General features: G+C 65.1%; 48 protein-coding genes and 1 riboswitch. Of the genes, 9 read left to right on the top strand and 39 right to left on the bottom strand.

Features of this window, described 5'->3' with window-relative positions:
* The 9 genes from AC6H42_RS20820 to AC6H42_RS20780 all read right to left on the bottom strand — a co-directional run.
* Nucleotides 1-453, bottom strand: a 453-nt coding sequence (locus AC6H42_RS20820; RefSeq protein ID WP_497548852.1) for a thiamine phosphate synthase, incomplete at its 3' end; no start/stop codon positions are given.
* 30 nt (nucleotides 454-483) lie between these two features.
* A complete protein-coding gene (thiD, locus tag AC6H42_RS20815) occupies nucleotides 484-1,323 on the bottom strand; it encodes a bifunctional hydroxymethylpyrimidine kinase/phosphomethylpyrimidine kinase (RefSeq protein WP_229418116.1) in 840 nt (279 codons plus the stop codon).
* Entirely contained in the window at nucleotides 1,320-2,123 is an 804-nt protein-coding gene (locus tag AC6H42_RS20810; protein WP_057154433.1) for a thiazole synthase, read from the bottom strand. The genes thiD and AC6H42_RS20810 overlap by 4 nt, the downstream gene beginning before the upstream one ends.
* Nucleotides 2,124-2,142: 19 nt before the next feature.
* Nucleotides 2,143-2,352, bottom strand: a complete 210-nt coding sequence (gene thiS / locus AC6H42_RS20805) for a sulfur carrier protein ThiS (protein WP_057154432.1) — start codon at nucleotides 2,350-2,352, stop codon at nucleotides 2,143-2,145.
* Between the two features lie 16 nt (nucleotides 2,353-2,368).
* Nucleotides 2,369-4,249 (bottom strand): phosphomethylpyrimidine synthase ThiC, encoded by a 1,881-nt coding sequence (thiC, locus tag AC6H42_RS20800; protein ID WP_057154431.1) that lies wholly within the window; start codon nucleotides 4,247-4,249, stop codon nucleotides 2,369-2,371.
* 94 nt (nucleotides 4,250-4,343) lie between these two features.
* A riboswitch (TPP riboswitch) is annotated at nucleotides 4,344-4,446 on the bottom strand.
* A gap of 70 nt (nucleotides 4,447-4,516) precedes the next feature.
* Entirely contained in the window at nucleotides 4,517-6,085 is a 1,569-nt protein-coding gene (locus AC6H42_RS20795; RefSeq protein ID WP_497548851.1) for a M20/M25/M40 family metallo-hydrolase, read from the bottom strand.
* A 115-nt stretch (nucleotides 6,086-6,200) separates the two neighbouring features.
* Nucleotides 6,201-6,599, bottom strand: coding sequence for a hypothetical protein (locus AC6H42_RS20790; protein ID WP_157200866.1), 399 nt, complete (start codon nucleotides 6,597-6,599; stop codon nucleotides 6,201-6,203).
* A 96-nt stretch (nucleotides 6,600-6,695) separates the two neighbouring features.
* The gene (locus AC6H42_RS20785) at nucleotides 6,696-7,004 is read right to left on the bottom strand and encodes a hypothetical protein (RefSeq protein WP_057154428.1); all 309 of its coding nucleotides are present in this window, start codon (nucleotides 7,002-7,004) and stop codon (nucleotides 6,696-6,698) included.
* A gap of 55 nt (nucleotides 7,005-7,059) precedes the next feature.
* Nucleotides 7,060-7,380 carry a hypothetical protein gene (locus AC6H42_RS20780; protein ID WP_497548850.1) on the bottom strand — a complete coding sequence of 107 codons (321 nt, stop codon included), beginning with the start codon at nucleotides 7,378-7,380 and terminating at the stop codon, nucleotides 7,060-7,062.
* Between the two features lie 394 nt (nucleotides 7,381-7,774).
* On the opposite strand from AC6H42_RS20780, the gene cysS reads away from it, so the two are divergent.
* On the top strand, nucleotides 7,775-9,160 hold the full coding sequence (gene cysS / locus AC6H42_RS20775; RefSeq protein ID WP_497548849.1) for a cysteine--tRNA ligase: 1,386 nt from the start codon (nucleotides 7,775-7,777) through the stop codon (nucleotides 9,158-9,160).
* A gap of 18 nt (nucleotides 9,161-9,178) precedes the next feature.
* Here the strand turns inward: cysS and AC6H42_RS20770 are convergent, their stop codons facing one another.
* The 4 genes from AC6H42_RS20770 to AC6H42_RS20755 all read right to left on the bottom strand — a co-directional run bounded on the left by AC6H42_RS20770 (nucleotide 9,179) and on the right by AC6H42_RS20755 (nucleotide 11,278).
* The gene (locus AC6H42_RS20770; protein WP_057154425.1) at nucleotides 9,179-9,490 is read right to left on the bottom strand and encodes a cupin domain-containing protein; all 312 of its coding nucleotides are present in this window, start codon (nucleotides 9,488-9,490) and stop codon (nucleotides 9,179-9,181) included.
* Between the two features lie 83 nt (nucleotides 9,491-9,573).
* On the bottom strand, nucleotides 9,574-9,924 hold the full coding sequence (locus tag AC6H42_RS20765; protein ID WP_057154424.1) for a hypothetical protein: 351 nt from the start codon (nucleotides 9,922-9,924) through the stop codon (nucleotides 9,574-9,576).
* Between the two features lie 122 nt (nucleotides 9,925-10,046).
* Nucleotides 10,047-10,466 carry a signal peptide prediction gene (locus AC6H42_RS20760; protein ID WP_497548848.1) on the bottom strand — a complete coding sequence of 140 codons (420 nt, stop codon included), beginning with the start codon at nucleotides 10,464-10,466 and terminating at the stop codon, nucleotides 10,047-10,049.
* 26 nt (nucleotides 10,467-10,492) lie between these two features.
* A complete protein-coding gene (locus AC6H42_RS20755) occupies nucleotides 10,493-11,278 on the bottom strand; it encodes an alpha/beta hydrolase (protein ID WP_497548847.1) in 786 nt (261 codons plus the stop codon).
* A 142-nt stretch (nucleotides 11,279-11,420) separates the two neighbouring features.
* Here AC6H42_RS20755 and AC6H42_RS20750 point away from each other — a divergent pair, with 142 nt between their 5' ends.
* Together AC6H42_RS20750 and AC6H42_RS20745 are read left to right on the top strand one after the other, a co-directional pair.
* Complete coding sequence (locus AC6H42_RS20750; RefSeq protein ID WP_497548846.1) at nucleotides 11,421-14,219, top strand: valine--tRNA ligase; 2,799 nt, start codon at nucleotides 11,421-11,423, stop codon at nucleotides 14,217-14,219.
* Between the two features lie 125 nt (nucleotides 14,220-14,344).
* Nucleotides 14,345-14,794: a DUF2147 domain-containing protein gene (locus tag AC6H42_RS20745; protein WP_497548845.1), complete on the top strand. Its 450-nt coding sequence runs from the start codon at nucleotides 14,345-14,347 to the stop codon at nucleotides 14,792-14,794.
* A gap of 12 nt (nucleotides 14,795-14,806) precedes the next feature.
* Here AC6H42_RS20745 and pqqE read toward each other — a convergent pair whose 3' ends face one another.
* The 5 genes from pqqE to pqqA are packed head-to-tail and all read right to left on the bottom strand — an operon-like array spanning nucleotide 14,807 to nucleotide 18,012.
* Nucleotides 14,807-16,018 (bottom strand): pyrroloquinoline quinone biosynthesis protein PqqE, encoded by a 1,212-nt coding sequence (gene pqqE, locus AC6H42_RS20740; RefSeq protein ID WP_057154419.1) that lies wholly within the window; start codon nucleotides 16,016-16,018, stop codon nucleotides 14,807-14,809.
* Nucleotides 15,990-16,244 carry a pyrroloquinoline quinone biosynthesis peptide chaperone PqqD gene (pqqD, locus tag AC6H42_RS20735; protein WP_497548844.1) on the bottom strand — a complete coding sequence of 85 codons (255 nt, stop codon included), beginning with the start codon at nucleotides 16,242-16,244 and terminating at the stop codon, nucleotides 15,990-15,992. The genes pqqE and pqqD overlap by 29 nt, the downstream gene beginning before the upstream one ends.
* Nucleotides 16,245-16,272: 28 nt before the next feature.
* Nucleotides 16,273-16,965 (bottom strand): pyrroloquinoline-quinone synthase PqqC, encoded by a 693-nt coding sequence (pqqC, locus tag AC6H42_RS20730; RefSeq protein WP_057154417.1) that lies wholly within the window; start codon nucleotides 16,963-16,965, stop codon nucleotides 16,273-16,275.
* Entirely contained in the window at nucleotides 16,962-17,882 is a 921-nt protein-coding gene (pqqB, locus tag AC6H42_RS20725; protein ID WP_497548843.1) for a pyrroloquinoline quinone biosynthesis protein PqqB, read from the bottom strand. Before pqqB ends, pqqC begins: the two co-directional genes overlap by 4 nt.
* Before the next feature lie 55 nt (nucleotides 17,883-17,937).
* Nucleotides 17,938-18,012 carry a pyrroloquinoline quinone precursor peptide PqqA gene (gene pqqA / locus AC6H42_RS20720; RefSeq protein WP_093552962.1) on the bottom strand — a complete coding sequence of 25 codons (75 nt, stop codon included), beginning with the start codon at nucleotides 18,010-18,012 and terminating at the stop codon, nucleotides 17,938-17,940.
* A 287-nt stretch (nucleotides 18,013-18,299) separates the two neighbouring features.
* On the opposite strand from pqqA, the gene AC6H42_RS20715 reads away from it, so the two are divergent.
* Complete coding sequence (locus tag AC6H42_RS20715) at nucleotides 18,300-19,289, top strand: OmpA family protein (RefSeq protein ID WP_057154415.1); 990 nt, start codon at nucleotides 18,300-18,302, stop codon at nucleotides 19,287-19,289.
* Here the strand turns inward: AC6H42_RS20715 and AC6H42_RS20710 are convergent, their stop codons facing one another.
* From AC6H42_RS20710 to tyrS, 13 genes are all read right to left on the bottom strand, one after another.
* The gene (locus tag AC6H42_RS20710) at nucleotides 19,290-19,778 is read right to left on the bottom strand and encodes a YaiI/YqxD family protein (RefSeq protein ID WP_497548842.1); all 489 of its coding nucleotides are present in this window, start codon (nucleotides 19,776-19,778) and stop codon (nucleotides 19,290-19,292) included. It lies immediately after the preceding gene.
* Between the two features lie 11 nt (nucleotides 19,779-19,789).
* Nucleotides 19,790-21,160 (bottom strand): DUF4214 domain-containing protein, encoded by a 1,371-nt coding sequence (locus AC6H42_RS20705; RefSeq protein ID WP_057154413.1) that lies wholly within the window; start codon nucleotides 21,158-21,160, stop codon nucleotides 19,790-19,792.
* A 210-nt stretch (nucleotides 21,161-21,370) separates the two neighbouring features.
* Nucleotides 21,371-22,162, bottom strand: coding sequence for a glutaminyl-peptide cyclotransferase (locus AC6H42_RS20700; RefSeq protein WP_497548841.1), 792 nt, complete (start codon nucleotides 22,160-22,162; stop codon nucleotides 21,371-21,373).
* Complete coding sequence (gene ruvB / locus AC6H42_RS20695) at nucleotides 22,162-23,217, bottom strand: Holliday junction branch migration DNA helicase RuvB (protein WP_057154411.1); 1,056 nt, start codon at nucleotides 23,215-23,217, stop codon at nucleotides 22,162-22,164. The genes AC6H42_RS20700 and ruvB overlap by 1 nt, the downstream gene beginning before the upstream one ends.
* A 6-nt stretch (nucleotides 23,218-23,223) precedes the next feature.
* Nucleotides 23,224-23,802 (bottom strand): Holliday junction branch migration protein RuvA, encoded by a 579-nt coding sequence (gene ruvA / locus AC6H42_RS20690; protein WP_056398405.1) that lies wholly within the window; start codon nucleotides 23,800-23,802, stop codon nucleotides 23,224-23,226.
* Between the two features lie 21 nt (nucleotides 23,803-23,823).
* Nucleotides 23,824-24,390: a crossover junction endodeoxyribonuclease RuvC gene (gene ruvC / locus AC6H42_RS20685; protein ID WP_057154564.1), complete on the bottom strand. Its 567-nt coding sequence runs from the start codon at nucleotides 24,388-24,390 to the stop codon at nucleotides 23,824-23,826.
* Between the two features lie 123 nt (nucleotides 24,391-24,513).
* The gene (purH, locus tag AC6H42_RS20680) at nucleotides 24,514-26,100 is read right to left on the bottom strand and encodes a bifunctional phosphoribosylaminoimidazolecarboxamide formyltransferase/IMP cyclohydrolase (protein WP_497548840.1); all 1,587 of its coding nucleotides are present in this window, start codon (nucleotides 26,098-26,100) and stop codon (nucleotides 24,514-24,516) included.
* 97 nt (nucleotides 26,101-26,197) lie between these two features.
* Nucleotides 26,198-26,431 (bottom strand): helix-turn-helix domain-containing protein, encoded by a 234-nt coding sequence (locus tag AC6H42_RS20675; protein ID WP_056398400.1) that lies wholly within the window; start codon nucleotides 26,429-26,431, stop codon nucleotides 26,198-26,200.
* 42 nt (nucleotides 26,432-26,473) lie between these two features.
* The gene (gene dusB, locus AC6H42_RS20670) at nucleotides 26,474-27,490 is read right to left on the bottom strand and encodes a tRNA dihydrouridine synthase DusB (protein ID WP_497548839.1); all 1,017 of its coding nucleotides are present in this window, start codon (nucleotides 27,488-27,490) and stop codon (nucleotides 26,474-26,476) included.
* Nucleotides 27,491-27,639: 149 nt separating this feature from the next.
* Complete coding sequence (locus AC6H42_RS20665) at nucleotides 27,640-28,299, bottom strand: histidine phosphatase family protein (protein ID WP_057154408.1); 660 nt, start codon at nucleotides 28,297-28,299, stop codon at nucleotides 27,640-27,642.
* An 11-nt stretch (nucleotides 28,300-28,310) separates the two neighbouring features.
* The gene (locus tag AC6H42_RS20660; RefSeq protein ID WP_057154407.1) at nucleotides 28,311-28,961 is read right to left on the bottom strand and encodes a YbhB/YbcL family Raf kinase inhibitor-like protein; all 651 of its coding nucleotides are present in this window, start codon (nucleotides 28,959-28,961) and stop codon (nucleotides 28,311-28,313) included.
* Between the two features lie 36 nt (nucleotides 28,962-28,997).
* Nucleotides 28,998-29,450: a D-aminoacyl-tRNA deacylase gene (gene dtd / locus AC6H42_RS20655; RefSeq protein WP_497548838.1), complete on the bottom strand. Its 453-nt coding sequence runs from the start codon at nucleotides 29,448-29,450 to the stop codon at nucleotides 28,998-29,000.
* The gene (tyrS, locus tag AC6H42_RS20650; protein ID WP_497548837.1) at nucleotides 29,447-30,682 is read right to left on the bottom strand and encodes a tyrosine--tRNA ligase; all 1,236 of its coding nucleotides are present in this window, start codon (nucleotides 30,680-30,682) and stop codon (nucleotides 29,447-29,449) included. Before tyrS ends, dtd begins: the two co-directional genes overlap by 4 nt.
* A gap of 156 nt (nucleotides 30,683-30,838) precedes the next feature.
* Here tyrS and AC6H42_RS20645 point away from each other — a divergent pair, with 156 nt between their 5' ends.
* Entirely contained in the window at nucleotides 30,839-32,224 is a 1,386-nt protein-coding gene (locus AC6H42_RS20645; RefSeq protein WP_497548836.1) for a M23 family metallopeptidase, read from the top strand.
* Nucleotides 32,225-32,380: 156 nt separating this feature from the next.
* Nucleotides 32,381-33,472 carry an anhydro-N-acetylmuramic acid kinase gene (locus tag AC6H42_RS20640; protein ID WP_497548835.1) on the top strand — a complete coding sequence of 364 codons (1,092 nt, stop codon included), beginning with the start codon at nucleotides 32,381-32,383 and terminating at the stop codon, nucleotides 33,470-33,472.
* Between the two features lie 108 nt (nucleotides 33,473-33,580).
* On the opposite strand, the gene erpA is transcribed toward AC6H42_RS20640, so the two are convergent.
* The 6 genes from erpA to AC6H42_RS20610 all read right to left on the bottom strand — a co-directional run bounded on the left by erpA (nucleotide 33,581) and on the right by AC6H42_RS20610 (nucleotide 38,679).
* On the bottom strand, nucleotides 33,581-33,946 hold the full coding sequence (gene erpA / locus AC6H42_RS20635) for an iron-sulfur cluster insertion protein ErpA (protein ID WP_057154563.1): 366 nt from the start codon (nucleotides 33,944-33,946) through the stop codon (nucleotides 33,581-33,583).
* A gap of 56 nt (nucleotides 33,947-34,002) precedes the next feature.
* Nucleotides 34,003-34,347 (bottom strand): hypothetical protein, encoded by a 345-nt coding sequence (locus AC6H42_RS20630; protein WP_057154402.1) that lies wholly within the window; start codon nucleotides 34,345-34,347, stop codon nucleotides 34,003-34,005.
* A 15-nt stretch (nucleotides 34,348-34,362) separates the two neighbouring features.
* Nucleotides 34,363-35,400: an N-acetyl-gamma-glutamyl-phosphate reductase gene (gene argC / locus AC6H42_RS20625; RefSeq protein ID WP_497548834.1), complete on the bottom strand. Its 1,038-nt coding sequence runs from the start codon at nucleotides 35,398-35,400 to the stop codon at nucleotides 34,363-34,365.
* Between the two features lie 122 nt (nucleotides 35,401-35,522).
* Complete coding sequence (rpsI, locus tag AC6H42_RS20620; protein ID WP_056398368.1) at nucleotides 35,523-35,915, bottom strand: 30S ribosomal protein S9; 393 nt, start codon at nucleotides 35,913-35,915, stop codon at nucleotides 35,523-35,525.
* Nucleotides 35,916-35,924: 9 nt separating this feature from the next.
* Nucleotides 35,925-36,353: a 50S ribosomal protein L13 gene (gene rplM, locus AC6H42_RS20615; RefSeq protein WP_056398365.1), complete on the bottom strand. Its 429-nt coding sequence runs from the start codon at nucleotides 36,351-36,353 to the stop codon at nucleotides 35,925-35,927.
* Between the two features lie 136 nt (nucleotides 36,354-36,489).
* A complete protein-coding gene (locus AC6H42_RS20610; protein ID WP_057154400.1) occupies nucleotides 36,490-38,679 on the bottom strand; it encodes an NHL repeat-containing protein in 2,190 nt (729 codons plus the stop codon).
* 245 nt (nucleotides 38,680-38,924) lie between these two features.
* Here AC6H42_RS20610 and AC6H42_RS20605 point away from each other — a divergent pair, with 245 nt between their 5' ends.
* Nucleotides 38,925-39,347 (top strand): OsmC family protein, encoded by a 423-nt coding sequence (locus AC6H42_RS20605; protein WP_057154399.1) that lies wholly within the window; start codon nucleotides 38,925-38,927, stop codon nucleotides 39,345-39,347.
* A gap of 37 nt (nucleotides 39,348-39,384) precedes the next feature.
* Here AC6H42_RS20605 and coq7 read toward each other — a convergent pair whose 3' ends face one another.
* Nucleotides 39,385-40,029, bottom strand: a complete 645-nt coding sequence (gene coq7, locus AC6H42_RS20600) for a 2-polyprenyl-3-methyl-6-methoxy-1,4-benzoquinone monooxygenase (protein WP_057154398.1) — start codon at nucleotides 40,027-40,029, stop codon at nucleotides 39,385-39,387.
* A gap of 54 nt (nucleotides 40,030-40,083) precedes the next feature.
* Nucleotides 40,084-40,539, bottom strand: a complete 456-nt coding sequence (locus tag AC6H42_RS20595; protein WP_057154397.1) for a hypothetical protein — start codon at nucleotides 40,537-40,539, stop codon at nucleotides 40,084-40,086.
* A gap of 98 nt (nucleotides 40,540-40,637) precedes the next feature.
* Here AC6H42_RS20595 and AC6H42_RS20590 point away from each other — a divergent pair, with 98 nt between their 5' ends.
* Nucleotides 40,638-41,417 carry an ABC transporter ATP-binding protein gene (locus tag AC6H42_RS20590; protein WP_497548833.1) on the top strand — a complete coding sequence of 260 codons (780 nt, stop codon included), beginning with the start codon at nucleotides 40,638-40,640 and terminating at the stop codon, nucleotides 41,415-41,417.
* Between the two features lie 3 nt (nucleotides 41,418-41,420).
* On the top strand, nucleotides 41,421-42,096 hold a 676-nt coding region (locus tag AC6H42_RS20585), incomplete at its 3' end, for an ABC transporter permease (RefSeq protein ID WP_497548832.1).

Here is a 42,096-nt window from a genome sequence, read left to right as displayed (position 1 = left end):
GCGCCGGCGCGCTTCGTCCAGGATGGCCGGCTGGGTGGTGACGGCGTACTGCTTCACGCGCGACGGGTAGAAGCCGCCGAAGGCGGCGTAGCTGGCGCCGGCGTCCTGCGCGTCCAGCGCCAGCTGCATGTCGCCGTAGCAGGAGGCGCCAATGATGGCGCCCGGCCCCAGCCGCGCGCGGGTCTCGGCGATGCGGGCGTCGGTGCCGCCCAGGTGCACGCCGTCCGCGCCGATCAGCAGGCACAGGTCGACATGGTCGTTGACCACGAAGGGCACGTTGTAGCGGCGGCACAGGGCCAGCAGCGCCGCGCTTTGCTCCATGCGCAATTCGGCGCCGGCGTGCTTGTGGCGGTACTGCAGCAGGGCCACGCCTTGCGCCAGCGCCAGCTCGCTCACGGCGAGCAGGCGGGATGTGTCGTCCCAGTCGGGGGTTACCAGGTAAAGTCCTTGCATGGCGTGTCTCTCTTTCTTGTGTAGTAGTGGCTAGCGTTGCGGAATGCGCTGTCCGGGAGCGATGGCGAAGGCGGCCGCCAGCGCGCGGTGGGTGTAGCCCTGGGCCCGCGCCAGCGCCTGCTGCATGGGATAGCCGTGCGCCAGCAGGGCGGCGATGGCGGCGGCCAGCGTGCAGCCGCTGCCGTGGAACTCGCCCGGCAGGCGGGCCCAGCTCCAGCCGTGGCCCGACGAGGGCGCCGGCTCGGTCGCCGCGCTGAACCAGCGGTTGATGACGGTGTCGCCGGCGCCGTGGCCGCCGGTGACCAGCACGTGGCGGCAGCCCTGATCGAGCAGCGCACGCGCGGCGCCGCGCGCGATCGCGTCGTCGCCGGGGCCGGCGCTGCCGTAGCCGGCGGCCAGCGCCGCCGCCTCCGGGCCGTTGGGGGTGATCAGCGTCACCAGCGGCAGCAGCACGGCCAGCGCCTGCACCGCATCGCCGCGCGAGAGCAGGTCGCCATGGCCGCTGGCCAGCACCGGGTCGAGCACCACGGGCAGCTCCGGCGATGTCCTGCGCAGTTGCGCGATCACTTGCGCGATCGCGGCCGCGTTCGCCGCGCTGCCGGGAATGCCGATCTTGACCGCGTCGACCTCCCCCTTGGCGAGCAGCGCGCGCGCCTGGCGCGACACCACGTCCGGCGCCACCGGCAGCACCTCGTGGACGCGGTCGTTGTCCTGCACCGTCAGCGCGGTGATGACCGGCAGCGCGTGCGCGCCCTGCGCGTGGATCGCCAGGATGTCGGCGGCGATGCCGGCGCCGCCGGACGGATCGGCGCCGGAAAACACCAGCACGCAGCGCGGCCTGGCCGGGCGCGCCGTCATGCCCTCGGTCATACCATGCGGCCCGCCATCGGGGACGACGGCGAGGCGGCGAACTTGCGCGCGATGCGGCCGGCCAGGAAGGCTTCGCGGCCGGCCTGCACGCCCAGCTTCATGGCGCGCGCCATGCGCACCGGGTCCTGCGCGCCGGCGATGGCGGTGTTCATCAGCACGCCGTCGCAGCCCAGCTCCATGGCGATGGCCGCGTCCGACGCCGTGCCCACGCCGGCGTCCACCAGCACCGGCACCTTGGCCTGCTCGATGATGAGCGACAGGTTCCACGGGTTGAGGATGCCCATGCCGGAGCCGATCAGCGACGCCAGCGGCATCACCGCCACGCAGCCGATGTCCTCCAGCATGCGCGCCTGGATCGGGTCGTCGCTGCAGTACACCATCACGTCGAAGCCGCCTTTCACCAGCTCCTTCGCGGCCACCAGCGTTTCGGGCATGTTGGGGAACAGCGTCTTCTCGTCGCCCAGCACTTCCAGCTTCACCAGCTTGTGGCCGTTGAGCAGCTCGCGCGCCATCTGCAGCGTGTAGACCGCGTCCTTGGCCGTGTAGCAGCCGGCCGTGTTGGGCAGGATGGTGTACTGCGACGGCGGCAGCACGTCCAGCAGGCTGGGGGTATCCGGGTTCTGGCCGATATTCACGCGGCGGATCGCCACCGTGATGATTTCCGCCGCCGCCGCGTCGGTTGCCTCGCGGGTCTGCTGCAGGTCCTTGTACTTGCCGCTGCCCACCAGCAGGCGCGAGCGGTAGCTCTTGCCCGCGATGGTCAGCAGGTCCTCGTTCTCGTTCTGGTTTTGGTCACGCATTGCTCTCTCCTTGTGTTGTTCAGCCGCCGCCGATGGCGCGCACGATGTCCACTTTGTCCTGCGGCTGCAGGGCGCGGCCGCGCCAGGCCTGGCGCGGCACCACGGTGCGGTTCACCGCCAGCGCCAGCGCCTGGTGCGCCAGCCCCAGCTCCTCCACCAGGGCCTGCAGGCTGTGCTGCGGCGGCACGCTGCGCGGCTCGCCGTTCAGCTCGATTGCGATAAAAGTCATGGGTCCCTCCGCCTGCTCAAGCCTTGCTGTAGAGCTGCGCGCCCTTCTTCACGAACTCCACGGCCTTCTCCTGCATGCCCTGGGCCGCGTAGTCGCGCACTTCCTGCGTGATCTTCATCGAGCAGAAATGCGGGCCGCACATGGAACAGAAGTGCGCCACCTTGGCGCTGTCTTTCGGCAGCGTCTCGTCGTGGAAGGCGCGCGCCTTGTCCGGGTCCAGGCCGATGTTGAACTGGTCTTCCCAGCGGAACTCGAAGCGCGCCTTGGACAGCGCGTTGTCGCGGATCTGCGCGCCGGGATGGCCCTTGGCCAGGTCGGCCGCGTGGGCGGCGATCTTGTAGGTGATGATGCCGTCCTTGACGTCGTCCTTGTTCGGCAGGCCCAGGTGCTCCTTGGGCGTGACGTAGCACAGCATGGCCGTGCCGTACCAGCCGATCAGCGCGGCACCGATGCCGGAGGTGATGTGGTCGTAGCCGGGCGCGATGTCGGTGGTCAGCGGGCCCAGCGTGTAGAACGGCGCCTCGCTGCATTGCTCCAGCTGCAGGTCCATGTTCTCCTTGATCAGCTGCATCGGCACGTGGCCCGGGCCTTCGATCATCACCTGCACGCCGTGCTGCCACGCCACCTGGGTCAGTTCGCCCAGCGTCTTCAGCTCGCCCAGCTGCGCTTCGTCGTTGGCGTCGTAGATCGAGCCGGGACGCAGGCCGTCGCCCAGGCTGAAGGACACGTCGTAGGCCTTCATGATTTCGCAGATGTCTTCGAAGTGCGTGTACAGGAAGGATTCCTTGTGGTGCGCCAGGCACCACTTGGCCATGATGGAGCCGCCGCGCGAGACGATGCCGGTCAGGCGCTTGGCCGTCAGCGGCACGTAGCGCAGCAGCACGCCGGCGTGGATGGTGAAGTAGTCCACGCCCTGCTCGGCCTGTTCGATCAGCGTGTCGCGGAAGATCTCCCAGGTCAGGTCCTCGGCTTTGCCGTTGACCTTTTCCAGCGCCTGGTAGATCGGCACAGTGCCGATCGGTACCGGGCTGTTGCGGATGATCCATTCGCGCGTTTCGTGGATATGCTTGCCGGTCGACAGGTCCATCACGTTGTCGCCGCCCCAGCGGATGGCCCAGGTCATCTTCTCCACTTCCTCGCCGATGGACGAGGTGACGGCGGAGTTGCCGATGTTGGCGTTGATCTTGACCAGGAAATTGCGGCCGATGATCATCGGTTCCACTTCCGGGTGGTTGATGTTGGCCGGGATGATGGCGCGGCCGCGGGCGATTTCCTCGCGCACGAATTCCGGCGTGATCTCGGCCGGGATGGAGGCGCCGTAGTTCTGGCCCGGGTGCTGGCGGCCCATCAGGTCGGCCATGCGCTCGCCCATCGGGCCGGACGCCTTCAGCTCTTCCAGGTACTCTTTGCGGCGCAGGTTCTCGCGGATGGCGACGAACTCCATCTCAGGCGTGATGATGCCCTGGCGCGCGTAGTGCATCTGGGTCACATTGCCACCGGCCTTGGCGCGGCGCGGCTTGCGCGTCAGGTTGAAGCGCAGCTCGGCCAGCGCCGGGTCTTCCAGGCGCTGCTTGCCGTACTCCGAGGTCGGACCGTCCAGTTCCTCGGTGTCGTCGCGGTCCAGTATCCACGGCAGGCGCGGCGTGGCCAGGCCGGAGCGGATATCGATCTGCACCTCGGGGTCGGTGTACGGACCGGAGGTGTCGTACACGTAGATGGGGGGATTCTTCTCGTGGCCGAACGAGGCGGACGTGTCGGACTGCGAGATCTCGCGCATGGGTACGCGGATATCCGGGCGGCTGCCCTCGACGTAGATCTTGCGGGAATTAGGAAGTGGCGCGATGGCTGCGCTGTCCACTTCGGCGGTGGCGGACAGGAATTTCGGATTGGCGTTCATTTGGCTCCTTTGTTAGCTACAGGAGCCAGCAAAGGAGGATTCGGCAAATCGCGGCAGCGGCGCGCACCCCGAAGCGCGGGCGCGCGGCGTTGCGGATGGAGGCCTAAAGCTTCCCTTCGCTGGCATTATCCAGATCAGGTTCGGAGGGTATTTCTCACCCGCGCCGCTTTCGCGACGCAGGACCCCTAGCGTGTGCCGCCTTGCGGCAGCGAATCGAATTATACATCTCCCATAGCTGTGTACAACTTATATTTGAAACAATACCGCCTATTGCGGGCGGTACGTTACCGTCAGCGTGTAGCTGGAAGCGGAATAGCCGTTCAGCAGCACGTACACATCGCCGTTGGCGGCCATGGTGACGGTGCAGCTCTCGGTGCTGGTCGAGCCGTCGGACTTGCAGTCATAGGTGCTGGTGGTGGGCACGCTGGTCTTGCGCACGTACAGGTCGGTGTCGCCGCTGCCGGTGGTGGAAGCCTTGAAGCTGCCTGCGCCGGCCTTGAACGGACCGAAGCTGCGGGTCTGGTTGCGGGCCAGGCTGCCGCTGAAGGTTTCCACCTTGTCCGGCAGCGGCAGCACGCCCGGGCCGTCGCTGCCCAGCTCCACCGCGAAGCTCAGGCCCAGCCGCGCGAATTTGAGCGCGTGGTCGGCCTGGTTGCCGCTGTTGGCGTAGGTGTCGTTGGCGGTGTGGATGTAGGGGTTGTCCTGCGAGAACGAGGTCTCGAACGGCATCGAAGTCCAGTAGCCGGCGGCGGTCCAGGAGGCATGGTCCGAGCAGCCGTAGCCGCACTTGTCGTAGCCTATCGTCAGCGTGGGCTGGTAGGTGGTGATCAGGTTGGCGACGAAGGTGTTCTGCTGGCTGTCGGTGTAGTCGGTGTAGATGTAGATGTCGGACGGCGAACCCTTGTAGTTGGTCATGTCCAGCTGCATCACGCCGACCACGTTGATGTTGTTGTTCTTGTGGTACTGCGCGATTTCCTGCGAGCCGCGCAGGCCGACTTCCTCGGCGGCGTAGCCTATCATCTTGATGGTGCGGCGCGGCTTGTAGCCGCTGGCAATCATGGCGCGCAGCGCCTCGGTCATGCTGGCGATGCCGGAGGCGTCGTCGTCCGCGCCTGGCGCGCGGGTCGACTCGCCGGTGCCGCTGCCGCTGATCGAATCCAGGTGGCCGCCCAGCACCACCACTTCCGCAGCGTTGTCGGTGCCGGCGATGGTGGCGATGACCGACTTCTGCGGATAGGCCGCGTGCGTGAACTGCGTCACCGTGATGTCGCTGCGGCCGGCCGCCATGGTGGTCCACTTCTGCTTCAGCCAGTTGGAGGCGGCCACGCCGCTGGTGGTGGTGTAGTAGCGGTTGGTGTGCGCCGACAGGTCGATGATGGTCTGGGCGATGTTGGACGCTTGCATCTGCGGCAGCAGAGGATTAATGACGGTCTGCTGGTCGATCGCGTATGAGGGGCGCGGCACGGCCAGGGCGGCCAGCGTGGTCTTGGGCGCCAGCGCGGAAATGCCGGCCGCTTCGCTTACGTGCGCCATGAAGCCGCCGCAGCGGTGCAGTTCCTTGTGCACGGCTGCCGACAGCGCCAGCATCTGCTGCTCGCTCACCTCCACCAGGTGCACCTTCTCCTGGGCGGCGATGGCGTTGGCGCCGCCGGCGGCCACGCTGGTGACCATGGTGGAGCGGCTCTCGCGCTTGACCGCTTGCGGCGCGTTCTTCTTGAGCTGCTCGTAGGCGGCGTCGCCCACGGTGATCCATATCGTGCCGTTCTGCGCGCAGGCGCCGGCGGACGCGCCGGCCAGCAGGCCGGCGACGATCAATAAGTTGATACGAGCTGCCATGTCAGTCTCCAGGAGTCGGTTTTCAGGCGGCCCAAGGTAAACAGTGGCGGGAACGGAGTCAAAAAAATTACAAAAATAGACACAGCTGCGAGCGATGTCTCAGGCTTAACAGCGCCTAGCGGGACACGCCGCAGCTGGCAATGCCTTCAATCGCACCGCTCCACAAGCCAAGATGGCCACGGTTTTTCGCCACGAATTTGCCTTGCACGAAAGCGTAGCGCAAGGTCTTGCAGCGCAGGTCCGCGCCATCCTTGCTGAAGGTGACCCACAGGCCGTTGCGCCGGATGCCATGGTCGTAGTCGTCGCGGTGAAAGTAGATGGCGTCGCCTTCGAACTCGCGCACCAGGTAGCCGGTAACGCGCACCTGCTTGCCGTCGAAGCGGGCCGGGTTGGCCACCAGTTCGATCAGCGACACCTCCTGCGGTGCGCGCGCCTGCGCCGCAGGCGCAGCTTGCGCCACCATCGCCGCTACGCCGGCCGCCATCATCATCCATCCCGCCACAAACGCTTTCACTGCCCTGCTCCGTCAACTATACGAGCGCCTATGATAACCGGGCATCCCGGAACAAAAAAGCCCCGCCGAAGCGGGGCTGACGCGAAGCGCCTGGAATTACTTGGCGGGGTGCGCCGGAGTCGCTGGCGCAGCAGGCGCGGCCGGGGTTGCAGCCGTTGCAGGCGCTGCCGATGAAGCCGGGGTGGCTGCCGAAGCCGGGGCGGCTGGCGTGGCCGGGGTGGCGGCATGCGCTGCCTTGTCGGCGTGGTGCTTGCCGTCCTTGGCGTGCGCCTTCTCTTTCGACTTCTCTGCCTTTTCTACTTTGGCTTCGGCCTTGGCCGACGGCGCGGTGGCCGTGGCCGGGGATTGTGCGAATGCAGCGGTAGCAAACAGGCCGGCGATCAGGGTAGCGATGGTCTTGGTCATGATGGTTTTTCCTTGTTCAGTGAGTGTGCGTTGTCTTCAGTGTCCAGTGCTGCGATTACTTGGCTGCCGAAGCGACTGCCGGGGTGGCCGCAGTAGCCGGGATGGCCGGGGTGGCGGCCGGAGCGCTTGCGGTCTTCTCCGCTGGCTTGGCTTCCTTCTCGGTCTTGGTGTGACGCACTTTCTTCACGGTCTTCTTGTGTTCCTTCGCTGGCTCCGCCTTCACGTCGGTCTTGGCGGCTTCCTTGACTTCAGCCTTGGCGGCAACCGCTTCGGTCTTGGCCGAAGGTGCTGCTGCGGCGGCGGCAGGAGCCGGGGTTTGAGCGAAAGCTGCGGTAGCGAACAGGCCGGCGATCAGGGTAGCGATGGTCTTGGTCATGATGTATTTCCTCTGTAATGATATAAACGGTTTAGGTTGTTTTTTACTGCTTACTTCACTGCAGGGGCAGCTGGCTTTGCTGCTTCCTCTATCTCGTGCACATGTGCCGTGTCACTGGGCAGAAAACGCGGCCCGCCCCCCGGCAGTTGACGGCCTTTACACGCGCTTACAACTTGCTGCAATTGCTTACAGTTGGCCCCCTCTCGCGCACTCGTGCTACTATCGGAAAATGATCACGCCATCCATCCCGCAATCGGCGCAAGCCGCACATTTCGACGCATGTCCCCGCAGGCCATAGAAGCCTGCTGATCACGTTACCCCACACATCCTCAGTTTTTCTATCGGCCACAGCGAGTTTCTGCTCCTGTGGCCTTTTGCATTTTTGGAGCCTTCAATGGAGCAAATCCCGGAGCTAATGCTGTACGACACTTACCAGCGCGAGCTGCGTCCTTTCAAGCCGCTTGAACCGGGCAAGGCCGGCCTTTACGCATGCGGACCGACGGTCTACGACTACGCGCATATCGGCAACCTGCGCACCTACCTGTTCGGCGACGTGCTGCGGCGCGTGCTGGCATTGAACGGCTACCAAGTTACGCACGTGCTTTGCATCACCGACGTCGGGCACCTGACCTCGGACGCCGATACCGGCGAGGACAAGATGGAGAAAGGTAGCCGCCGCACCAGCCAGTCGGCATGGGAGATTGCGGAGTTCTACACCAGGGCGTTCCAGCAGGATCTCGCGCAGTTGCACATCCAGGCGCCGACGGTATGGGCACGCGCCACGCAGCACATAGAAGAACAGATCGCCTTCATTGCCGAGATCGAGCGCAACGGCTTTGCCTACCGCACGGCGGACGGCATCTACTTCGACACGCAGCGCCTGGAACGCTACGGCCACCTGGCGCGCCTCAACATCGCGGGCCAGCAGTCCGGCCACCGCGTGGACATTCGCGACAAGCGCTCCGCCACCGATTTCGCGCTGTGGAAATTCAGCGGCGCTGAACAGCGCCAGATGGAGTGGGACAGTCCTTGGGGCCGGGGCTTCCCGGGCTGGCACATCGAATGCTCGGCCATGTCCACCCGCTATCTGGGCGCGCTGTTCGACATTCATATCGGCGGCGAGGACCATATCCCGGTCCACCATACCAACGAGATCGCACAGCACGAGGCATGCCACAGCCACCCGCCGGCGCGCTATTGGCTGCACGGCGCATTCCTGAAGCTGGAAGGCGGCGACAAGATGTCGAAGTCCGACGGCGGTTTCCTGCGCCTCGCCGCAGTTGCCGAGCGCGGCTACGATCCGCTGGCATACCGCTATCTGGCGCTGTCGGCCCACTACCGCTCGCCGCTGTCGTTCTCGTGGGACGCGCTGGATGCCGCGCACACGGCGCTCGGCCGCCTGCGCCAGGCCTGCCATCGCCTGCCGGACGGCGGCCGACCCGATCCCGCATACCGGCAGGCGATGCTGGCCAACCTGAATCAGGATCTGAATACGCCCAGGGCGCTGGCACTGATGTGGGAGCTGCTGAAATCCCCGCTTCCGGGCGCAGTGCAGAAAGCGACCATCCGGTGGCTGGACCAGGTGCTGGGCCTGAGGCTGGATGAGTGGACGCCGCCCCGGCACGCCATTCCTGAGCCGGTGCAGCAACTGGCTGCCGCGCGCGACCTGGCGCGCTCGGAAAGGCGCTGGGCCGACGCGGACGCCACGCGGCTGGCCATCGAGGCGGCGGGCTTCGCGGTGCGCGATACGGCGGCGGGCACCATCGTTGAACCGCGATAGCGCCAGGCGCGCTGCCGCTCAGCGGCTGTGCAGGTGCACCGCCAGCCACAGCGCGCCGTCGCTGACGCTCAGCACCGTGTGCGGGGTTCTCGAGGGGATGAAAAGGTAGTCGCCGGATTTGAGCTGCACGCTCTCGCCATCCACTTGCAGCAGCGCCTCGCCCTGCAGCAGGACCACCCATTCGTCCTGCTCCTGCACATATTCCTGCGATGCGATTTTCGACGAGCTGACGATGCGCTCCACCAGCAGCCCTTTGTGGCTAAGCAGCGCTTCGAAGCGTTCGCCTTCGGGCGGCGGGGCTGCGTCGGCAAACAGGTTGGCTGGGGTCATGGTCGGCTCCTTGAAGTTGGAGCGATTGTACCGGCAAAAAAAATCCCCGCAATTGCGGGGATTTCTGTCAAGGCGGAAGCCGATTACTTGGCGGCAGGTGCGCTCGCCACTTCCGCAGGCTTTACTTCTTTTGCAGCCTTGGCATGCGCCTTGGCCTTGGTTTTTTCGGACTTCTCGTGCGCCTTGGCTTTCTCTACTTTGGCGTCCGCTTTGGCGCTGGCCATGTCTTCGTGGGCGCTGGCGACGGCCTTGGTTTCCTTGGCTTCGGCTTTCGCAACTTCCTTGTGCTCCTTGGCTTCCGCTTTCACCGCTTTGGCTTCAGCTTTGGCGGCCGGCACCGTGGTGGCGGCTGGTGCTGCGGCAGGGGCTGGGGTCTGAGCAAATGCTGCGGTAGCGAACAGACCGGCGATCAGGGTAGCGATTACGTTTTTCATGTTCAGAGTCCTCTATCAAAGTTGTGGTGTAGGGCACGTTTGCCGTGTCACTGAGCGAAAAACGCGGCCGGAGCCGATGCGGTTGACGCCCCTTACACGTGCTTACAACTTGCTGTATTTGCTTACAGATGGACTTCCCTGGAGCGTGCCTGCCGTTCGAAGCGGTTATCGAAATAGGCGCGCCGGCCGCGCAGCATCTGCCACAGGCTTTCCAGTGGATAGGCTGCGAGGAACACCGGCCCCCACCTTTCATACTGGCGCACATGCTCATGCTCGTGCGGCCGCAGGCGTTCCAGCTCCTGCGCGGTGGTGCCGATGACGCAATGGCCGAACGTGATGGCGGTGAAGGGCAGCCTGCGCAGCCAGGAAGCCTGCCCGCGCTCCGACAGCGCCACCTCGACCACGCCGTCGGCAAGGCGCGAGCGGGCGCCGAACAGGAAGGCGGGAGCGGCCAGGCACAGGCCGAGCGCCGTGCATGGGGAAGCCCAGGCATAGCGCAGCAGGCGGGAAACAAAGGGTGGTGCGGAACGAGGTGCGGACATGGGCGCATCTTAGCACCGGCAACGCGCTACAGGGCGGCGCGGCGGAGCGCCTTCAGCAGCACCGCGCGCGCCTGCTCCTGCTGCGCTTCGCGCGTGATGGTCGCCGCGCCGTCCCCCAGTTGGCGGCCGTAATGGCCGAACTGGGCATGGTTGCCTCCCACGATCTGCACCATCTCCGTCTGCGGCGGCAGCAGGCGCCAGTTGGCCAGCACGCGCGCCGCCGGCGCCACGTCGTCATTGCCGGCGTAGACCTTGGCCACCGGCATGGTGAGCGCTGCCAGGCTATGCTCCTTCGGATGCGTGGTGCCGATCAGTACCAGCGCTGCGGCGCCGCGCCCGCCGCCGCCGGCAAGGCGCGCCGCCAGCGCAGCGCCCTGTGAATGCCCGGCCACCACCCAGCCGGCAACGCCGGGATGCGCCGCCATCGCGCTCGCGGCGCGTGCCAGCGCCTCGGCCTTGTGCGATTGCAGCGGCGCGAAACGGTAGGGCAACTTGACGATGACGACCGGGAAGCCAGCGTCCGCTACCGGCCGCAGCAACGGCGCGTAAGCCTGCGCCGCCACGCCCGCACCGCAAAAGAACAGCAGCGCGGTCCGCGCGCCGGGCGCTGCGGGCTGGAATTCCAGGTAGGCGGCGTCCTCCCGGACGGCGGCGCGCGCATCGGCCTGCAGCAAGCGGCTGTCCACGCCCTGGGTGCGGTAGGAATTGACCAGCCAGACGCTCGATAAAACGGCCCAGGCCAGAAAACCGCGGCTGATCCAGCGCCGCGCGGCGGAGCGCTTACGGGGCGTACTGGTTGCAACTGTGTCCATATGGCCGTCAAAATTATCAATATGGCAGCATTATAGGGCCTAAGCATGGCCAAAAAAATTGTGCACTGCGGTGCCGGCGGCATGCGCAGGGGGCATTGCCCCTTTATAATGGTCGTTTTCGCCTACAACACAGCCCAACATCATGGAATTAGCCAAGTCTTTCGAGCCCGCCGACATTGAACAGTTCTGGCGCAGCGAGTGGGAGAAGCGCGGTTACTACGCCGCCTCCCTCGACCTGTCCAAGCCTTCCTTCAGCATCCAGCTGCCGCCGCCGAACGTGACCGGCACGCTGCACATGGGCCACGCGTTCAACCAGACCATTATGGACGGCCTGACCCGCTACCATCGCATGCTGGGCCATAACACCGCCTGGATCCCGGGCACCGACCACGCCGGCATCGCCACCCAGATCGTGGTGGAGCGCCAGCTGGACGCGCAGAAGATTTCGCGCCATGACCTGGGCCGTGAAAAGTTCATCGAAAAAGTCTGGGAGTGGAAAGAGAAATCCGGTTCCACCATCACCGGCCAGATGCGCCGCATGGGCACCTCCCCTGACTGGGCCCGCGAATACTTCACCATGGACGAGCCGCGCTCGAAAGTGGTGTCCGAAGTGTTCGTGCGCCTGTTCGAACAGGGCCTGATCTACCGCGGCAAGCGCCTGGTCAACTGGGACCCGGTGCTGGGCACCGCAGTGTCCGACCTGGAAGTGGTGTCGGAAGAAGAAGACGGTTCGATGTGGTACATCAAGTACCCGCTGGCCGATGGCAGCGGCTCGCTGACCGTGGCCACCACCCGTCCTGAAACCATGCTGGGCGACGTGGCCGTGGCCGTGGACCCGACCGACGAGCGCTACCAAGCGCTGGTGGGCAAGATGCTCAAGCTGCCGCTGTGCGACCGCGAGATCCCCGTCATCGCCGACTCCTACGTGGACAAGGCCTTCGGCACCGGCTGCGTGAAGATCACCCCTGCGCACGACTTCAACGACTACGCCGTCGGCCAGCGCCACAAGCTGGAAATGATCACCATCCTGACGCTGGACGCGAAGATCGCCGACAACGCGCCGGCCGCCTACGTGGGCATGGACCGCTTCGCCGCCCGCAAGCAGATCGTGGCCGACCTGGACGCGCAAGGCCTGCTGGAGCAGGTCAAGCCGCACAAACTGATGGTGCCGCGCGGCGACCGCACCGGCGTGGTCATCGAACCGATGCTGACCGACCAGTGGTTCGTCGCCATGAGCAAGCCGGCCCCTGAAGGCACTTTCAACCCGGGCAAGTCGATCACCGACGTGGCGCTGGAAAAAGTGGCCAGCGGCGAGATCAAATTCGTGCCGGAAAACTGGAGCACCACCTACAACCAGTGGCTCAACAACATCCAGGATTGGTGCATTTCGCGCCAGCTGTGGTGGGGCCACCAGATCCCTGCATGGTACGACGAGCAGGGCAACATCTTCGTGGCGCGCACCGAAGCCGAAGCCGTGGCCAAGCAGCAGGCGGCCGGCAGCACCGGCGCCCTGCGCCGCGACAGCGACGTGCTCGACACCTGGTTCTCGTCCGCGCTGGTGCCCTTCTCCACCCTGGGCTGGCCGGAAGAAACGCCTGACCTGAAGGCCTTCCTGCCGTCGTCCGTGCTGGTGACCGGATTCGACATCATCTTCTTCTGGGTCGCGCGCATGGTCATGATGACCGCGCACTTCACCGGCAAGGTGCCGTTCAACACCGTGTACGTGCACGGCCTGGTGCGCGATTCGCAGGGCCAGAAGATGTCCAAGTCCAAGGGCAACACACTGGACCCGATCGACCTGATCGACGGCATCGGCATCGACGCGCTGGTGGAAAAACGCACCACCGGCCTGATGAACCCGAAAACGGCCGAGAAGATCGCCAAGGCCACCCGCAAGGAGTTTCCGGAAGGCATCGCCGCCTACGGCACCGACGCGGTGCGCTTCACGATGGCGTCCTACGCCTCGCTGGGCCGCAACATCAACTTCGACCTGGGCCGCTGCGAAGGCTACCGCAACTTCAGCAACAAGCTGTGGAACGCCACCCGCTTCGTGATGATGAACACCGAGGGCAAGGATTGCAGCGCCAGCGATGCGGACCTGTCGCAGGCCGACAAGTGGATCATCTCGCTGCTGCAGAAGGCCGAGGCGGACGTGGTGAAGGGCTTCGAAGACTACCGCTTCGACAACATCGCCAGCACCATCTACAAGTTCGTGTGGGACGAGTACTGCGACTGGTACCTGGAGCTGGCCAAGGTGCAGGTCCAGAACGGCACCGAAGGCCAGCAGCGCGCCACCCGCCACACGCTGCTGCGCGTACTGGAAGTGGTGCTGCGCATGGCGCACCCGATCATCCCGTTCGTGACCGAGGAACTGTGGCAGGCCGTGGCGCCGCTGGCCGGCAAGGACAGCGCGGGCAAATCAATCATGACCCAGCAATACCCGCTGCCGAACCTGGCCAACATCGACGAAGCGGCCGAAGCCTGGATGGGCGAGCTGAAAACGCTGACCGACGCCACCCGCAACCTGCGCGGCGAAATGAAGCTGGCGCCGTCGCTGCGCGTGCCGCTGATCGTGGAAGCGTCGTCGCCGCAGGACAAGGCTCGCCTGGCCGTGTACGCGCCGTACATCCAGGCGCTGGGCAAGCTGGCCGACGTGGCCATCGTCGACGCGCTGCCGGAAACCACGGCGGCCGTGTCCATCGTCGGCACCACCAAGCTGATGCTGAAAGTGGAAATCGACGTGGCGGCCGAGCGCGAGCGCCTGTCGAAGGAAATCGCCCGCATCGACGCGGAAATCGCCAAGGCCAGCACCAAGCTGTCCAGCGAAAGCTTCGTGGCGCGCGCGCCCGCTGCCGTGGTGGCGCAGGAGAAGGAACGCCTGGCCAACTTCACCGCCACCATCGAGAAGATGCGCGAACAGCTGGCCAAGCTGCCAGCCTAAGCCCGCCGCACTCCCCCGCAAGCCGGCCTCGCGCCGGCTTTTTTTCGTCCTCGTGAAAAATCGAACGACTACTCTATTTTTTACCGCTACACTCGCCAGACAAACATAACCCTGGAGACAACCTTATGCGCAACTGGATCAACACCGGCGCCCTCGCCGCCGCCATCATGGCCATGGCCCCCGCCTTCGCCAATGACGCCTCGCCGGTCGGCCTGTGGAAGAATATCGACGACGTAAGCGGCAAGCCGAAAGCGCTGATCCGCATCAGCGAGAGCAACGGCGTATTGCAAGGCAAAATCGAGAAGCTGTTCCGCGCCCCGGACCAGGAACAGAATCCCAAGTGCGACAAGTGCACCGACGCGCGCAAGGACCAGCCCATCATCGGCATGCAGCTGCTGACCGGCCTGAAGAAAGATGGCGACGCCTATACCGGCGGCGAGATCGTCGATCCGGAAGACGGCAAAGTCTACAAGAGCAAGATGGAACTGGCCGACGGCGGCAAGAAGCTGAAGGTGCGCGGCTACGTCGGCGTGCCGATGTTCGGCCGCTCGCAGACCTGGCTGCGCCAGGAGTAAGGCAGCCGTGCGCTAGACCGGCTGCTGCTCCGGCTCGGGCGCCGGCAGCGGTTCCGACAGCCGCAGCGAATTCGCGTCGCTACGGAACACCAGCGGCTGCAGCGTGCCCGCCGCCTGCGCGCGGTGGGCGTGCACCACGATCTGTTTCAGCTCGCCGTGCCGGGGCGACTTGGCGCACACCGGGTCCGTGCCGGCCGCGTCGCCGGCCAGCGCCAGCGCCTGGCAGCGGCAACCGCCGAAGTCCTTGTGCTTGTCCTCGCAGCTGCGGCACGGCTCCTGCATCCACGCGTCGCCCCGAAACTTGTTGAACGCCTCGCTGTGGTACCAGATGTCGCGCAGGCCGGTCTGCGCCACGTGCGGGAACGCCAGCCCCGGGATGCTGCGCGCCGCATGGCACGGCAGCGCGGCGCCGTCCGCCGCCACCGCCATGAACATCGAGCCCCAGCCGTTCACGCAGGCCTTGGGCCTGCCCTCGAAATAATCCGGCACCACGAACAGGATGCGCAAACGGTCGCCGACCCGCTCGCGATAGCGCTCCACCACCGCCTCTGCCCTGCGCAGCTGCTCCTGCGTCGGCATCAGCTGGGCGCGGTTCACCAGGCCCCAGCCGTAATACTGTGTGTTGGCCAGCTCCAGGTATTCCGCCCCCATCGCCAGCGCCATGTCGATGATGCGGTCCACATGGTCGAGATTGAAGCGGTGCAGCACCACGTTCAGCACCATCGGATACTCGAAACGCTTGATCAGCGCCGCCACGCGCGACTTCAGCTCGTAGGTGCGGGTGCTGCTGAGGAAGTCGTTCATCTCGCGCGTGGAATCCTGGAACGACAGCTGGATGTGGTCCAGGCCCGCCTCCGACAGGCGGCGCAGGCGCTCCTCGGTCAAGCCTATGCCGGACGTGATCAGGTTGGTGTAGTAGCCCAGCCGGCGCCCCTCGGCCACCAGCAGTTCCAGGTCATCGCGCAGCAGCGGTTCGCCGCCCGAGAAGCCCAGCTGCGCGGCGCCCAGCTCGCGCCCCTGGCGCAGCACGTCCAGCCACTGTTCGGTCGTCAGCTCCGCGCGGTTGCGCGCGTAGTCCACCGGGTTGTAGCAGAACGCGCAATGCAGCGGGCAGCGGTAGGTCAGCTCGGCCAGCAACCACAAGGGCGGCGCCACAGGCGCCACCGGTGCGTCGCCAGCCTGCCGGGTGGCCGCCTCAGACAAGCCAGCCCCGCTGCCGCGCATCGGCCACGAAGGCCTGCACGTCCGCCGCCAGCCCGCTGGCGTTGAAGGCTTGCTCCAGCTGCGCCACGATGTCCGGCAAGGCGCTGCGGCCGTCGCAGCGCTTGAGGATCGCGGCCGCGCTGCCGTTCAGCTTCACCATACCCTCCGGGTACAGCAGCACATAGGCGCCCTGCGCCTCTTCCCACTGCAGGCGGAACATCCGCGAAAGCCGGGGCTGACTGGTCATCGTTTCCATGCTTGCCTCACTTGGTTGACTAGCCGTAGGCGCGGTCGATCGCATCCATCATCGACCACAGCACATCGAGCTTGAATTGCAGTATCTCCAGCGCGCGCTCCTGCTGCGGGCGCGTGACGAAATGCGCCAGCGTCACCTGCAAGCCGTGCTCCACGTCGCGCTCGGCCAGCGAAATCCGGCTGCGGAAGTAGTGCAGGCCGGCCGGGTCTATCCACGGGTAGTTGCGCGGCCAGCTGGCCAGCCTGTCCTGGTGGATACGGGGCGCGAACATCTCGGTCAGCGATGAGCACACGCCCTCCTGCCACGACGCCTGGCGCGCGAAGTTGACGTAGGCGTCCACCGCGAAGCGCACGCCGGGCAGCACGTGCTGCAGCGACCACAGTTCGGCGCGCGCAATGCCGACCGCTTCGCCCAGCCGGGACCAGGCTTCGATGCCGCCCTCGTTGTCGCCCCAGCCGTCATGGTCGAGGATGCGCAGCAGCCAGCGGCGGCGCGTTTCGCGGTCCGGGCAGTTGGCCAGGATGGCGGCGTCCTTCTGCGGAATGCGGATCTGGTAGTAGAAGCGGTTGGCCACCCAGCCGCGTAGCTGCTCCGGGGTCAGGCTGCCTTCCTGCATCCGCACATTGAAGGGATGGTGGATGTGGTAGTGCGTTTCCTTTGCCAGCAATTGCGCCTGGAAAGTGAGCGGATCCCAGCGGGGCGCCATGTTCATAGCAGTATCTCCATGCCGTCGTAGGCCAGCTCGATGCCGCGCCCGCGCATGATGGCGTGCTGCGGCGAGTCTTCATCGAGGATGGGGTTGGTGTTGTTGATGTGGATGAGGATCTTGCGGCTGGCCGGCAAGCCGTCCAGCACCTCCATCATGCCGCCGGCGCCGGACTGCGGCAGGTGGCCCATGGCGGCGGCGGGCTTGCCGGAGAAGCCCTGCGCCATCATCTCGTCCTCGGTCCAGAACGTGCCGTCCACCAGCAGGCAGTCGGCTTCGCGCATGGCGGCAGCGGTCAATGGCGCGACGGCGCCCAGGCCGGGCGCGTAGAACAGCTTTTTGCCGGTGAGCAGGTCGTGCGCCAGCAGGCCGATGTTGTCGCCCGGCTGCGGCTGCTCGCGGTGCGGCGAATAAGGCGGCGCCTTGCTGTCGAGCGGCACGGCCGTGAAACGGATGCCCTCCAGCTGCGGCACCGCGAAGCTGCAGGGCTCGCCGCGCGCAACGGCCAGCTCGCGCCATTGCACGCCGCAGTAATGTCCCAGCACCTTCGCCAGCGGGTAGCCGCCCTGCAGGTCCTGCCACACGGGCGCGCTGCAGTACAGCGGGATCGGCCGCCCCTCGCGCAGCATCATCAGGCCGGTCGTGTGGTCCACCTGCGCGTCCATCAGCAGCACGGCGGCGATGCCGCTGTCGCGCGCCGCGCGGGCCGGCTGCAAGGCAGGCGTGGCGCGGATCTGCGCCAGGATGTCGGGCGATGCGTTGACCAGCAGCCAGTCGCTGCCGTTGGCCGAGATCGCGATGGACGACTGGGTGCGCGCGCGGCTGCGGATGGTGCCCCGGCGCAGGCCGTCGCAGTTGCGGCAATTGCAGTTCCACTGCGGATAACCGCCGCCCGCCGCCGAGCCGAGTACGATAATTTTCATGATGCGTCCGATCGGCGCCGCAGCCGCCGCCCGAAGCCGGCGGCTGCGGCCAGCCTTAGCGATTAAAAACGTACAGCGTGATTTCGAAGCCGAAACGGAAGTCGATGAATTCGGGTTTGCTCCATTGCATGACAGTCTCCTTGGGTATATGAGTGGATTGAAGCCCCGAAGCGTGCGCCCCGGGACGTTCATCCCTACCCTCGCAACTTCCGTGCCGTGCGGCCTCGCGCCGTGCACGGCACCTGTGCGCCGTGCCACAACGAGCCGTGTTGAGACAGGTGTTGCAGAATGGATCAGTTGAGCGGAACAACTGAGTGGAACAACAGAGCGGAACCGCGCGTGGGACAACTCAGGCGTGCGCGGCGAACAGCCCAAAACGCCTATATTCCCGTGTTGTTCTTTTGAAAAGGAAAAGCCATGCCGTCCGTCCGCCGCCACGCGCTGATCGCCCTCTCCGTTTGCATGCCCCTGCTGGCCGGCGCCGCCGGCGGCAGCTACAAGGAAAAGGCCGGCGCCAGCGACTACCCGCTGCTGAGCCGCTTCCAGGGCTCCATCCTGGCCAACGCCGGCAGCATCAATTTCGAGCAGGCCGTGGTGCCGCTGGGCGACGGCAAGAGCATGCCGCTGGAAGGCAAGTTCCATAACTACTACTATGTCGCGCCGGCCAGCGTGGGCGACCTGGAAGTATTCCGCAGCTACCAGGCGGCACTGGAGCGCAGCCGCTTCAAGATCCTGTACGCCTGCGACGTGCCGGAACAGTGCGCCCGCCAGAAGCTGGGCGCCTACGCGGCAAGCTGGTCGGAAAAGCCGCAAGCCTTCGTCGGCGGCTATTCCTCGATCACGCGCCTGGGCGAGAACGGCAACTACCCGCCGCGCTACCTGGTGGCGCAGCTGGCGCGGCCGGAAGGCAATGTGACGGCCATCCTCACGGTGCAGCCGGCCTCCAGCACGCAGAAGGACAACGGCGTCGGCAGCCCCTATTTCCTGCAGGTGATCGAATCGGGCGCAATGAAGGCCGGCAACGTCACGGTGAGCGCGGACGAGTTGGGCAAAGGCCTGGCCGCAGAGGGCAAGATCGCCCTGTACGGCGTGTTCTTCGACACCGGCAAGGCCGGGCTCAGGCCGGAATCCAAGACCCAGCTGGACGAAATGGGCAAGCTGCTCACGCAGAACAAGCAGCTGAAGGTGGCCATCGTCGGCCACACCGACAACCAGGGCAGCCTGGAAGCCAACAGCACGCTGTCGCAAAAGCGCGCGGAAGCCGTGGTGGCTGCGCTGGGCGGCACCTACAAGATCGACACCAGGCGCCTGCTGGCGCGCGGCGTGGCCAGCCTGGCGCCGGTGGCGTCCAACGGCAGCGAGGCCGGGCGCGCCAAAAACCGCCGCGTGGAGCTGGTGGAACAGTAATTAAGGATGGGCCGGGGCCGGGCCGGCGCCGCGCAGGCCGGCGGCTCTCACCTTGGCCAGGTGGCGGTCCAGCGTGTTGGCGAAACTCCGGCTGTCGGCCTGGCTGAATGGCGCCGGGCCGCCGGTGTCGACGCCGCCGCTGCGCAGTTCTTCCATGAAGGCGCGCATGGTCAGCATCTGGGCGATGTTGTCATTGGTGTAGAACTCGCCGCGCGGATTGAGCGCCAGGCCGCCCTTCTTCAGCACGTCCGACGCCAGCGGGATGTCGGCCGTGACGACCAGGTCGCCCGGCGCCAGCAGGCGCACGATTTCCTGGTCCGCCACGTCCGCGCCGGACGGCACTTGCACCGAGCGCACGAAGCGCGACGGCGGCACCCGCATCAGCTGGTTCGCCACCAGGGTGACCTGCATCTGCGTACGTTCGGCCACCCGGTACAGGATCTCCTTGATCACGGCCGGACAAGCGTCCGCGTCCACCCAAATTTGCATGTACTGCTTTCTTAAAAAGGAATATAGGCGATGCCGTGCTCTATGGTGCCGATGACTTGCGCCATGTTTTCCGGGCTTTCGCTGAAGTCCACCAGCAGCTGCGCACGCATGGCGCCATTGTCCAGTGCGTTTACCCAGAAGTCCAGCCCCGCCTGCTTCGGATCGCGGTGCAGGATGTTGTGGTACAGCTCCGTGACGAATTGCTGGTTGGACTGCCCGCTGCCGTACAGCCGCGCGTACTCGGGGCTGCCCAGGAAGGACGAGGCCACGTCGCGCAGCGCCACGCCGGCGTCGAGCGATGCAATCCAGAAGCCCAGGCCGGGCAGGTCCGGCTGGCGGTCGAAGGCGGCCTGGTACAGGCGGTAGGCCTGGCCTGCGTTGCCGTCCACATCCAGGCCGATGGTGCGATCGGAGAACACCACCCGCTCCACGTTGACCAGCGCGTCGCTGATGCCGTGGCCGTCGGTGGCCAGGAAGCCGCCGGCGGACTTGCGCAGCGTGAACTCGGTGCTGGCCTTCGCGTACTTCACTTCGTCGAGGCCCGCGCTGCCCAGCACCAGCGACGGGCTGGGCGGCGGCGCGCCCTGCACCGTGCCGTCCTGCACCACGAACTGGGTGGTGATGCCCATCAGCGCGAGCTGGACCGCGCTGTATTCGGTCGAGTTGCCGCTTTGATCGGTGACCACGGCGCTCAACAGGTTGTAGGTGCCCAGCGCGGTTTCGGCCGACAGCGTGCCGGTGTAGGCCGCCGTGTTCAGCGTGCCGTCGAAGAAGGTGTCGCTGCCGCCGACGAAGCCGCCGATCGATACCGCCGGACCGGTAAAGGTGTCGAGATAGAAGTCGCGGTCGAAGAACAGGTCCACCCCAGCCACGCCGCTGCCGCCCTCGCCGTCCTGCGCGTGGGCGGTGAAGCTGAGCTGCTGGGCGCCGCTGCTCAGGTCCACCACGCCGGGCAGCACCAGCCCGGTCAGCACCGGCGCCGTGGTGTCGGCCACGCCGCCGGTCACCGTGACCGAGGTGTTGAAGCCCATGGCCTTCAGGTCGCTTTCAAAGTAGTGGCGCACATTGCCCGCCAGGTCGAAGACTTCCACTTCGTAGACGCTGTAGACGCCAGGCGGCGTGGCGGTGCTGAGCGGGAACACACGGCTGGAGGAGCCATCGCTCAAGGGGTCGGCGCTGCCCGGCAAGCCGATGGCGATGGCCTGGCTGGGCCCCAGCGGCGACAGCGGCGCCTGCTGCATCCAGACCTGCGCCCAGCCGGGGCCCGAGCCGCCGACTTCATCGCGCGCGTCCACCCGCAGCGCCAGGTTGCGCGAGCCCAGGCTGAGGTCCAGCGTGGAGGACATGGAAAAGCTGACGAGGCGGGGAACGGTAATGTCCATGGGGAGGTGTCCGATCGAACTGAAGAGGGTGCAGTGGCTGGGCTGGCCTTGTGATACCGCAAGGCAATATTTAGCAGCCTAACCCTGCACACCGCAACATTCAATGACGCTTCGTTACGACCGAAAGTTACTGTCGCAGCCCGTCCACAGGCGCCACGCCGCCGAATCGGCGCCGGAGTTGGCGAGGTGTTATCGCCTGTTGCAACATAGCTATTTGCGTTTCAGCTCGATTTCAAACAGCTTGGGCCATAGCTTTCCGGTTACAAACAGGCGGCGCTTCGCGCTATCGTAGGCGATCCCGTTGAGGACATTGTCGCCGCCCGCTTCGATGCCAGCCTTGGCCGCCAGGCCGCTCAGGTCGATCCAGCCGAGCACGCGGCCGCTGAACGGATCGATGCGGGCAATCTTGTCGGTTTGCCAGATGTTGGCGTAGATCTGCCCTTCCACCCACTCCAGCTCGTTGATCTGCGTGACCGGCTCGCCGTCGGCGGTGACGCGGATGCGGCGCGTCTGCTGCATGGTTTTCGGGTCCAGCACGCGGATGTAGGCGGTGCCGTCGCTCATGTAGAGGCGCTCGCCGTCGGTCGCCAGCGCCCAGCCTTCGCCGGGGTAGCTGAAGGTCTGCTTCAGCTGCAGGGTTTCGCTGTCGAAAATGAAGCCGGTCTGGCTGGTCCACGTCAGGCCGATGATGACATTGCCCACCGCCGTGATGCCTTCGCCGAAGAATTGCGGCGGGATGTCGGTCTTGAGCAGCACCTTGCCGGTTTCCAGCGCCACCTTGCGTACCGATGAGCGGCCGTTCAGGCCGGTGCTCTCGTACAGGATGCCGTTCTGGAACAGCAAGCCTTGCGTGAAGGCTTGCGGGTCGTGCGGATAGCTGCGCTTGATTTCGTAGCCGTACACCGGCAAGGCGGCCTGCGCGGCGAATGACGCAAAGACCGGCGCGCACAGCGCCAGCGCGGCGGCCAGGCGCGCCGCCGTAGTGAAGGTTGCGTTACGCATTATTGGTCCCACAAGTCGCCGGTTGGATTGGTGCGCGGCGGGGTGACGCCGAAATGCTGGTAGGCCGCCGCCGTGGCCACGCGGCCGCGCGGCGTGCGCTGCAGGTAGCCTTGCTGGATCAAATACGGTTCCAGCACGTCCTCGATGGTGTCGGCGGCCTCGCCGATGGCGGCCGCCAGGTTGCCGATGCCGACCGGGCCGCCGCCGAATTTGTACAGCACCGCCTCCAGCAGCTTGCGGTCCATCACGTCGAAGCCGACGGTGTCGACGTCCAGCATCACCAGCGCAGCGGCGGCGACCTCGCGCGTGATGTCGCCGTTGCCCTTCACTTCCGCGAAGTCGCGCACGCGGCGCAGCAGGCGGTTGGCGATACGCGGCGTGCCGCGCGCGCGGCGCGCGATTTCGGCCGCGCCCTCCACGTCGATGCTGGCCTTGAGCAGCGCGGCGCTGCGGCTGACGATCTTGGTCAGCTCGGGCACGGTGTAGAACTCCAGCCGCGCCACGATGCCGAAGCGGTCGCGCAGCGGGTTGGTCAGCATGCCGGCGCGGGTGGTGGCGCCCACCAAGGTAAACGGCTGCAGGTCCAGCTTCACGGAACGCGCCGCCGGGCCCTCGCCTATCATGATGTCGATCTGGTAGTCTTCCAGCGCCGGGTACAGGATCTCCTCGACCACCGGCGACAGGCGGTGGATCTCGTCGATGAACAGCACGTCGTTCGCTTCCAGGTTGGTCAGGATGGCCGCCAGGTCGCCCGGACGCTCCAGCACCGGGCCGGAAGTCTGGCGCAGGTTCACGCCCATTTCGCGCGCGATGATGTTGGCCAGCGTGGTCTTGCCCAGGCCGGGCGGGCCGAACAGCAAGGTATGGTCCAGCGCTTCCTTGCGGCCGCGCGCGGCGGCGATGAAGATTTCCAGCTGGTCGCGGATCTTGGCCTGCCCGACGTATTCATCGAGGTGCTTGGGGCGCAAGGCGCGTTCGATGGCCTCCTCGTTCGGCGACGAGGGCGCGGCATCGATGATGCGCTGCTCGGTGAAATTGTCGGTCTGGATGCTCATTACTTTTTAACCTTTGGACAGCGCTTTGAGCGCCTGCTTGATGCCGTCCGACACGCCGGCGCCGGCGGGGACGGTCTTCAGCGCCAGCAGCGCTTCCTTGTCAGAATACCCCAAAGCGATCAGCGCGTTCAGGATGTCCGCTTGCGCGTCGTGCACCGGGTGGGCGTGGCCGGCGCCGATATCCGCGCCCAGCTTGCCTTTCAGCTCCAGCAGCAGGCGCTCGGCGGTCTTCTTGCCGATGCCGGGCACTTTCACCAGGCGGCCCGATTCCTGCAGCGTAACGGCCTGCGCCAGGTCGGCGATGGACATGCCGGACAGGATGGACAGCGCGGTGCGCGCGCCCACGCCGCTGATTTTAATGAGCTGGCGGAACACGGCGCGTTCTTCAGCGTTGCCGAAGCCGAACAGCAGGTGCGCGTCCTCTCGGATGGCCTGATGAGTGAACAGCACCACCTTCTCGCCCACGCCGGGCAAGTTGTAGAAGGTGCTCATGGGCACGTCGACTTCGTAGCCGACGCCTTGCACGTCAACCAGCAGTTGCGGGGGATTTTTTTCAAGCAGGATGCCGGAGAGACGTCCGATCATGTGTGAACCTTCAGTATGGGTTTAATCGACCAGGCGGCCGCGGCGCATGCGCAGCCCGGCCAGGGGGCTGCCGGCCTGGCCGGCCTGGTCCGGGAGCGCGCCGGCCAGCGCGATCATGGCCAGCGCGTCGTGGCTGTTGGCGTGGCAGATGGCCACGCCGAGCGCGTCGGCCGCATCCGAGCCCGGCAGGCCGGGCAGCGCCAGCAGGCGCGCCACCATGTCCTGCACCTGGGCCTTGGCGGCCTTGCCGGTGCCGACCACGGCCTGCTTGAGCTGGGTGGGCGAGTACTCCGCCACGGACAGGCCGTTGCTGACCAGCGCGCAGATGGCCGCGCCGCGCGCCTGGCCCAGCAGCAGGGTCGATTGGGGATTGACGTTGACGAAGACTTTTTCGATGGCCGAGCAGTCCGGCTGGTAGGTGGCGGCCACTTCGCCGACGCCGTCCAGGATGACCTTGAGCCGGGTCGGCAGGTCGCCTTCGCCAGACTTGATGGTGCCGGACGCGATGTAGCGCAGCTTCGCGCCCTGCTTGTGGATGACGCCGAAGCCGGTGGTGCGCAAGCCTGGGTCGATGCCGAGAATAATCATGCTCGGATTGTACATCAACAACATGGCTGGCAAGCAGCAAAAGCTGTATATATGCACAGTGCAATAAAAACGGGGCCGGACAGGTTTCCCCGTCCGGCCCCGTTTCCGGGAACCTGACTGCGATTAATGGCGGAAGTGGCGGGTGCCGGTGTACAGCATCACCACGCCGCGCTCGTCGGCGGCGTCGATCACTTCCTGGTCGCGCATCGAGCCGCCCGGCTGGATCACGCAGCTCGCGCCGGCGTCAACCACCACGTCCAGGCCGTCGCGGAACGGGAAGAAGGCATCCGACGCCACCACCGAACCGGCCAGGGTCAGGCCGGCGTTCTGCGCCTTGATGGAGGCGATGCGCGCGGAGTCGATGCGGCTCATCTGGCCGGCGCCCACGCCCAGCGTCATGTTGTTGCCGCAGAAGACGATGGCGTTGGACTTGACGTATTTGGCAACGCGCCAGGCGAACATCAGGTCTTGCAGCTGCTGCTGGGTAGGCTGCAGCTTGGTCACCACTTTCAGCTCGGCCAGCAGCACGTTTTTCGAGTCGGCCGACTGCACCAGCAGGCCGCCGCCGACGCGCTTGAAGTCCATCGCGTTGACGCCGTTGCCCAAAGGAATTTCCAGCAGGCGCACGTTCTGCTTGGCCGACAGGATCTGCCTGGCTTCCGCGGTAAACGACGGCGCGATCAGCACTTCCACGAACAGCTTGGCCAGTTCGGCGGCGGCACTGCCGTCCACTTCCACGTTGAAGGCGATGATGCCGCCGAAGGCCGAGGTCGGGTCGGTCTGCAGCGCGCGCTTGTAGGCGTCGGCCGCGTTGGCGCCCAGCGCCACGCCGCACGGGTTGGCGTGCTTGACGATGACGCAGGCTGCCGACTGGTCGAAGCTGCCCATCGACTTCACGCATTCCCACGCGGCGTCCGCGTCGGCGATGTTGTTGTACGACAGTTCCTTGCCCTGCAGCTGGGTGTAGTTGGCCAGCGCGCCGGCCACCGGCGCCAGGTCGCGGTAGAACGCGGCCGACTGGTGCGGGTTTTCGCCGTAGCGCATGTCCTGCACTTTTTCAAAGTGCGCGTTCAGCGTTTGCGGGTAGGCGGCGCGGGTGGCGTGCTCGCGGTCCGGGCCCAGGCTGGACAGGTAGTTGGCGATGGCGCCGTCGTACTGCGCGGTGTGCGCGTAGACCTTCTTGGCCAGCATGAAGCGGGTTTCGTAGGACACGTAGCCGGGCGCGTTGTCGGTGGTCTTCATCTCGGCCAGCACGTGGCCGTAGTCGGACGGGTCGCAGATCACCACCACGTCCTTGTGGTTCTTGGCCGACGAGCGCAGCATGGCCGGGCCGCCGATGTCGATGTTCTCGATCGCGTCGTCCAGCGTGCAGCTGTCCTTGGCCACCGTGGCCTGGAACGGATACAGGTTCACCACCACCATGTCGATGGTCGGAATGCCGTGCTCTTCCAGCTTGGCCATGTGCTCCGGGAAATCGCGGCGCGCCAGGATGCCGCCGTGCACTTTCGGGTGCAGCGTCTTGACGCGGCCATCCAGCATTTCCGGGAAGCCGGTGTAGTCGGCCACTTCGGTCACGGCAACGCCGTTGTCGGCGAGCAGCTTGGCGGTGCCGCCGGTGGACAGGATGTTGACGCCCATGGCGGACAGGGCACGGGCGAAGTCCAGGACGCCGGTCTTGTCGGAAACGGAGATGAGAGCTTGTTTAATCATGGCTGTGGCTAGGTTGTTGAATGTTCTGTGGGGACAAGGGACACTCGCCGGCCGCATTGGCCGGTCACAGCCATGCAAGCCGGGACGTCAGCGGACCTTACAGCAGGCCGTGCTCCTGCAATTTCTTTCGCAGGGTGTTGCGGTTGATGCCCAGCATCTGCGCGGCATGCGACTGGTTGCCGTCGGCGCGGGTCATGACCACTTCGAGGATCGGACGTTCCACGGTCAGCACGACCATGTCATAGATGTTCGACGCCTGCTGCTCGCCCAAATCGTTGAAGTAATCTTCCAGCGATTTCTGGACGACTTCCTGAATGCTTTCTTTGCTCATTTTTATATATTTCTGCTAATTGATCTGCCACGCCGGCGCCGTTCAGGCGGCCAGCTTTTCTTCGGCGAGGCGGTATTGTAACCGCTCGCCATACTTCCATTGGGATTCGAAAAATTCTTTGACCGACAGCAACTGTTCTTGCGTGGACTCAAGGCGATTCATGCGCTGGCGGAATTCCTCGCCGCCTTCCAGGTCGCGCACATACCAGCCGATGTGCTTGCGCGCCGTCAGCAAGCCCTTGCGCTCGCCGTAAAAGGCGTAGTGCGCCTGCAGGTGGTCGTCCATCAGTGCGGCCACCTCGGCCACCAGCGGCGCGGGCAGCTGGGTGCCGGTGCGCAGGTAATGGTCGATCTCGCGGAAGATCCACGGCCGGCCCTGGGCGGCGCGGCCCACCATGACGGCGTCGGCGCCGGTCTTGTCCAGCACATAGCGGGCTTTCTCGGGCGAGGTGATGTCGCCGTTGGCCACCACCGGGATGGCCACCGATGCCTTGACGGCAGCGATGGTGTCGTATTCGGCGTCGCCGGTATAACCGTCGGCGCGGGTGCGGCCGTGCAGGGTCAGCATCTGGATGCCGGCCTGCTCGGCGATGCGGGCAATCCGCAGCGCGTTCTTGTTTTCGCGGTCCCAGCCGGTGCGGAATTTCAGCGTCACGGGCACGTCCACCGCGCCCACCACGGCATGCAGGATGCGCTCGACCAGGTCCTCGTGCGGCAGCAGCGCCGAACCGCACCAGTTGTTGCACACTTTCTTGACCGGGCAGCCCATGTTGATGTCGATGATCTGGGCGCCCTTGTCGACGTTGTGTTTTGCGCAATCGGCCAGTTCCTGCGGGTCGGAACCGGCGATCTGTACCGCTTTCGGCTCCATCTCGCCGGCGTGGTCGATGCGGCGCGCGCTCTTTTCCGAGGCCCACACGCGCGGATTCGACGCCGCCATCTCCGACACCGCGTAACCCGCGCCCAGCTCCTTGCACAGCTGCCGGTACGGCCTGTCCGTCACGCCCGCCATAGGGGCGACGAAGACATTGTTGCGGAGAATGTGAGGACCGATTTGCACTGGGTATGCCTGAAAGTGGAGCGGGGAAACCGTCTATTCTAACCCAAGGCGTGCACAAATAATAAGCACTATTTATTCTGATTCCCGTGCTTGTGCAGCTTGGCAGTTATGAAACTGTGTTTCCGGGCAGAATTTTCAACCAATGCGGCTTAGATAATATCGTCCAGGACGAGCGGTTCCAGGTGCGCGCTCTCGCCCCAGCTTTGCAGCGCCAGCCTGCCGTTATCAAAAGTAAAACGGTTGATGCTGGCGTTCTTCACCTGGAAGTCGCGCGGGCTGTCCAGCGTCATGCCGGTGGCGGCGCGGTAGGCGCACTCCAGCACGCCGCCGTGGGCCACGATGGCGATGGTCTGGCCCGGATGGCGCTCGCCCCAGGCCGCGATGCCGTCCATGCAGCGCTGGAAGAACTGGCGGAAGCTCTCGGCCACCCGCTCGCCGGACGGCATCACGGCGTCGATGTCGCGCGCCTGCCAGGCGGCGAATTCGGCCGGATAGGTGCGCTCGATGTCGGCGTACAGCATGCCTTCGAACACGCCGTAGCAGCGCTCGCGCAGCTGGACGTCCTGCTGGACCTTGCGCTGCGCCCCGGCGCCGCGCTGCTGGCCGGCCACCGCCTGCGCGGTCTGCAGCGCGCGCTGCAGGTCGCTGGCGATGATGGCGTGCAACGGTTCGGACGCCAGCGCGGACGCCAGCGCCTCGGCCTGGCGCTGGCCTTCCAGGTTCAGGGGAATGTCGATGTGGCCTTGCAGGCGGCGCACGGCGTTCCACGCCGTTTCGCCGTGGCGTATCAATAGGATGCTGGTAGTCATGTAACCCTGGTTTAGCGCGCCTGCGGATTCAGGCTATAGGCGCCGATGATTTGTGCTTCGTCCAGTATGTGGCCGCGCATGGCCTGGTACGCCTGCACGCAGGTGAAACGGCCGTCGACCGGCAGGCGCGGCACGTCCAGCGCGTACAGCCGGAACACATAGTGGTGCACCCGCAAGTCGTTCCACGGCGGGCAGGGGCCATCATAACCGAAATAGTCGCCCGCCATGCCGGGGTCGCCCGCGAACCAGCCGGTGTAATCGTTGATGCCCTGGCGCAACGGATGCTGCGTGCCGTCCAGCACGGCCAAGGCCGTGTCCGGCCCGGGCTTGCCCTTGGGCACCACGCCGTCGGCCAGCTGGCCGGCGGCAATGCAAGCCAGCGCAGGCGGGATGTCGGCCAGCGCCCAGTGGTAGAAATCGGCGCGCTCGTCGGCCGCGTCCAGCGTCTGACCTTCCTGGTTGACCTTGGCGGCGCTGGCGGGCGCGTCGCCGTCTATGCACAGCAGCAGCAGCGACTCGGTGCCGTTCGGCACCTCGCTCCATGCCAGGTGCGGATTGCGGTTGGCGGCCAGCCTGAGACGGCCCAGCGGGTCCGGCTCGGCAAACGCGAATTCGGCAGGAATCCTGCCGCCGTTCTTGAAAGAGTCACTCCACAGTTTCACCGCAGCCTCCCGCTTCCTGGTTGTTTCACTGTTTTTTCACTGTAGTTTAGGCTCGACCTGCAGCCAGAACGTTACCGGACCATCGTTCGTCAGCGACACTTTCATGTCGGCGCCGAACTGGCCGGTGGCCACTCGCGCATGCCTGAGCCGCGCCTGGCGCACGAAATACTCGAACAGCCGCGCGCCATCCGCTGGCGCGGCGGCCGGCGTGAACGACGGGCGCGTGCCGGACTTGGTGTCGGCCGCCAGCGTGAACTGCGGCACCAGCAGCAAGCCGCCGGCCACGTCGGCCACGCTGCGGTTCATCTTGCCCGCCTCGTCCGCAAACACGCGGTAGCCCAGCAGCTTGTTGAGCAGGGCGTCTGCTTCGCGCTCGCTGTCGCCGCGCTCGGCGCACACCAGCACCATCAGGCCGGCATCGATGGCGCCCACGGTCGCGCCATCGACCACCACGGCCGCGCTGCTGACCCGCTGCAGCAGCCCTATCATGCCGTCAAGGTGACGCGCGCGAACTTGCGCTTGCCCACCTGCAGCACGAACGTGCCGGCGTCCAGCTTCAGCGCCTTGTCGCTGATAACGGTACCATCCACGCGCACGCCGCCCTGATCCACCATGCGGGTGGCTTCCGATACCGAAGCGCACAGATTGGACTGCTTCAGCAACTGGGCGATGCCGGCCGGCGCGCCGGCCAGGGTGATTTCCGGCACGTCGTCCGGAATGCCGCCCTTGGAACGGTTGACGAAGTCGGCCAGCGCGTCCTCGGCCGCCTGGCGCGAATGGAAGCGCTCGACGATTTCCTGCGCCAGCGCCACCTTGGCGTCGCGCGGGTTGCCGCCCTGCTCCACGGCGCGCTTCAGCGCCGCTACCTCTTCGATCGTTTTCCACGACAGGAGTTCGTAGTAGCGCCACATCATCACGTCGGAAATGCTCATGATCTTGGCGAACATGGTGTTGCCCGGCTCGGTAATGCCGATGTAGTTGTTCTTCGACTTGGACATTTTTTCCACGCCGTCCAAACCTTCCAGCAGCGGCATGGTCAAAATGCACTGAGGCTCCTGGTCCCAGTCTTTCTGCAGTTCGCGGCCCACCAGCAGGTTGAATTTCTGGTCCGTGCCACCAAGTTCCAGGTCGGCCTTCAGGGCCACCGAGTCGTAGCCCTGCATCAGCGGATACAGGAACTCATGGACCGAGATCGGGGTCCCGTTCTTGAAGCGCTTGGTGAAATCGTCGCGCTCCATCATGCGCGCCACGGTGTAGCGCGAGGCCAGCTGGATCATGCCGCGCGCGCCGAGCGGGTCGCACCACTCGGAGTTGTAGCGGATCTCGGTCCTGGCCGGGTCCAGCACCAGCGAGGCCTGCTTGAAATAGGTGGCGGCGTTGGCTTCGATCTGCTCGCGCGTGAGCGGCGGACGGGTGGCGTTGCGGCCGGACGGGTCGCCGATCATGGACGTGAAGTCACCGATCAGGAAAATCACCTGGTGGCCCAGGTTTTGCAGCTGGCGCATCTTGTTCAGCACCACGGTATGGCCCAGGTGCAAGTCCGGCGCGGTCGGGTCCAGGCCCAGTTTGATGCGCAGCGGCACGCCGCTCTGCTCGGAACGCGCCAGCTTTTGCGCGAATTCGGATTCGATCAGCAGCTCATCGACACCGCGTTTGGTGATGGCGAGCGCTTCCTGCACGCGGTCGGTCAGCGGCAGAGCGGTTGGGGTTGCAGTTACCATAAGGGAGGCACAATTCTCGTGAAAATGTAGGATGAGTCCGATAGTTTGATATAATTCGCGATCCCATCAATCTTGCCGCATGAAAACTCGATAAGACGACAATTACAAAAACATCAAAGTTCGGAACAGTTCAAGCGGTAAATTTTAACTGATTGCATGAACCCTATAAACAAATTCACAAGCCAAGGCTTGGTCAACTTGCTAGGTTCGACGCGCAAGGCGCGCATCATGAGTGCATCGGCAATTTTCCTTGCTGTGTGCGCTTTCGGTGCGGCCGGCGTAGCGCCGCTCGCGCCAGACGCGGCGGACCTGCCGGTCAAGTCAGTCTCCACCGCCCTCGAACTTCCGAACATCTCCGCGCAAATCGGCGCCCTCCAGCAGCAAGAATCCACCGAAAAGTACGTCCACGAAGAACGCATCCGCGCCGGCGACACGCTCGCCACGCTGATGACCCGACTCGGCGTGGAAGACGACGCGGCCGAAACCTTCATCAAGAAGGACAAGGTGGCGAAAGGTGTGATGCAGCTGAAAACCGGCAAGCGCGTGCAAGCGCAAACCGACGAGAACGGCAACCTGGTGTGGCTGCGCGCCACCGTGGTCGACAGCCAGGACACGCCGGTCAAGAACATCCTGGTCAGCCGCAAGGGCGACGGCTTCACTGCCAGCGAAGAAGCGGCCAAGCTGGAGCGCCGCGTGGAAATGCATGCGCGCACCATCAATTCCTCCTCGCTGTACGCGGCCACCGACGCCAGCAACGACGGCGCCAAGCTGCCCGACAGCGTGGTGCGCCAGATCGTGGAAATGTTCTCCACCAATATCGACTTCCGCTCCGACCTGAAGCGCGGCGACCATTTCAACGTGGTCTACGAAACTTTCTGGCAGGACGGCGAGTTCATCCGCGCCGGCCGCATCCTGGCCGGCGAATTCACCAACCGCGGCGTGACCTACCAGTCGGTGTGGTTTGAAGACCCGGCCAGCAACCAGGGCGGCGGCTACTACAGCTTCGACGGCAAGTCCCTGAAAAAGGCCTTCCTGAAATCGCCGCTGGAATTCTCCCGTATCTCGTCCGGCTTCTCGATGCGCGTGCACCCGATCTCCGGCAACTGGAAAGCCCACAAGGGCATCGACTTCGCGGCCGCCACCGGCACCCCGATCCGCGCCTCGGGCGACGGCGTGGTGGACTTTGCCGGCTCGCAGGGCGGCTACGGCAACCTGGTGGTGCTGAAGCACTGGTCCAACTACACCACCGCCTACGCCCACATGAGCCGCTTCGCACCCGGCATCAAAAAAGGCAGCAAGGTCAGCCAGGGCGACGTGATCGGCTATGTCGGCAGCACCGGCTGGTCCACCGGCGCCCACCTGCACTACGAATTCCGCGTCGGCGGCGAAGCCAAGGACCCGAACAAGCTCAACGTGCAGGCGCAAGCCCCGCTGACCGCCGCCGAGCTGTCGCGCTTCAAGATGGTCTCCGGCGACATGATGCACCGCTTCGCGCTGCTGCGCCCCACCAACGCCAACGCCTCCAGCCTGGCCGCAAAATAAGCTTCCCATCCGGAAGCAAGGACGGCGCCCGAATCGGCGCCGTTTTTTTTCGCCCAAGCAAAATGGGGTCAGGGTTAATTATTTTTGCAATATTAACCCTGACCCCATTTTGGCTGAGGTGAGGCACAATAGCGGGAAACTATGAGGAGGTGGCGTATGAGCCTGTATATCGGCCTGATGTCGGGGACCAGCCTGGACGGGGTGGATGGGGTGCTAGTGGATTTCTGGGCCGGCGCGGCGCGCACGCTGGCGGCGGCCTATGTGCCGTTCCCGCCGGCGCTGCGGGAGGAGCTGATGGCGCTGCAGGCGGCTAGCCCGAACGAGCTGGAACGCGAGGCGCTGGCGGCCAACACGCTGGCGCAGCACTACGCGCAGTGCGTGGCGGACGTGCTGGCGCAAACCGAGATGAAGCCGGCCGATGTGCGCGCCGTGGGCTCGCACGGGCAGACCATCCGCCACCGGCCGGAACTGGGCTTTACGCGCCAGACCGGCAACCCGGCGCTGCTGGCCGAGCTGTGCGGCATCGACGTGGTGGCGGACTTCCGCAGCCGTGACGTGGCCGCCGGCGGCCAGGGCGCGCCGCTGGTGCCGGCGTTCCACCAGGCGCTGTTCAGCCTGCCGGGCAAGACCCGCGTGGTGGCCAATATCGGCGGCATCGCCAACATCAGCGTGCTGCACGGCGACGGCAGGACCACCGGCTTCGACACCGGGCCCGGCAACGTGCTGATGGACAAATGGATCGCCCGCCACCAGGGCAAGGCCTACGATGACGACGGTGCCTGGGCCGCCACCGGCAAGGTGATCCAGCCGCTGCTGGACGCCATGCTGCGCGAGCCCTACTTCGCGCTGCCGGCGCCGAAAAGCACCGGCCGCGACCTGTTCCACGCGGACTGGCTGGATGCCCGGCTGGCGCCCTACGCATCGGCCGCGCCGCAGGACGTGCAAGCCACCCTGACGCAGCTGACCGTGCTGACCCTGGCGCGCGCCATCGGCGAGCATGCGCCGAAAACCGAGGCGGTGTACGTGTGCGGCGGCGGCGCCTATAACGGCGTGCTGATGCGCAGCCTGGCGGCCGAACTGGGCGTGGCGGTGGAATCGACCGCAGCGCTGGGCGTGGAGCCGAACCGGGTGGAGGCGCTGGCTTTCGCGTGGCTGGCGTTCCGCTTCAATGAGCGGCTGGCCGGCAATGTGCCGGCGGTGACGGGTGCGCGCGGCGAGCGCGTGCTGGGGGCCCTGTATCCGCGCTAAAGCGTGGCAAGGCGGCGCCTGGTCCGACCGGCGCGCACAACGGAAAACGGCGGAGCAAGCAAGCTTGTCCGCCGTGCAAGTGCCGCGCGGGGCGGCCTCAGGCTTCTGTTAAGCCGAGAACGAGGAACCGCAGCCGCAAGTCGAGCTGGCGTTCGGGTTCTTGATGACGAATTGCGCGCCTTCGAGGTCGTCCTTGTAATCGATTTCGGCGCCAATCAGGTACTGGTAGCTCATGGAATCGATCAGCAGTTGCACGCCGTTCTTATCCATGGTGGTGTCGTCTTCGTTGACGATTTCATCGAACGTGAAACCGTACTGGAAGCCCGAGCAGCCGCCACCCTGCACGAATACGCGCAGCTTCAGGTCTGGATTGCCCTCTTCTTCGATCAGTTGCGCAACTTTCTGCGCGGCGCTGTCGGTGAACACGATAGGGACCGGGATTACTTCGTCTTGCACTTCGGCTACTGCATTCATGTGGTACTCCTCAAAATTCATACGGCCATTATAGACCTTAGTCGGAACTCATGCTGTCAAGGCTTGATTTCCTGTACCGGCTTTGGTTCAGGGGCAACAGTTTTCGCTTCTTCGCCCGGCAGCGGCAGGCCGGCCTGCTTCACAATGGCCAATAAGGCATCGCGCTCGGCGCTCACTTGCAGCAGTTCGGCCTGCACCAGTTCCAGCTGCTGCTGCGCAGTGGGCGCCCCCTGGCTGGCGCCGAAGATGCGCTGCCCCAGGTCCACGCCCCACACCACCAGCACGCCACCCAGCACCAGCGCGATGGCAATCGCGGCGATGCGCTTGAACAGCGGCGCCTTCTGCTCCACCAGCACGGTTGCCGGTGCCGAGGCGCCGCGCCCCTGCCATTTCTTGGCCACGCTGCCCGCCTGCGGTTACGGCAGCAGCGCGATGTTGTTCAGGCCCATGCCTTCTTCCAGGCCGAACATCAGATTCATGCACTGCACGGCCTGGCCGGAAGCCCCCTTGACCAGGTTGTCCTGCACCACCAGCACGATGACGGTGTTGCCGTTGTCCGGGCGGTGCAGCGCCAGGCGCAGCATGTTGGCGCCGCGCGTGCTGCGGGTTTCAGGATGCGAGCCGAACGGCATCACGTCGACGAACGGCTGGTCGCGGTAGGCGTCCTCGAACAGAGCCTGCAGCTCGTCGTTGCTGATGTCCTTGGTCAGGCGCGCGTACAGCGTCGAGTGCATGCCGCGTATCATCGGCACCAGGTGCGGCGTGAAGATCAGGTTGACCTTGTCGCTGCTGAAACGCTGCAGCTGGGCCACGGTTTCCGGGGTGTGGCGGTGGCCGGACACGCCGTAGGCCTTGAAGTTGTCGCTCGACTCGGAGAACAGGATGCCGATCTCGGCCTTGCGGCCGGCGCCGGACACGCCCGACTTGCAGTCGGCGATCAGGTTGCCGGCGTCGATCACGCCCGCCTTCAGCAGCGGCACGAAGCCCAGCTGCATGGTGGTCGGGTAGCAGCCGGGGTTGGCGATCAGCTTGGCGCCCTTGATGTCGTCGCGGTTCAGCTCGGGCAGGCCGTACACGGCTTCCTCGATCAGCTGCGGCGCGGTGTGCGGGATCTTGTACGTCGTTTCAAATACCGCCTGGTCCTTGATGCGGAAGTCGGCCGCCAGGTCGATCACTTTCACGCCCGCCTTCAGCAGCGCCGGCGCCTGCTCCATGGCCACGCCGTGCGGGGTGGCGAAGAACACCACGTCGCACTGGGCCAGGTCGACCTTGTCCGGCGCCGAGAACGCCAGGTTGACGCGGCCGCGCAGGGAAGGATACATGTCAGCCACCGGCAAACCATCCTCTTTGCGCGACGTGATTGCCGTCAGCTGCACTTGCGGGTGGACGGCCAACAATCGCAGCAGTTCCACTCCGGTGTATCCGGTGCCGCCGACGATGCCAACTTTGATCATGTTCTTTCCTTGGGAGTAAATGAAGAGGGGACGCCCATTTTAGCAGGGCTGAAAAAAAGCCGCCCGGCGTACCGGGCGGCTTTCGATACAGCGCTGGACCAGCCAGCGCTGCGTGAAGCATATTAACGCTTCGAGAATTGTTTTGCGCGACGTGCTTTGCGCAGACCAACTTTTTTACGTTCAACTTCGCGCGCATCGCGAGTGACGAAGCCGGCACGTGCCAGGTCGCCCTTCAGAGCTGCATCGTAGTCGATCAGTGCGCGGGTGATGCCGTGACGCACAGCACCTGCCTGGCCGGACTCGCCGCCGCCGTGTACGTTGACTTTGATGTCGAAACGTTCAACGTTGCCGGTCAGTTCCAGTGGTTGACGGATTACCATCAGGCCGGTTTCGCGGGAGAAGTACTCAGCCGCTGGCTTGCCGTTAACGATGATTTGGCCAGTGCCTGCCTTGATGAACACGCGAGCCACTGCACTCTTGCGACGGCCGGTGCCGTAGTTGTAGTTACCGATCATGTCAGTTCCTTAGATTTCGAGTGCTTTAGGTTGCTGAGCAGCGTGCGGGTGCGAACCCTCGGCGTACACTTTCAGCTTCTTGATCATTGCGTAGCCCAGTGGGCCTTTTGGCAGCATGCCCTTGACGGCTTTTTCCAGAGCGCGGCCTGGGAAACGCTGTTGCATTTTCAGGAAGTTCGTCTCGTAGATGCCACCTGGGTAGCCCGAGTGACGGTAGTAGGTCTTCTCGGTTGCTTTGGTGCCGGTCACGCGCAGTTTGCCTGCGTTGATGATGACGATGAAGTCACCGGTGTCGACGTGAGGGGTGAACTCTGGCTTATGCTTGCCGCGCAGTCGGCGTGCCACTTCGCTGGCAACACGGCCGAGGACTTTGTCCGTCGCGTCAATCACGAACCAATCGCGCTGGACTTCATGGCCCTTAGCGGAAAAAGTTTTCATGTTATGACTTTCTGTGAAAGATAAAAACGCTCATCTGGTGGTTCCGCCCCGGTGTTGCAGCGGACGCATCCTTGTTGTTTACTTTCCCTGAGCGAATGGGAAAGCCGGCAATTATAGCCCGGTTTGCGCATTCCGGTCAATAACTGTAAACGTTGACGACGTTGAAGGTGGTGTCCGGCACATACACATTGCCCTTGTGGGCATAGATGAAGAACGGCATCCACACGCCGCCGGCCTCCGGGTATTTCTTGAACACCAGGTCGCCGGTCTTGTATTCCAGCGTGCCGTCCTGGATCTTGAACACCTTCAGCGCGCGGTTCACCAGGTCGTTGACAATCAGGTTGTCGCCCTCGTCTATGCACAAGCTGGCCGGCAAGTAGAAGTTTTCATAATCTTTCTCCAGGTCGTCGCAATAGCCGGCCTTGCCGTAGCTCCACAGGCTGTTGCCGTCGCGGTCGAACACGCGGATGCAGTTGTTGAACTGGTCGCACACGAACACCCGGTCCTGCGAGTCGACGTCCATGTCGCACGGGGTAAACGAGGCCAGCGGCTGGCCGCCCTCCTGCCATACGAAGTTCTTGACGAAGGTGACGATGCCGGTGGCCTGCAGCTGCCACTTGGCGATGCGGTTGTTGAGCGAATCGGCAATGTAGATTTCGCCGTGGCTGTTGACGGCGATGCCCTGCGGCGCCTTCAGCGTGCCCTCGCCGCCCACGCCTTCGCGGCCGAACGGCACGCCGTAGTTCAGCAGGTGGCCATTGGGGCCGTACTGGTACATGGACACCGTGCACATGTTGAAGTTGGTGATGAAGATCAGCGGCGTGCCGGGGCAGACCTGGCCCAGCAGCGGCTGCGACGGGTAATAGGCCGTCATGGCGATATCGCCGGGCGTGAAGAAGCCGCGCACCATGTCCTGCAGCTGGGCGTAGGGATTGACGGCGGTGTTGTAGGTTTTCAGGCACCAGTTGCCCGAGTCGATGTTGTACGAGGACGTGCCGACATGGGCCAGCGGGTCCAGCCCGGTGTGCTTGAGCACATGGTCGTACCAGTACTGGTAGACGCCGGCCGTGGTCTTGGCCCAGCCGTCCCACCAATTATTGCTGGGCAAAACGCCGTCGCCCTTGCGCTTGGGGTCGACGCGGATCACCGAGGTCATGCAGTTGAACTGCGAGGTGGCCAACGCCTTCGACGCGTTGTCGCGGCGGTGGCCGACCGAATCGAGCAGCACGGCCACGGTGGGCAGGCTGTCGTCAATGATGTTGATGCTCACATGCAGCACCGTGGAGGCGAACGGCTCGCTGATGTAGTACGTGTTCTTTTCCTTGCCGGCGCAGATCTGGTAAGGGCCGACGAAGACGCGGTCTTCCAGCGCGCCATAGACCAGGTCGGTGTACGAATGCACCGGCTCGGGTTCGTGGTTCCACATGGGCAGCATGCCCATCACTTTTTCCTGCAACTGGCCTTGCGGGTTGTAGACCATGATGGCGTTTTCCACCTGGCCCGGCACGAACACATAGTCGTCGATGACGCACACCGAGCGCATCACGTTGAACTTGCCGATGCCGGTGGGCAGGCCGAAGCCGTGCAGCAAGGCGGTTTCCCTGGTGGCCTGCACGGTCTCGTTCCTGATGGGCCAGGCGGTGTCGATCTTCAGGATTTCGTAGTAGCCGGTGTTGGCCAGATAGAGGTTGCCCTTCGAGTCGCTGGCCAGGCCTTGCGGCCACAGCAGTTCGTGGGTGCTGTTCGAGTCTTGCACGGCGCGGAACTGCAGCACGAACTCGCCTTCCAGCGTGAACTTCACGCAGCGGCTGCGCACGTCGCCCTCGGTGTGGAAGAACTCGTCGGCCACGTAGAGGTAGTGCTCGCCGTCCGCTTCCTTGACCACGGTGATGCCGTTCGGGTCGGACAAGGGGATGAAGGTCTTGCCGGCCACGTTGCCGAAGGCGAACTGGAAGCCGGCGCTGTGCTCGTCGTATTCGAAAGCCACCACGCGGCCGTTGCCCATGTCGGTGCAGTACATGATGTCGTCGGTGGGGTGCGGGCACAGGTGGAAGGGCATCAGCAGGCGCTGGTCCAGGCCGGTGCTGGCCGGGTCGCCGTCGATCACGTGCAGCAGGGTTTCAAAATCGGCCGTGAACACCAGCACGCGGCTGTTGCCGGTATCGCACACCCACACGTGGTTGTAGTTGTCGCGCGCAACGCCGACCGGGGAATTCATGGTGAAATCGTCCGGCAGCGCGCCGCGCTCGGTGGTGCCGGGCAAAGCCAGCTCGCCGTAGTGGCACAGGTGCTTGAAACTGGTCTCGGATGCGGTCGTATGGCTCATGGTTACCTACCTGTATGAAAGGGATGGACGCAAGGGTGAGGCGAACTACGGTGCGCATCAGTATGCGAGATTGCGTGGGCGGCAGCAACATTTATGTTGCAGTGCATTGCAGATGGCTATCCACTGAAACCGGGCTGGCCGGCAGCAAAAGATGTCGCACTGCACCACGGCGCCGGGGAGGGGACGAAGCGCGGCCGGCTTTGCTCCATTACAATGGTGGCAAAGTTTTTTTACGGAGAAATGAAATGGAATGCAAAGTCAGCTGGAACGGCCCGTCGGGCATGAGCTTTTTGGCCCAGACCGGCTCCGGCCACCTGGTGAACATGGACGGCGCGCCCGAAGGCGGCGGCCACAACCTGGCGCCGCGCCCGATGGAAATGGTGTTGCTGGGCACGGGCGGCTGCACCGCCTATGACGTGGTGCTGATCCTCAAGCGCGGCCGGGAAGACGTGCGCGGCTGCGACGTAACCTTGAAGGCCGAGCGCGCCGACACCGACCCGAAAGTGTTCACCAAGATCCACTTCCATTTCACCGTCACCGGCAAGGCCCTGAAGCAGACCACGGTGGAACGCGCGGTGTCGCTGTCGCACGACAAGTACTGCTCGGCGTCCATCATGCTGGCCAAGACGGCCGAGATCACGCACTCGTACGAGATTGTGGAAGGCTGACGGCGGCGGGTGACGCGCTGCGCGACCCCGCCAGACCTTAAATGTAGTACGCGGTGCCGGTCATGAGCTTGCCCATGGCCGTCATGGCCAGCCGCGCCGGCAAGGGCGCCGCTTCGGCGCCCATCTCTTGCGCGGCCGCGCCGTGCGCCACCTCATCGACCCGCATCTGTTCGACAATCGCGCGCGACTTGGCGTCCTGCGGCGGCAGCTTGTCCAGGTGGCTGGTCAGGTGCTTCTCCACCTGGCGTTCGGTTTCCACCACAAAGCCCAGGCTGCGCGCATCGCCCAGCACGGCGGCCACCGTGCCCAGCGCGTAGGCGCCCGCGTAGAACAGCGGATTGAGCACGCTGATCTGCGAGCCCAGCTCGCCCAGCCGCTGCGCGGTCCACGCCAGGTGGTCTTCTTCCTCGCGCGAGGCGTGCTCAAACTGCCGGCGGATCTCGTCGCTGCGCGCGAAGCGGGCCTGCGAGTTGTACAGCGCCTGCGCCATCACTTCGCCCACGTGGTTCACGCGCATCAGGCCGGCGGCGTGGCGCTGCTCGGCTTCGGTCAGGGCCGCGTCCGCCGCGTGCGCGGCCGGGTTCGGGCGCGAGGCCGAGGCCACGCCGGCCATGACGCGCAGCGCCTTGTCGGCGCCGGCGATGAAGCGGTCCAGGGGAGTGTGAAAATGGTTTGCTGCCATGATGTTCTGCTCAAGCTGGTTCAGAAGACACCATTATATGCCCCAAGCGCGGCCTCAAGCCCTGCCTTCCCGCTCTTCGCGCAGGATGCGCTGGCGTTCGATCCAGTCCGCCACCGGCCCGCGCACGTCGATGCCGGACAAATCCTTGGCCACGCCCAGGTTCAGCCCCAGCAGGAAGGGGATGCTGTCCACCGGCACGGCGTCGCAGTGTTGGCCAAAGGAGCGCAGGAAACGCGGCGAATCGACTACCTTGATCACCTTCTCGCCGCTCATGTATTGCAGGATGCTGGTGATGCTGTGGCCCTTGCCGATGGCGTGGTAGATGAAGCGGTTGTACTCCTTGTCCAGCCTCTTGAAGTCCAGGGTTTCCTTGGTCATCAGGCCGGACAGGTAATGCAGGCCCAGCGCCACGCGGAAAAAGCCGGTGGCTTCGGACACGGTGGTGCCGCTGCGCGTGACGGCGAGGATTTTTTCCTTGGTGGCGCTATCGATCAGCTGGCTGTTTTTCATAGTGGCTCGACTATAGCAAGACAAAACGCTTTTGTACCTTGCACGCCGGAATTTTGGCATGCTACCCTTGCTCACCATCTTTACAACAGGATAACAAAATGCTCGAAGTTCAGGGCTTGGCCAAGCGCTTCCGCCTGCATGGACAGAAGGGACAGCCGGCCGCCACGCGCGATCCGCGCGGCCACGACGGCTGGTTCCACGCGGTGCGCGACGTGAGCTTCAGCTGCGCGCCCGGGGAAGTGCTGGGCCTGCTTGGCCCCAACGGCGCCGGCAAGACCACCACGCTGCGCCTGCTGTCGACCGCGCTGACGGCGGACGCGGGCAAGGCCATGGTCGACGGCGTGGACCTGCTGCAGCACCCGCTGCTGGCGCGCCAGCGCATCGGCTTTTTGTCCGGCTCCACCGGTTTGTACGGGCGCCTGACGGCGCGCGAGAACGTCGAGTATTTCGGCCGCCTGCACGGCATGGAAGGAGCGCACCTGAAGCGCCGCTGCGACGAGCTGTTCGAGCTGCTGCAAATGCAGGACTATGGCGGCAAGCGCGCCGACCACCTGTCCACCGGCATGAAGCAGAAATGCGCCATCGCCCGCACCGTGGTGCACAATCCGCAAATCGTCATCCTGGACGAGCCGACCACCGGACTGGATGTCATGTCGTCCAAAATCCTGCTGGACTTCATCGCCAGCTACAAGGCGCTGCGCATCCCGCTGGTGTTTTCCACCCACCACCTGCACGAGGTGGAAAAGCTGTGCGACCGCGTGTGCATCATCAACCACGGCAAGACCGCCTTCAACGGCACTGTCGACCAGCTGCGCCACCTGGGCGGCAGCGCCGACCTGTACGACGCCTTCATCGACGTCATCAACCGCGAGGGCTGAGCCATGTGGACCATCTACCTGAAGGAAATCCTGGAGCTGGCGCGCGACCGCAAGACCTTCATCTTCACCGTGCTGATCCCGGTGCTGGCCATGCCGCTGATCCTGGGCGGCTTCAGCTACCTGTCGACCAATATGTTCAACCGCGCGCGCACCGCCGAACTGAGCTACGCGGTGTTCGGCAAGGAATACGCGCCCGGCCTGAGCCGGCGCTTCACCGCCGAGCGCGGCTTCCGCGAAGTGGCGCTGGCCACGCCGGACGACGTGCGCAACGCGATCGACAAGGACGTGATCAAGTTCGCGCTGGTGATCCCGCCCGAATTCCAGCGGCGGCTGGACGGCAAGCAGCAAGCCAGCGTGGTGCTGCATTACAACAGCGCCGTGATGGTGGACGTGATCCGCAAGCGCGTTTCAGCCGAGCTCGATGCGCACAACGCCGAGCTGCGCGAGCAGGAGCTGTCGGCGCTCAACCTGAGCAAGAGCCAGCTGCGCTTCGCCCTCAATCCGGTGACACTGGAGGAACGCTCCACCGCCGGCCAGCGCGAGAAAATGGGCGCCATGCTGGGCGGCATCCTGCCCTATCTGCTGCTGATGGGCTGCCTGATGGCGGCCATGTACCCGGCCATCGACCTGGGCGCCGGCGAGAAGGAGCGCGGCACGCTGGAAACCCTGCTGCTGGCGC

It is taken from the genome of Massilia sp. NBRC 108631, assembly GCF_059704565.1.
This window is presented reverse-complemented; position numbering and strand designations above follow the sequence as displayed.

Bases quoted from the DNA above. Each gene is read 5' to 3' on its own strand.
- rplM (WP_056398365.1), bottom strand. From the start codon at position 36,353: ATGAAAACTTTTTCCGCTAAGGGCCATGAAGTCCAGCGCGATTGGTTC.
- thiC (WP_057154431.1), bottom strand. From the start codon at position 4,249: ATGAACGCCAATCCGAAATTCCTGTCCGCCACCGCCGAAGTGGACAGC.
- pqqE (WP_057154419.1), bottom strand. From the start codon at position 16,018: ATGCGCGGCAGCGGGGCTGGCTTGTCTGAGGCGGCCACCCGGCAGGCT.
- AC6H42_RS20810 (WP_057154433.1), bottom strand. From the start codon at position 2,123: ATGCGTGACCAAAACCAGAACGAGAACGAGGACCTGCTGACCATCGCG.
- AC6H42_RS20765 (WP_057154424.1), bottom strand. From the start codon at position 9,924: ATGAAAAACGTAATCGCTACCCTGATCGCCGGTCTGTTCGCTACCGCA.
- AC6H42_RS20760 (WP_497548848.1), bottom strand. From the start codon at position 10,466: ATGTCCGCACCTCGTTCCGCACCACCCTTTGTTTCCCGCCTGCTGCGC.
- argC (WP_497548834.1), bottom strand. From the start codon at position 35,400: ATGATCAAAGTTGGCATCGTCGGCGGCACCGGATACACCGGAGTGGAA.
- AC6H42_RS20590 (WP_497548833.1), top strand. From the start codon at position 40,638: ATGCTCGAAGTTCAGGGCTTGGCCAAGCGCTTCCGCCTGCATGGACAG.
- AC6H42_RS20700 (WP_497548841.1), bottom strand. From the start codon at position 22,162: ATGCGTAACGCAACCTTCACTACGGCGGCGCGCCTGGCCGCCGCGCTG.
- thiD (WP_229418116.1), bottom strand. From the start codon at position 1,323: ATGACCGAGGGCATGACGGCGCGCCCGGCCAGGCCGCGCTGCGTGCTG.
- AC6H42_RS20610 (WP_057154400.1), bottom strand. From the start codon at position 38,679: ATGAGCCATACGACCGCATCCGAGACCAGTTTCAAGCACCTGTGCCAC.
- AC6H42_RS20750 (WP_497548846.1), top strand. From the start codon at position 11,421: ATGGAATTAGCCAAGTCTTTCGAGCCCGCCGACATTGAACAGTTCTGG.
- AC6H42_RS20780 (WP_497548850.1), bottom strand. From the start codon at position 7,380: ATGACCAAGACCATCGCTACCCTGATCGCCGGCCTGTTCGCTACCGCA.
- ruvB (WP_057154411.1), bottom strand. From the start codon at position 23,217: ATGAGCATCCAGACCGACAATTTCACCGAGCAGCGCATCATCGATGCC.
- dtd (WP_497548838.1), bottom strand. From the start codon at position 29,450: ATGATAGGGCTGCTGCAGCGGGTCAGCAGCGCGGCCGTGGTGGTCGAT.
- AC6H42_RS20795 (WP_497548851.1), bottom strand. From the start codon at position 6,085: ATGGCAGCTCGTATCAACTTATTGATCGTCGCCGGCCTGCTGGCCGGC.
- AC6H42_RS20705 (WP_057154413.1), bottom strand. From the start codon at position 21,160: ATGGACATTACCGTTCCCCGCCTCGTCAGCTTTTCCATGTCCTCCACG.
- AC6H42_RS20770 (WP_057154425.1), bottom strand. From the start codon at position 9,490: ATGACCCCAGCCAACCTGTTTGCCGACGCAGCCCCGCCGCCCGAAGGC.
- pqqD (WP_497548844.1), bottom strand. From the start codon at position 16,244: ATGACCAGTCAGCCCCGGCTTTCGCGGATGTTCCGCCTGCAGTGGGAA.
- cysS (WP_497548849.1), top strand. From the start codon at position 7,775: ATGGAGCAAATCCCGGAGCTAATGCTGTACGACACTTACCAGCGCGAG.
- rpsI (WP_056398368.1), bottom strand. From the start codon at position 35,915: ATGATCGGTAACTACAACTACGGCACCGGCCGTCGCAAGAGTGCAGTG.
- ruvC (WP_057154564.1), bottom strand. From the start codon at position 24,390: ATGATTATTCTCGGCATCGACCCAGGCTTGCGCACCACCGGCTTCGGC.
- AC6H42_RS20595 (WP_057154397.1), bottom strand. From the start codon at position 40,539: ATGAAAAACAGCCAGCTGATCGATAGCGCCACCAAGGAAAAAATCCTC.
- pqqB (WP_497548843.1), bottom strand. From the start codon at position 17,882: ATGAAAATTATCGTACTCGGCTCGGCGGCGGGCGGCGGTTATCCGCAG.
- erpA (WP_057154563.1), bottom strand. From the start codon at position 33,946: ATGAATGCAGTAGCCGAAGTGCAAGACGAAGTAATCCCGGTCCCTATC.
- AC6H42_RS20745 (WP_497548845.1), top strand. From the start codon at position 14,345: ATGCGCAACTGGATCAACACCGGCGCCCTCGCCGCCGCCATCATGGCC.
- AC6H42_RS20665 (WP_057154408.1), bottom strand. From the start codon at position 28,299: ATGACTACCAGCATCCTATTGATACGCCACGGCGAAACGGCGTGGAAC.
- tyrS (WP_497548837.1), bottom strand. From the start codon at position 30,682: ATGGTAACTGCAACCCCAACCGCTCTGCCGCTGACCGACCGCGTGCAG.
- AC6H42_RS20605 (WP_057154399.1), top strand. From the start codon at position 38,925: ATGGAATGCAAAGTCAGCTGGAACGGCCCGTCGGGCATGAGCTTTTTG.
- AC6H42_RS20710 (WP_497548842.1), bottom strand. From the start codon at position 19,778: ATGCAAATTTGGGTGGACGCGGACGCTTGTCCGGCCGTGATCAAGGAG.
- AC6H42_RS20645 (WP_497548836.1), top strand. From the start codon at position 30,839: ATGAACCCTATAAACAAATTCACAAGCCAAGGCTTGGTCAACTTGCTA.
- coq7 (WP_057154398.1), bottom strand. From the start codon at position 40,029: ATGGCAGCAAACCATTTTCACACTCCCCTGGACCGCTTCATCGCCGGC.
- pqqC (WP_057154417.1), bottom strand. From the start codon at position 16,965: ATGAACATGGCGCCCCGCTGGGATCCGCTCACTTTCCAGGCGCAATTG.
- purH (WP_497548840.1), bottom strand. From the start codon at position 26,100: ATGATTAAACAAGCTCTCATCTCCGTTTCCGACAAGACCGGCGTCCTG.
- AC6H42_RS20785 (WP_057154428.1), bottom strand. From the start codon at position 7,004: ATGACCAAGACCATCGCTACCCTGATCGCCGGCCTGTTTGCTACCGCT.
- thiS (WP_057154432.1), bottom strand. From the start codon at position 2,352: ATGACTTTTATCGCAATCGAGCTGAACGGCGAGCCGCGCAGCGTGCCG.
- ruvA (WP_056398405.1), bottom strand. From the start codon at position 23,802: ATGATCGGACGTCTCTCCGGCATCCTGCTTGAAAAAAATCCCCCGCAA.
- AC6H42_RS20675 (WP_056398400.1), bottom strand. From the start codon at position 26,431: ATGAGCAAAGAAAGCATTCAGGAAGTCGTCCAGAAATCGCTGGAAGAT.
- AC6H42_RS20640 (WP_497548835.1), top strand. From the start codon at position 32,381: ATGAGCCTGTATATCGGCCTGATGTCGGGGACCAGCCTGGACGGGGTG.
- AC6H42_RS20755 (WP_497548847.1), bottom strand. From the start codon at position 11,278: ATGGACACAGTTGCAACCAGTACGCCCCGTAAGCGCTCCGCCGCGCGG.
- AC6H42_RS20715 (WP_057154415.1), top strand. From the start codon at position 18,300: ATGCCGTCCGTCCGCCGCCACGCGCTGATCGCCCTCTCCGTTTGCATG.